Source organism: Halomonas smyrnensis AAD6, assembly GCF_000265245.1.
Lineage (GTDB): Bacteria > Pseudomonadota > Gammaproteobacteria > Pseudomonadales > Halomonadaceae > Halomonas > Halomonas smyrnensis.
Map to the genome: position 1 here is coordinate 56,583 of NZ_AJKS02000001.1, position 57,671 is coordinate 114,253.

Annotated in this window: 45 protein-coding genes, 3 tRNA genes and 1 pseudogene (2 of these 49 cut by a window edge); 37 read left to right on the plus strand and 12 right to left on the minus strand. The window is 69.4% G+C overall.

Annotation, left to right across the window (positions count from 1 at the left end; genetic code table 11):
- The 5 genes and pseudogenes from hslU to UYS_RS16650 form a co-directional block, all read right to left on the minus strand.
- Positions 1-1,099 carry the 5' portion of an ATP-dependent protease ATPase subunit HslU gene (gene hslU / locus UYS_RS0200260; protein ID WP_016853484.1) on the minus strand. It extends 224 nt beyond the left edge of the window, so the window shows 1,099 of its 1,323 coding nt (coding positions 1-1,099); it begins with the start codon at positions 1,097-1,099; its stop codon lies beyond the left edge, outside the window.
- Positions 1,100-1,101: 2 nt separating this feature from the next.
- Complete coding sequence (gene hslV, locus UYS_RS0200265; RefSeq protein WP_016853485.1) at positions 1,102-1,620, minus strand: ATP-dependent protease subunit HslV; 519 nt, start codon at positions 1,618-1,620, stop codon at positions 1,102-1,104.
- Between the two features lie 193 nt (positions 1,621-1,813).
- Positions 1,814-2,536 (minus strand): SPOR domain-containing protein, encoded by a 723-nt coding sequence (locus tag UYS_RS0200270; protein WP_016853486.1) that lies wholly within the window; start codon positions 2,534-2,536, stop codon positions 1,814-1,816.
- A 3-nt stretch (positions 2,537-2,539) separates the two neighbouring features.
- On the minus strand, positions 2,540-4,225 hold the full coding sequence (argS, locus tag UYS_RS0200275; RefSeq protein ID WP_016853487.1) for an arginine--tRNA ligase: 1,686 nt from the start codon (positions 4,223-4,225) through the stop codon (positions 2,540-2,542).
- Positions 4,226-4,363: 138 nt separating this feature from the next.
- Positions 4,364-6,591 (minus strand): annotated as a pseudogene (locus tag UYS_RS16650) (primosomal protein N').
- A gap of 144 nt (positions 6,592-6,735) precedes the next feature.
- On the opposite strand from UYS_RS16650, the gene rpmE reads away from it, so the two are divergent.
- Positions 6,736-6,948, plus strand: a complete 213-nt coding sequence (gene rpmE, locus UYS_RS0200285; RefSeq protein WP_016853488.1) for a 50S ribosomal protein L31 — start codon at positions 6,736-6,738, stop codon at positions 6,946-6,948.
- Positions 6,949-7,210: 262 nt separating this feature from the next.
- Positions 7,211-8,482: a malic enzyme-like NAD(P)-binding protein gene (locus UYS_RS0200290; protein ID WP_016853489.1), complete on the plus strand. Its 1,272-nt coding sequence runs from the start codon at positions 7,211-7,213 to the stop codon at positions 8,480-8,482.
- Positions 8,483-8,569: 87 nt separating this feature from the next.
- Here UYS_RS0200290 and UYS_RS0200295 read toward each other — a convergent pair whose 3' ends face one another.
- Both UYS_RS0200295 and UYS_RS0200300 read right to left on the minus strand, forming a co-directional pair.
- On the minus strand, positions 8,570-9,316 hold the full coding sequence (locus UYS_RS0200295; RefSeq protein ID WP_016853490.1) for a DUF481 domain-containing protein: 747 nt from the start codon (positions 9,314-9,316) through the stop codon (positions 8,570-8,572).
- Positions 9,317-9,396: 80 nt separating this feature from the next.
- A complete protein-coding gene (locus UYS_RS0200300) occupies positions 9,397-11,922 on the minus strand; it encodes a penicillin-binding protein 1A (RefSeq protein ID WP_016853491.1) in 2,526 nt (841 codons plus the stop codon).
- Positions 11,923-12,182: 260 nt separating this feature from the next.
- Between UYS_RS0200300 and pilM the strand changes: the two genes are divergently transcribed.
- From pilM to eno, 12 genes are all read left to right on the plus strand, one after another.
- Entirely contained in the window at positions 12,183-13,244 is a 1,062-nt protein-coding gene (pilM, locus tag UYS_RS0200305; protein ID WP_016853492.1) for a type IV pilus assembly protein PilM, read from the plus strand.
- Complete coding sequence (locus tag UYS_RS0200310; RefSeq protein WP_016853493.1) at positions 13,241-13,825, plus strand: PilN domain-containing protein; 585 nt, start codon at positions 13,241-13,243, stop codon at positions 13,823-13,825. The genes pilM and UYS_RS0200310 overlap by 4 nt, the downstream gene beginning before the upstream one ends.
- On the plus strand, positions 13,822-14,454 hold the full coding sequence (locus UYS_RS0200315) for a type IV pilus inner membrane component PilO (RefSeq protein ID WP_016853494.1): 633 nt from the start codon (positions 13,822-13,824) through the stop codon (positions 14,452-14,454). The genes UYS_RS0200310 and UYS_RS0200315 overlap by 4 nt, the downstream gene beginning before the upstream one ends.
- Positions 14,451-14,975 (plus strand): pilus assembly protein PilP, encoded by a 525-nt coding sequence (locus UYS_RS0200320; RefSeq protein ID WP_016853495.1) that lies wholly within the window; start codon positions 14,451-14,453, stop codon positions 14,973-14,975. Before UYS_RS0200315 ends, UYS_RS0200320 begins: the two co-directional genes overlap by 4 nt.
- Positions 14,976-15,041: 66 nt before the next feature.
- Positions 15,042-17,078 (plus strand): type IV pilus secretin PilQ, encoded by a 2,037-nt coding sequence (locus UYS_RS0200325; RefSeq protein WP_016853496.1) that lies wholly within the window; start codon positions 15,042-15,044, stop codon positions 17,076-17,078.
- The gene (gene aroK / locus UYS_RS0200330) at positions 17,078-17,620 is read left to right on the plus strand and encodes a shikimate kinase AroK (protein ID WP_026068246.1); all 543 of its coding nucleotides are present in this window, start codon (positions 17,078-17,080) and stop codon (positions 17,618-17,620) included. The genes UYS_RS0200325 and aroK overlap by 1 nt, the downstream gene beginning before the upstream one ends.
- Entirely contained in the window at positions 17,617-18,729 is a 1,113-nt protein-coding gene (gene aroB / locus UYS_RS0200335) for a 3-dehydroquinate synthase (protein WP_016853498.1), read from the plus strand. Before aroK ends, aroB begins: the two co-directional genes overlap by 4 nt.
- Before the next feature lie 445 nt (positions 18,730-19,174).
- Positions 19,175-23,623 (plus strand): glutamate synthase large subunit, encoded by a 4,449-nt coding sequence (gene gltB / locus UYS_RS0200340; RefSeq protein WP_016853499.1) that lies wholly within the window; start codon positions 19,175-19,177, stop codon positions 23,621-23,623.
- Positions 23,624-23,646: 23 nt separating this feature from the next.
- Positions 23,647-25,065, plus strand: coding sequence for an FAD-dependent oxidoreductase (locus UYS_RS0200345; RefSeq protein WP_016853500.1), 1,419 nt, complete (start codon positions 23,647-23,649; stop codon positions 25,063-25,065).
- A 202-nt stretch (positions 25,066-25,267) separates the two neighbouring features.
- Positions 25,268-26,923 carry a CTP synthase gene (locus UYS_RS0200350; protein ID WP_026068248.1) on the plus strand — a complete coding sequence of 552 codons (1,656 nt, stop codon included), beginning with the start codon at positions 25,268-25,270 and terminating at the stop codon, positions 26,921-26,923.
- A 5-nt stretch (positions 26,924-26,928) separates the two neighbouring features.
- The gene (gene kdsA, locus UYS_RS0200355) at positions 26,929-27,780 is read left to right on the plus strand and encodes a 3-deoxy-8-phosphooctulonate synthase (protein WP_016853502.1); all 852 of its coding nucleotides are present in this window, start codon (positions 26,929-26,931) and stop codon (positions 27,778-27,780) included.
- A 32-nt stretch (positions 27,781-27,812) separates the two neighbouring features.
- Entirely contained in the window at positions 27,813-29,105 is a 1,293-nt protein-coding gene (gene eno / locus UYS_RS0200360; RefSeq protein ID WP_016853503.1) for a phosphopyruvate hydratase, read from the plus strand.
- Between the two features lie 489 nt (positions 29,106-29,594).
- On the opposite strand, the gene fdxA is transcribed toward eno, so the two are convergent.
- Positions 29,595-29,918: a ferredoxin FdxA gene (gene fdxA, locus UYS_RS0200365; RefSeq protein ID WP_016853504.1), complete on the minus strand. Its 324-nt coding sequence runs from the start codon at positions 29,916-29,918 to the stop codon at positions 29,595-29,597.
- A 193-nt stretch (positions 29,919-30,111) separates the two neighbouring features.
- Entirely contained in the window at positions 30,112-32,694 is a 2,583-nt protein-coding gene (mutS, locus tag UYS_RS0200370) for a DNA mismatch repair protein MutS (protein WP_016853505.1), read from the minus strand.
- A gap of 321 nt (positions 32,695-33,015) precedes the next feature.
- Here mutS and UYS_RS0200375 point away from each other — a divergent pair, with 321 nt between their 5' ends.
- The 9 genes from UYS_RS0200375 (at position 33,016) to UYS_RS0200415 (ending at position 40,253) form a co-directional block, all read left to right on the plus strand.
- Positions 33,016-33,510 (plus strand): CinA family protein, encoded by a 495-nt coding sequence (locus UYS_RS0200375; protein ID WP_016853506.1) that lies wholly within the window; start codon positions 33,016-33,018, stop codon positions 33,508-33,510.
- A 158-nt stretch (positions 33,511-33,668) separates the two neighbouring features.
- The gene (recA, locus tag UYS_RS0200380) at positions 33,669-34,727 is read left to right on the plus strand and encodes a recombinase RecA (RefSeq protein WP_016853507.1); all 1,059 of its coding nucleotides are present in this window, start codon (positions 33,669-33,671) and stop codon (positions 34,725-34,727) included.
- 3 nt (positions 34,728-34,730) lie between these two features.
- Complete coding sequence (locus UYS_RS0200385) at positions 34,731-35,204, plus strand: regulatory protein RecX (protein ID WP_040477773.1); 474 nt, start codon at positions 34,731-34,733, stop codon at positions 35,202-35,204.
- 276 nt (positions 35,205-35,480) lie between these two features.
- Positions 35,481-38,087 (plus strand): alanine--tRNA ligase, encoded by a 2,607-nt coding sequence (gene alaS / locus UYS_RS0200390; protein WP_016853509.1) that lies wholly within the window; start codon positions 35,481-35,483, stop codon positions 38,085-38,087.
- Between the two features lie 103 nt (positions 38,088-38,190).
- On the plus strand, positions 38,191-39,441 hold the full coding sequence (locus UYS_RS0200395) for an aspartate kinase (RefSeq protein ID WP_016853510.1): 1,251 nt from the start codon (positions 38,191-38,193) through the stop codon (positions 39,439-39,441).
- Between the two features lie 188 nt (positions 39,442-39,629).
- A complete protein-coding gene (gene csrA / locus UYS_RS0200400; protein ID WP_016853511.1) occupies positions 39,630-39,830 on the plus strand; it encodes a carbon storage regulator CsrA in 201 nt (66 codons plus the stop codon).
- Positions 39,831-39,930: 100 nt separating this feature from the next.
- Positions 39,931-40,023 (plus strand) — tRNA-Ser (locus UYS_RS0200405).
- 21 nt (positions 40,024-40,044) lie between these two features.
- Positions 40,045-40,121 (plus strand) — tRNA-Arg (locus UYS_RS0200410).
- Between the two features lie 55 nt (positions 40,122-40,176).
- Positions 40,177-40,253, plus strand: a tRNA-Arg gene (locus UYS_RS0200415).
- A 199-nt stretch (positions 40,254-40,452) separates the two neighbouring features.
- Here UYS_RS0200415 and UYS_RS0200420 read toward each other — a convergent pair.
- Positions 40,453-41,421: a tRNA dihydrouridine synthase gene (locus UYS_RS0200420; protein WP_040477775.1), complete on the minus strand. Its 969-nt coding sequence runs from the start codon at positions 41,419-41,421 to the stop codon at positions 40,453-40,455.
- Between the two features lie 165 nt (positions 41,422-41,586).
- Here UYS_RS0200420 and UYS_RS0200425 point away from each other — a divergent pair, with 165 nt between their 5' ends.
- The 4 genes from UYS_RS0200425 (at position 41,587) to olsF (ending at position 46,974) form a co-directional block, all read left to right on the plus strand.
- Positions 41,587-41,838 (plus strand): OadG family protein, encoded by a 252-nt coding sequence (locus UYS_RS0200425; protein WP_016853513.1) that lies wholly within the window; start codon positions 41,587-41,589, stop codon positions 41,836-41,838.
- A 46-nt stretch (positions 41,839-41,884) separates the two neighbouring features.
- Complete coding sequence (gene oadA, locus UYS_RS0200430; protein ID WP_016853514.1) at positions 41,885-43,696, plus strand: sodium-extruding oxaloacetate decarboxylase subunit alpha; 1,812 nt, start codon at positions 41,885-41,887, stop codon at positions 43,694-43,696.
- A gap of 14 nt (positions 43,697-43,710) precedes the next feature.
- Positions 43,711-45,033 (plus strand): sodium ion-translocating decarboxylase subunit beta, encoded by a 1,323-nt coding sequence (locus tag UYS_RS0200435; protein WP_026068249.1) that lies wholly within the window; start codon positions 43,711-43,713, stop codon positions 45,031-45,033.
- Between the two features lie 138 nt (positions 45,034-45,171).
- A complete protein-coding gene (olsF, locus tag UYS_RS0200440) occupies positions 45,172-46,974 on the plus strand; it encodes a bifunctional ornithine lipid synthase OlsF (protein ID WP_016853516.1) in 1,803 nt (600 codons plus the stop codon).
- Here the strand turns inward: olsF and UYS_RS0200445 are convergent.
- A complete protein-coding gene (locus UYS_RS0200445; RefSeq protein ID WP_016853517.1) occupies positions 46,915-47,541 on the minus strand; it encodes an IMPACT family protein in 627 nt (208 codons plus the stop codon). The genes olsF and UYS_RS0200445 overlap by 60 nt on opposite strands.
- Complete coding sequence (gene lexA / locus UYS_RS0200450) at positions 47,541-48,008, minus strand: transcriptional repressor LexA (protein ID WP_016853518.1); 468 nt, start codon at positions 48,006-48,008, stop codon at positions 47,541-47,543. Before lexA ends, UYS_RS0200445 begins: the two co-directional genes overlap by 1 nt.
- Positions 48,009-48,210: 202 nt before the next feature.
- Between lexA and ccmA the strand changes: the two genes are divergently transcribed.
- The 10 genes in view from ccmA to smc are tightly spaced (at most 13 nt apart) and all read left to right on the plus strand, a layout consistent with a single transcriptional unit that may run on beyond the window.
- Positions 48,211-48,855: a cytochrome c biogenesis heme-transporting ATPase CcmA gene (ccmA, locus tag UYS_RS0200455; protein ID WP_016853519.1), complete on the plus strand. Its 645-nt coding sequence runs from the start codon at positions 48,211-48,213 to the stop codon at positions 48,853-48,855.
- On the plus strand, positions 48,842-49,573 hold the full coding sequence (gene ccmB, locus UYS_RS0200460) for a heme exporter protein CcmB (RefSeq protein WP_016853520.1): 732 nt from the start codon (positions 48,842-48,844) through the stop codon (positions 49,571-49,573). The genes ccmA and ccmB overlap by 14 nt, the downstream gene beginning before the upstream one ends.
- A gap of 13 nt (positions 49,574-49,586) precedes the next feature.
- Positions 49,587-50,327: a heme ABC transporter permease gene (locus UYS_RS0200465; RefSeq protein ID WP_016853521.1), complete on the plus strand. Its 741-nt coding sequence runs from the start codon at positions 49,587-49,589 to the stop codon at positions 50,325-50,327.
- Entirely contained in the window at positions 50,327-50,545 is a 219-nt protein-coding gene (gene ccmD / locus UYS_RS0200470; protein ID WP_016853522.1) for a heme exporter protein CcmD, read from the plus strand. The genes UYS_RS0200465 and ccmD overlap by 1 nt, the downstream gene beginning before the upstream one ends.
- Complete coding sequence (gene ccmE / locus UYS_RS0200475; RefSeq protein ID WP_016853523.1) at positions 50,542-51,030, plus strand: cytochrome c maturation protein CcmE; 489 nt, start codon at positions 50,542-50,544, stop codon at positions 51,028-51,030. Before ccmD ends, ccmE begins: the two co-directional genes overlap by 4 nt.
- Positions 51,031-51,042: 12 nt before the next feature.
- Complete coding sequence (locus UYS_RS0200480) at positions 51,043-53,034, plus strand: heme lyase CcmF/NrfE family subunit (protein WP_016853524.1); 1,992 nt, start codon at positions 51,043-51,045, stop codon at positions 53,032-53,034.
- On the plus strand, positions 53,031-53,561 hold the full coding sequence (locus tag UYS_RS0200485) for a DsbE family thiol:disulfide interchange protein (protein WP_016853525.1): 531 nt from the start codon (positions 53,031-53,033) through the stop codon (positions 53,559-53,561). Before UYS_RS0200480 ends, UYS_RS0200485 begins: the two co-directional genes overlap by 4 nt.
- Entirely contained in the window at positions 53,549-54,016 is a 468-nt protein-coding gene (locus UYS_RS0200490; RefSeq protein WP_016853526.1) for a cytochrome c-type biogenesis protein, read from the plus strand. The genes UYS_RS0200485 and UYS_RS0200490 overlap by 13 nt, the downstream gene beginning before the upstream one ends.
- A complete protein-coding gene (gene ccmI, locus UYS_RS0200495; RefSeq protein ID WP_016853527.1) occupies positions 54,013-55,242 on the plus strand; it encodes a c-type cytochrome biogenesis protein CcmI in 1,230 nt (409 codons plus the stop codon). The genes UYS_RS0200490 and ccmI overlap by 4 nt, the downstream gene beginning before the upstream one ends.
- 3 nt (positions 55,243-55,245) lie before the next feature.
- Positions 55,246-57,671 carry the 5' portion of a chromosome segregation protein SMC gene (gene smc, locus UYS_RS0200500; protein WP_016853528.1) on the plus strand. Its footprint extends 1,069 nt past the window's final position, so only the first 2,426 of its 3,495 coding nucleotides appear in the window; it begins with the start codon at positions 55,246-55,248; its stop codon lies off the right edge, out of view.

Genomic DNA, 57,671 nt, shown 5'->3' on the forward strand with positions numbered 1-57,671 from the left:
TGAAGGTCACGTCCAGGCCCTCGGTGGCCATCAGCGCCCGGTACTGGCGCGTCAGCGCCGCGGACGGCTCGGTGAGGATGCGCTTGAAGTCGTCCGGCGTCAGGGCGTCGAGCTCGACGCGGATCGGCAGGCGGCCCTGCAGCTCGGGGATCAGGTCCGACGGGCGCGACAGGTGGAAGGCACCGGAGGCGATGAACAGGATGTGGTCGGTCTTCACCATGCCGTACTTGGTGGACACGGTGGAGCCCTCGATCAGCGGCAGCAGGTCGCGCTGCACGCCCTCGCGGGAGACCTCGCCGCCGCTGGAGTTGGCGCTGCCCTTGGCGACCTTGTCGAGCTCATCGAGGAACACGATGCCGTGCTGCTCGACGGCCTCGATGGCGCGGCTCTTGATGTCGTCCTCGTTGACCAGCTTGCCGGCCTCCTCGTCGCGCAGCAGCGCGAAGGCGTCCTTCACGGCCACCCGGCGGGTCTCGGTCTGCTGCTTGCCCATGCTGGAGAACAGGTTCTGCAGCTGGCTGGTCATCTCCTCCATGCCCGGCGGGGTGTTGATGTCCATGCCCTGGCCCTGGGGCGTGACCTGGATGTCGATTTCCTTGTCGTCGAGCTGACCCTCGCGCAGCTTCTTGCGGAACGACTGGCGCGTGGCGTTCTCGGTGCGCGGCTCGTTCTCCTGGCCGCGGGGCGGGGGCAGCAGGGCGTCGAGGATGCGGTCCTCGGCGGCGTCCTCGGCGCGATGGCCGACCTCTTCCTTGGCCTGCTCGCGGACCAGCTTGATGGCGGCCTCGGTGAGGTCGCGGATGATCGACTCGACGTCGCGGCCGACGTAGCCCACCTCGGTGAACTTGGTGGCCTCGACCTTGATGAAGGGCGCGCGGGCCAGCTTGGCCAGGCGGCGGGCGATCTCGGTCTTGCCCACGCCGGTGGGGCCGATCATCAGGATGTTCTTGGGCGTGACCTCCTGGCGCAGCTCGTCGTCGAGCTGCATGCGGCGCCATCGGTTGCGTAGCGCCACGGCCACGGCGCGCTTGGCGTCCTGCTGGCCGATGATGTACTGGTCCAGGGCGTGGACGATCTCGCGCGGGGTCATCTGGGTCATGATCAGAGCTCTTCCAGCGTGACGTTGTGGTTGGTGAACACGCAGATGTCGCCGGCGATCTCCAGCGATTTCTCGGTGATCTCGCGGGGCGACAGCTCGGTGTTCTCGAGCAGGGCGCGGGCCGCGGACAGGGCGAAGTTGCCGCCGGAGCCGATGGCGATGATGCCGCGTTCGGGCTCCACCACGTCGCCGTTGCCGGTGATGATCAGCGAGGCGTTCTTGTCGGCCACGGCCAGCAGCGCCTCGAGGCGGCGCAGGGCGCGGTCGGTGCGCCATTCCTTGGCCAGCTCCACGGCGGCCTTGGTCAGATGGCCCTGGTATTTCTCGAGCTGGGCCTCGAAGCGCTCGAACAGGGTGAAGGCGTCGGCGGTGCCGCCGGCGAAACCGGCCAGCACCTGGCCGCGGTAGAGGCGACGCACCTTGCTGGCGTTGCCCTTCATCACGGTGTTGCCCAGCGACACCTGGCCGTCGCCGGCCAGCGCCACCTGGTCGCCGCGACGCACGGAAACGATCGTGGTCATGGAGGGGACTCTCCTTGTGGGAGCGTTCGGCTCCCGATGACTTTGGAATGGCGGAACAAGGGGCGCGGGCGAGGCATGTCGCGCCGCTCGCCGGCTCGTGCCGGCGATTCCCCTGCGGCGCCGCGAGAGGCGGCGCCGTGCATGAGCTACTGGGGAGGTGTGGGCGCCGGGCCCGGAATTCAAGCGCGGCGCGTCACTGCAGCTGGATGAGCAGCGGCTCGATGCCCTGGGTGGACATCAGATCGCGGGCCCGGGACAGCTCGCGACGGTCCTGGTAGGGGCCGACCTGGACGCGGTGCCAGGTCGCGCCGTTGCCGGTCTGGACCTCGCTGATGTTGGCCAGCAGGCCGAAGTCCTTGAGCCGGCCGGCCAGCTGCCGGGCGTCGCCGGCCTGGCGGAAGGAGGCCGCCTGCAGCACGTAGCGCTTGCCGTCCTCGGCGTTGCGCGTCGTGTCCTCGGCCGGTGCGCTGTTGGCGGCGATCACCTGGGCGATGGGGTCGTCGGCCGAGACGGACTCGGCGCTGGAATCGTCCTCCTCGTCATCGTCCTCGGCGGGCCGCGGGGGCGGCGTGGCCGTGGAGGAGGCCGCCTGCTCGCCCGGGGCGATGACCTCGGATTCCGGCAGCAGGGTGTAGAACTCGAAGGTCGGCATCGGCGGCTCGTCGTCCGCCGGCGCCTGGCCGCCGGACCGGCCCTGGGGCTCGCCGGCGGTCAGCGGCGCCGGCGAGGCCGGGCCGTCCTGCCAGGGGGCGGTGCCGTGCTGGTGCTGCGAGATCAAAAAGCCGGCCACCAGGCCGGTCAGGCCCCATAGCCAGCCGGGCACGCCACGCCGCGGCGCCGGTGCCTTGGCGGGGCGCTTCCGGGAGCTGGTGGCGCCTCGCTTGCGGCTGTTGTCGGCGGGCTTGCGGCTGGCCATGGCTTACATCTCCTCGGGGGCGCCGACGCCCATCAGGTCCAGGCCGTTGCGCAGCACCTGGCGGGCGGCCAGGAACAGCGCCATGCGGGCGTTGCGCAGGGCATCGTCCTCGACCATCACCTTGACGGCGTTGTAGCAGGTGTGGAACTCGGCGGCGAGGTCGAGCAGGTACTGGGCGATCTGCTGCGGCTCGCGGCTGGCGGCGGCGTGGGCCACCACCTCCGGGTAGCGGGCCAGGCGGTTCATCAGCGCCTTCTCCTGCTCGGCCTCCAGGCGCGCCAGGTGGTCCATGGCCTGGCCGTGGTCGAACGGCTGCTCGAGCGACTCGGCCTTGCGCAGCATGCTGCACACGCGGGCGTGGGCGTACTGCACGTAGTAGACCGGGTTGTCGTTGGACTGCGAGCGGGCCAGGTCGATGTCGAAGGTCAGCTGGGAGTCGGCGCGGCGCGCGGCGAGGAAGAAGCGCGTGGCGTCGCGGCCGACCTCGTCGATCAGGTCGCGCACGGTGACATAGCTGCCGGCGCGCTTGGAGAGCTTCACCTCCACGCCGGAGCGGGTGACCATCACCATCTGGTGCAGCACGTAGTCGGGCCAGCCCTGGGGGATGTCGGCCTCCAGCGCCTGCAGCCCGGCGCGCACGCGGGTCACGGTGGAGTGGTGGTCGGCGCCCTGCTCGTTGATCACGGTGGTGAAGCCGCGCTGCCACTTGTCGAGGTGATAGGCGACGTCGGGCAGGAAGTAGGTGTAGTGGCCGTCCTGCTTGCGCATCACCCGGTCCTTGTCATCACCGAAGTCGGTGGTGCGCAGCCAGGTGGCGCCGTCCTGCTCGTAGGTGTGGCCCTTCTCGGCGAGGCGCTCGGCGGTGGCCGCCACCTTGCCGTCGCGGTACAGCGAGGACTCGAGGAAGTAGACATCGAACTCGACGCCGAAGGCGCGCAGGTCGAGGTCCTGTTCGCGGCGCAGGTAGGCCACGGCGAACTCGCGGATGGCGTCCAGGTCGTCCGGGTCGGCGGCGCCGGTGACGTGGCGATCGTCGGCGTGGATGGTGTCGCCGGCCAGGTAGCCGTTGGCCACGTCGATGATGTAGCCGCCGCGATAGCCGTCGGCCGGCCAGCCGTCGTCCTCGGGGGCGATGCCCTTGACGCGGGCCTGCACCGAGAGCGCCAGGTTGGAGATCTGGGCGCCGGCGTCGTTGTAGTAGAACTCGCGGGTGACGTCATAGCCCACCGCCTCGAGCAGGCGGCAGATGCTGTCGCCGATGGCCGCGCCGCGGCCGTGGCCGACGTGCAGCGGGCCGGTGGGGTTGGCGGAGACGAACTCCACCTGGACCTTCTGGCCCTGGCCGCTGAGGCTGCGGCCGAAGGTGTCCCCTTCGTCCAGCACCCGACGGATGACCTGGGCCGCGGCGTCGGTGGCGGCGAAGAAGTTGACGAAGCCGGGGCCGGCGATCTCGACCTTCGACACGGCGTCGCTTGCCGGCAGCGCCTCGACCAGCGCCTCGGCCAGTTCGCGGGGCTTCCTGCCGGCGGGCTTGGCCAGCATCAGCGCCAGGTTGGTGGCGTAGTCGCCGTGGGCCTTGTCCTTGGTCGGGTCGACCTTGATGGTCGGGGCGAGCTCGGAGGGCAGGACGTCCTGGCGCTTGAGTTCGTCCAGGGCGCCCTCCAGCAGGGAGATGATGGTGTCTTTCATGGGGAATCTGATGTCCTGTGGCGCGGGCGGGTCGAACGCCCGTCGGCGGGCATTTGGCCGCACATTATCGACAATTGCGCGCGGGCTTTAAACCCCGGGCCGGCCGCGGCGCCGGCGCGCCACGGGCCTTCGATGCCCTCAGCTCAGCGTCTGGGGGTCGATGTCCAGCGACCAGCGCACCCGCCGCGCCGCCGGTTCGGCTTCCAGCCAGGCGGCCAGCCAGGCGCCGGCCTCGTGGAGCCGGCTGCGCTTCTCGGCGGATAGCATCAGCTGCAGGTGATAGCGGTTCTGGCGGCGCTCCATCGGCGCCGGCACCGGGCCCAGGCAGTCCACGTCCAGCTCGCGCGCCTCGAGGTGCTCGCGCAGCGCCGCGGCGGCGCGGCCGCCTAGCTCGGTGACCGCCGCCTCCTGGGCACCCTCCAGGCGCAGCAGCGCCAGGAAGCGGAACGGCGGCAGGGCGGCGACGCGGCGTTCCTCCAGCAGCTGCTCGGCCAGGGCGTCGTAGCCGCGGGCCGAGAGCAGGCGCAGGTGCGGGTCGTCGGCGTGCATGGTCTGCACCAGCACGCGGCCCGGATGGGCGGCGCGCCCGGCGCGGCCGGCCACCTGCTCGAGCAGCTGGGCGCTGTGTTCCAGGGCGCGGAAGTCGCTGGCATAGAGGCCGGCGTCGGCGTTGACCACCACCACCAGGGTGACGTGGGGCAGGTGATGGCCCTTGGCCAGCATCTGGGTGCCGACCAGCAGGCAGGGCTCGCCGCGGCGCACCTCGGTCAGGGTCTGCTCCAGGGCGTCGCGGCGCCTCGTGCTGTCGCGATCGATGCGGTGCACCGGCACGTCGGGGAAGCGCTCGGCCAGCGTCTCCTCGGTGCGCTCGGTGCCGCTGCCCAGCGGGCGCAGGTCGGCGCTGCCGCAGTCGGGGCAGGCATCGGGCAGGGCGCGGCGCTGGTCGCAGTGGTGGCAGGCCAGCAGCGGCGGCTGGCGATGCAGGGTCAGGCGGGCGTCGCAGTGGTCGCACTCGGCGAGCCAGCCGCAGGCGTGGCAGCTGAGCGTCGGGGCGAAGCCGCGGCGGTTGATGAACACCAGCACCTGATGGCCGGCGGCCAGGGTCTCCTCGACGGCCTCGAGCACCGGCGGAATCAGCCCGCCGCGGCGGGGCGGCCGCGCAGGTCGACCAGCTCCAGGCGCGCCGGGGCGTGGCGGCTGGCGCGCTGGGTCAGGCGCAGGTGGCGGTAGTCGCCGTTCTGGGCCCGGTGCAGGGTCTCCAGCGACGGCGTGGCGCTGCCCAGCACCAGCGGGATGCCGTGATGGTGGGCGCGGGCCACGGCCAGGTCGCGGGCGTGGTAGCGCAGCCCCTCCTGCTGCTTGAAGGAGCCGTCGTGTTCCTCGTCGACGATGATCGCGCCGGGGGCGGCCAGGGGCGTGAAGATCGCCGAGCGGGTGCCGATGACGATCGGCGCCCGGCCGCTGGCCGCGGCTTCCCAGGCGTCGAGCCGCTCGTGATCGGTGAGCCCCGAGTGCAGCGCCACCACCGGCACCCGGAAGCGGCGCTTGAAGCGCGCCAGGGTCTGCGGCGTCAGGCCGATCTCGGGCACCAGCACCAGGGCCTGGCGGCCGCGGCCGGCCACCGCCTCGATCAGCTGCAGGTAGACCTCGGTCTTGCCGCTGCCGGTGACGCCGTGCAGCAGGCAGGGATGATAGGCGTCGAGGCCCTCGTGAAGCGCGGCCAGGGCGGCGGCCTGCTCGCGGTTGAGCGGCAGCACCGGCTCGGCCAGCAGCGGGCCGCCGGCCTCGGCGGGGCCGGTGCGCGGCTCCTCGCGCCGCGTGACCAGCCCCTTCTTCTCCAGGGCCTGCAGCTGGGGGCGGGTGAACGACTGGGCGAGGATGGCCTGGGCGAGCAGTCCTTGAGGATGCTGGCGCAGCATGGTCAGCAGCTCGGCCTGGCGCGGCGCCCGGCCGAGGCTCTCCGGCGTCTCGCCGGCGCCGGCCTCGGTGACCTGCCAGCGCTCCCGGGTGCGGGCCTCCAGGGCGCGGCCCTGGCGCAGCAGCGCGGGCAGCGCCTGATGCAGGGTGTCGCCGGGCGCGTGCTGGTAGTAGCGGGCGGTGAAGCGGCACAGCCACAGCCAGTCCGCCGGCAGGGGGGCGTCGTCGAGGCGGTCCTCGATCGGCTTGAGACTGGCCAGCGGCAGGTCGCTGTCGTCGCGGCACTCCACCACCACGCCGACCACCCGGCGCGGGCCGAAGGGCACTCGCACGCGCAGCCCCGGCTGCCAGCCGCCTTCCGGCGGGGCGCCGGCGGGGCGGTAGTCGAACAGTCGGCGAAGCGGGGAGGGAACGGCGATGCCCAGCACGGCGGGGGAGGAAACGGACAATTGGCCTCCGGAGGCGGCTCTGCTAGAATGCTCGGCCGCCGCGTCACCCTAAGTGGGGCGGCGCCCGGTTTGAACGTTCAGACAACCCGTATGCGGTGCCTGGCATGAGATCAGGTGGCGGCATACAGCGTAGCGAGGCTCAAGATGAAACAAGGTATCCACCCGAATTACAAGACGGTCAACGCCACCTGCTCCTGCGGCGCCACCTTCCAGGTCGGCACCACCAGCGATCAGGACCTGTCCCTGGACGTCTGCTCTCAGTGCCACCCGTTCTACACTGGCAAGCAGAAGCAGGCGACCACCGGTGGTCGCGTCGAGCGCTTCAACAAGCGCTTCGGTGCCGCCGTCAAGCGTTGATGCGTCGCCGGCGCCCGGCGCCGGCTTCGGCAGCATCCGAAAGAACCCGCCCTCGTGGCGGGTTTTTTGCGTGCCCGACGCGCGGCGCCGCCGCCTCGATAAGGGATTCTTTATGGCAGGGCGGCCAAGTATAAGTTGCGATAAATGGTGGTGAACGTCTGCGAAAGCGGTTGCTAGATTGTGTAACTTTACTAAGTTGAGAAGTGGAAGTTTTTTTTATAATCTCGCTGACCCTCAACATCACTCTGACCGGATCCTGAGCATGACAGACGCGAAGAAACAGGCGGCACTGGACTATCACGCGAAGCCCATTCCCGGGAAGCTGTCGGTGGAGCTGACCAAGCCCACCGCGACCTCCCGGGATCTCGCCCTGGCCTACAGCCCGGGCGTGGCCGAGCCGGTGCGCGAGATCGCTCAGGATCCGGAGAACGCCTATCTCTACACCGGCAAGGGCAACCTGGTGGCGGTGATCTCCGACGGCAGCGCCATCCTGGGGCTCGGCAACCTGGGCGCGCTGGCCAGCAAGCCGGTCATGGAGGGCAAGGGCGTGCTGTTCAAGCGCTTCGCCGGCATCAACTCCACCGACCTGGAGGTCAACGCCGAGAGCCCGCAGGCCTTCATCGACACCGTGGCGCGCATCGTCGATACCTGGGGCGGCATCAACCTCGAGGACATCAAGGCGCCGGAGTGCTTCGAGATCGAGCGCGCGCTGGTCGAGCAGTGCAGCATCCCGGTGTTCCATGACGACCAGCACGGCACCGCCATCGTCACCGCGGCGGGCATGCTCAATGCCCTGGACATCGCCGGCAAGTCCCTCGAGGAGGCGAAGATCGTCTGCCTCGGCGCCGGGGCTGCGGCGATCGCCTGCATGAAGCTGCTGGTGTCCTGCGGCGCCCGCGCCGAGAACCTGGTGATGCTGGACCGCAAGGGCGTGATCCACAGCGGCCGCGAGGATCTCAACCAGTACAAGGCGATGTTCGCGGTCGACACCGACAAGCGCACCCTGGACGACGCCATCGACGCTGCCGACGTCTTCATCGGCCTGTCCGGCCCCGGCCTGATGAGCGCCGACCACATCCGCAAGATGGCCGACAATCCGGTGGTGTTCGCCTGCACCAACCCGGATCCGGAGATTCACCCGGACCTGGCCCGCGAGACGCGTCCCGACGTGATCATGGCCACCGGGCGCTCGGACTACCCGAACCAGGTCAACAACGTGCTGGGCTTCCCGTTCATCTTCCGCGGCGCGCTGGACGTGCGGGCGACGCGCATCAACGAGGAGATGAAGGTCGCCGCGGTGCACGCGCTCAAGGACCTGGCCCGCGAGCCGGTGCCCCGGGCGGTGCTGGAGGCCTACGAGGCGGAGAGCATGAGCTTCGGGCGCGACTACATCCTGCCCACGCCGGTGGACGTGAGGCTGCTCGAGCGGGTCTCCTCGGCGGTGGCCCAGGCGGCGGTGGACTCCGGCGTGGCGCGCAAGCCCTATCCCTCGCACTATCCGCTCAAGACCGTGGACGACGTCTACGGCGGCTGATCGCCAAGGCGGTGCGTGAACGACGACGCCGGCCCTCGGGCCGGCGTCGTTGCGTCTGAGGGGCGCAGGAAGCAGCGCCTCGATGGCCTACCAGTCGTAGAGCAGCGAGACGTTGGTGATGCGGTCGGTGCGCGCCTCGGCGGTGTCGGGCGGGCGGGTGTTGTGCTTGATCTCGTAGGAGAGCTTGAGCGCCAGGTGCTCGTTGAGGCGCGAGGTCAGGCTCGAGAGCGAGCGGGCGGTGAGGTTGCGATCGGTGCCTTCCAGCGACAGCTCCTGGGCGAAGGAGGCGGTGTCGGAGAGGTGCCAGCGGTAGTCCATGGCGCCGTAGACCACGCCGAGCCGCTCGGTACGCTGGTCGGTCACGCTGTCGACCCGGTAGCCGGGCCCGGCTTCCAGCGACAGCACATGGCGGTCGTTATCCAGCACCTGGCGGCCGTAGCCGCCGATCACGGTGGCCTGATAGTCGTAGCCGCTGAAGCGGTCGTCCTCCCAGCGGGCGAAGCCGAAAAGATAGTGCGGGCCTTCGATGTCGTAGCGCTCGCGGGCCGCCAGCAGATACTGCTCGGCGCTGGTCTCCTCGTCCTGGGTGACGTGGCGGGCCTCGCCGCGCAGGCTGTGGGTGAAGGCGCCATCCAGCCATACCAGGCGGCCCTTGGCGATCAGGGTCTGGCTGTTGGTGTTGCCCTGCAGATGGGTGAAGCCGAGCTCGGCCTCGCCGGTCAGCGGCGGGGCATCGCCCGTCGGCTCGGGCGGGGCATAGAAGGGGGAGGCCGTGGCATCGCCGGCCAGCATCAGCAGGCCGAGCCCGCAGGCGAACATCACCTTGGAGCGCATGGTGCTTTCTCGCGGTCGGTTCGGGGGTGAGTGTTAAGGAGGGCCGGTGCGGCGGCGGGCCGCACCGGCGAAGGGGCGATCTAGAAGATGGCTTCGTAGGCGCCGGTGCCCTCGGAGCCGCTTTCCTGCTCGACGGCCTGATCGACGCGCCGGGGCTGGTAGCTGGGCAGATGGTCGGCGCGGAATATCTCCTCGATGCCGCCGGACTGGTCGTCGTGCAGCAGGCGGCCGGTATCCGGGTCGACCCGGCGGCTGACCACGCCCTCCGGGCGCTCGGGCCAGTGCTCCGGGGTCCCGTCCAGGGCCTTGCCCATGAAGTCGACCCAGATCGGCAGGGCGGCCTGGGAGCCGTATTCCGCGGTCGAGCTGTTGTCGTCCTTGCCGACCCACACGGTGGCGGCGAGCTCGGTGTTGAAGCCGGCGAACCAGGCGTCACGCTGCTCGTTGGTGGTGCCGGTCTTGCCGACGATGTCGCTGCGGTTGAGGGCCAGGGCGCGGCGAGCGGTGCCGCGCTCGACCACGTCGCGCAGCATGTCGCGGATCAGGTAGGCGGCCTCCGCCTCGACCACGCGCGGCGCGACCCGATAGGTCTTGCCGTCACGCTCGACGGTCTCCTGGTCGGCGGCACACTCGCGGCAGGCCACGATGGGATCGGCTTCCTGCACCACGGTCTGCGCCTCGCCGCTGGTGATCTTCTCGATCAGCCAGGGTTCGATGGCGAAGCCGCCGTTGGACAGCACCGCGTAGCCGCGGGTCATCTCCAGCGGCGTCAGGCTGGTGGTGCCGAGCGCCAGCGACAGGCCATGGGGCAGTCGCTCGGGGTGGAAGCCGAAGTTCTCGAGGAAGTCGATGGTGCGGTCGAGCCCCAGGGTCTGCAGCAGGCGGATGGTGACCAGGTTGCGCGAGCGGGCGAGGCCGACACGCAGGCGGGTCGGGCCGAGGAAGTCGCCGCTGGAGTTGTTGGGCCGCCACAGTTCGCTGCTGCCGTCCTCCATCACCACCGGGGCGTCGTTGATGATGGTGGCCGGATTCACCTCGCCGCTGTTCAGGCCGGCCAGGTAGATGAAGGGCTTGAAGATCGAGCCCGCCTGGCGGCGCGCCTGGAGTGCGCGATTGAACTTGCTGGCGTCGTAGTCGAAGCCGCCCTGCAGGGCTAGGATGGCGCCGGTGTCGGGGTCGAGCACCACCAGCGAGCCCTGGGCATCGGGCTGCTGGGAGAGGCGCCAGCTGCCGTCCTCGCGCTGCAGCACGCGGACCAGATCGCCGGGGCTGGCGATGTCGGCGGCGGAGTCCGGCGCCGCGCCGCGATAGCGGGCGTTGCGATAGGGCTGAGCCCAGTCGAGGCCGTCCCAGGCGATGGTGCGGACCTCGCCGCCGCGGGTCAGCACGCGCATCTCGCGGCCCTCGGTGGAGGCGACGATGGCCGGCTCCAGCGGGCCCAGCACCGGCGTGCGCTCCAGCACCTGCAGCCAGTTGCTGACGTCGCCGTCGATGCCCTCGACCTCGGTCTGGCTGCGCTCGGCGGCCTGGCGGGCGGTGCTCATCACCTCGGGAGACTCGGCTAGCTCTTCCTCGAGGCCCTCGGGGTCGGTGTTCTCCTGGGCTTCCGCCAGGCTGCGCGGAATGTCGCTCTGCTCGGCGCCGCGCCAGCCGTGGCGGGTGTCGTAGGCGATCAGGCCGTTGGCCAGCGCCTGGCGCGCCTGGGGCTGCAGCTCGCTGTCCAGGGTGGTGGTGATGCGATAGCCGCCGGTGTAGGCGTCGTCGAAGCGGTCGACGGCGTACTGGCGGGCCATCTCGGCCACGTAGTCGGCGGTGACCTCGGCCTTGGTCTGATGGCGGCTGGCGGTGATCGGCGCCTGGACGGCCTCGTCGTAGGCGGCCTGGTCGATGTAGCCGAGGTCGCGCATGCGGAACAGGATCCAGTTGCGGCGGATCAGCGCGCGTTCGGCGTTGGCCAGCGGGTTGAAGGCGGAGGGGGCCTTGGGCAGGCCGGCGATCATCGCCTGCTGGGCCAGGCTCAGCTCGTCGAGCGGCTTGTCGTAGTAGACCTCGGCGGCGGCGGCGATGCCGTAGGCGCGATGGCCGAGGAAGATCTTGTTGACGTAGAGCTCGAGGATCTCCTGCTTGCTGAGGATCTGCTCCATCTGCAGCGCCAGCAGGATCTCGCGGATCTTGCGGGTGAAGGTCTGGTCCAGGGTGAGCAGATAGTTGCGCGCCACCTGCATGGTGATGGTGGAGCCCCCGGACTGGATGTTGCCGCCGCTGCCGACCAGTTCCACCGCGGCGCGGGCCAGGCCCTTGGGATCGACGCCGTGGTGGTCGAAGTAGGAGGCGTCCTCGGCGGCCATCAGCGCATCGATCATGCCCTGCGGAATCTCGTCGAAGTCCACCGGCTGACGACGCTCCTCGCCGTACTCGCCGATCAGCTTGCCGTCACGGGTGAAGATGCGCAGCGGCGTCTGCAGTTCGAAATCCTGCAGCTGCCGGACGTCGGGCAGCCCGGGGGCGAAGTAGAGGGCGGCCCCCGCCACGGCCAGCACCGAGGCGGTGGACAGCGAGACCAGCAGCCAGAATGCCGAAAAGGTCAGGGTTCTGATGAACTTCATGAAAACGCGGTATCCATGCTGTGAACGAGTGCGAAGCGGCGGGGGCGAACGAGGGTACAGATGCGCCGGCCATTATAGGAAGCCGTCAGCGCGACCACCAGCGTTGACGTCTGGCGACACCCGTTCGTGTGAGATCAGGAAAATTCATGTAGCCTCGAATTACAGGATAAGCATGATGACAGCTGGTATCAGTTGCTGATGCCGGCGCCATACTACTATGAGCGGTTTAACGCAGGTATTCAGTCGGGAGCATGACCTAGATGCGAATCGGGGCAACCGGCAAGGGGCTCATCGGGGTCGATATCACGTCGGCCACCGTCAAGCTGATCGAACTCAAGTGGGTCGGCGGGACCTATCGTATCGAGAGCTACGCCGTGCGTCCGCTGCGCGAAGGCGCCGTGGTGGAGCGGCGTATCCGCGACATGGATGCGGTGGTCGATGCGCTCAAGCGCGTAGTGGACCACGCCAAGCCGACCAGTCGGCGCGTCTCGGTGGCCGTGCCGGCCAGCGCGGCGATCACCAAGACGCTGATGCTGCCGGCGACGCTCTCCGACGACGAGATCGAGACTCGCATCCAGCTCGACTCCGACAAGCACATTCCCTTTCCGTTCAGTGAGGTGGCCTTCGACTTCCAGCGGCTTGGCCTCAACGATCGCTATGGCGATCAGCAGGACGTGCTGCTCGTCGCCTGTCGTCAGCAGGATGTCAGCCAGCTGACCGAGGCGGTCAGCCAGGTGGGGCTGACGCCGTCCATGGTGGACGTCGAGACCTTCGCCATGGAGCGCGCCTACACCGAGCTGGCGACCCAGCTGCCGGCCGGCGGCGCCGAGGATGGCGGCGTGGCCCTGGTGGATATCGGGGCCAACATGAATGCCTTCCACGTGCTGCGCGACGGGCGGATCACCTACAGCCGCGACACCGTCTTCGGCGGTCGGGCGCTGACCGAGGAGATCCGCAACCGCTACGGGCTGAGCCTCGAGGAGGCCGGCCTGGCCAAGAAGCGCGGCGGGCTGCCGGACGACTATCGCCGCAGCGTGCTCGATCCCTTCCTCGATACCCTGGTGCAACAGGTCGGGCGCTCGCTGCAGCTCTACTACACGGCCGGCCGCAAGCAGGAGGTGCATCGCATGATCCTGGCCGGCGGCACCGGCGTGCTGCCGGGGCTCGCCGACCGCCTGGCGGCGGAAACCGGGATGGAGGTGGTGATCGCCAATCCCTTCCGGCGCATGAAGATGAGCTCGCGGGTCGACGTGCAGACCCTGTCCGGCGATGCGCCGGCCATGCTGACGGCCTGTGGGCTGGCGATGAGGGCGCGCGGATGACCATCGAGATCAATCTTCTGCCCTGGCGTGAGGCGCGGCGCCAGCGGCGCAGCAAGCGCTTCTACCTGGCCCTGGGGCTGGTCGCCCTGATCGGCCTGGGCGGTGGCTATGCCGTGACCGGGTACTACGCGCAGCAGCTGACGACCCAGCAGCAGCGACACACGCTGATCCGCCAGCGCACCGCGGAGCTGGATCGCGATATTCGCACCGTCAGCGAATACGAGGCGCGGCTCGAGACCCTGGAACGACGCATCGCGGTGCTGCAGGAACTGCAGGCCGAGCGTCCCCAGACCGTGCATGTCTTCAATGCCCTGACGGCCAGCCTCGAGGAGGGCGTGTACTACGCCGACCTCCAGCGTCAGGGCGACCGTCTGCGCCTGACCGGCCTGGCCGAGGACAATCGCCGCGTCTCGGCCCAGCTGCGGGCCCTCGAGGCCTCGCCGGTGCTCGACGTGCCGGTGCTCTCCGAGGTGGAGGCCGAGGAGGGCGCGCGCCGCTTCGATCTCAGCGTCGGCCAGCACATGCCGGGCACCGCGAACGATACCGGGAGCGACACCGGGAACAAGGAGGTGGCGCCATGAACCTCGCGACCGAATGGCGGCGCCTGAAGGACGTGGAGCCGGGCGAGCTGGACATCAAGGAGGCCGGCGGCTGGCCCTTCCTGCTGCAGCTGATCTGCTGCCTGCTGATGGTCGGGCTGACCTTCGCCGGTCTCTACTGGTATCTGGCGGCGCCCAAGGCCCAGGAGCTGGAGAGCGCGCGGCAGGAAGAGACGCGCCTGCTGCGGGACTATCGCAGCAAGGCGGCTCAGGCGGCCCACCTGCCGATGCTGCGCGAGCAGGTGGAGACGCTGGACGGGCGCCTGGACGTGCTGGTGGGCATGCTGCCGAGCGGCCCCGAGATTCCGTCGCTGATCGACGACATCAGCGAGTCGGCCATCGACAGTCAGCTGGTCATCGACGCCATTCGCCTGCGCACCCCCGTCGAGCGGGAGTTCTACGTCGAGCACCCGTTCGATATCCAGGTCCGCGGCGATTACCACCGTATCGGTTCCTTCCTCGCCGCCGTCGCCGATCTGCCACGCATCGTGACCCAGCACGACTTCACGCTCGAGCCGACCGAGGGCGGGCGGCTCGAGCTGTCGATGCTGGCGCGGACCTACAGCTATCGGCCGCCGGAAGCGGCCTCCGACGAGGAGGAGGCGCCATGAAGAGCTGGGGGCATGGCCTGGCGCTGCTGGGGGTGGTGCTGTCGCTCGGCGCCTGCCGGGACGCCGATACCGGCGATCTCGAGCAGCAACTGGCCTCGCTGCGGGCCGATCCCGGCGAGCTGGCGCTCGAGCCGCTGCCGCCGATGCCGGTCTATCACGCCGTGGACTACCGTTTCGCCGACCAGCGCAGTCCCTTTCAGGTGCGGCTGCCGGAGAGTCGCACCCTGCCGGAGGGCGACGTCGACCTGGCGCCGGACACGTCGCGGCCGCGGGAGCCGCTGGAGGTCTATGATCTCGGCCAGCTGGACCTGGTGGGCACGCTCACCGTGGGCGGCGCCCCCTCGGCGCTGGTGCGGGCGCCGGACGGCAACGTGCATCGGCTTCGCGTCGGCGACCACATGGGCTCGGATTTCGGACGCATCGTCGACATCACCGCCGCCTCGGTGCAGCTGGTGGAGATCGTGCCCACCGGACGCGGCGGCTGGATCGAACGCAGCACCCAGCTAGCGCTGGACGGCTAGACAACACGCGCAAGCCCGCCCGGAGACGGCGGGGCCTGGAGGGGAAAGGGAACCATGAAAACGACGATGCGAGCTCTCGCGGCCCTGGCCATGCTGGTGGTGTCCACCTCGGTCATGGCGGCCTCGACGCTGACCGGCCTGGACTACCGTCAGGGGGCCGGCGGTGCCCTGGAGGTCGACCTGTCCTTCGACGGCGGCGTGCCCGAGGTGCGCGGCTATCGCCTCGATGAGCCGGCGCGGCTGACCATCGATCTGATCGAGACCCGCAGCGCCCTGGAGCGCCGTCGCCAGGAGCTGGGCGTCGGGGGTGTCGAGCGGGTCACGGCCCTGGAGGCGGGCAGCCGCACGCGCCTGGTGTTCGACCTGGAAGGGCCGCTGCCCTACGACACCGTCCAGCAGGGCGATCGCCTGCGGCTGTCGATCGGCGGCAGCGTCGCGTCGTCCGCGCCCGAGGCCACCGGCGGCTCGGCCGCGGGCTCGTCCGTCTCCGCGTCGGCGGCGGCCGTGGCCGGCCCGAGCATCACCGACATCGACTTCCGGCGCGGCGAGGACGGCGCCGGACGCGTGGTGGTGTCCTTCGATCGCGGCGGCGTGGATGCGCGCGTCAGCGAGAGCGGGCGCTCCGACATCGTCGCCCGGCTGAGCGGCGTGCGCCTGCCGGCCTCCCTCGACCAGGTCTATGACGTCACCGATTTCGGCACGCCGCTGCGCCGCATCACGCCGCGGGCCGGCCGTGACGGCGTCACGCTCGACATCCAGGGCAGCGGCGACTTCGCCATGCTGTCGACCCAGAGTGGCCGTCGGCTGACGATCTCGGCCCAGCCGGTCACGCCCCAGCAGCGCGAGCAACAGGCGCGCGAGCAGTTTTCCTACACCGGCGATCGCATCACCCTCAACTTCCAGGACATCGAGGTGCGTTCGGTGCTGGCGATCATCGCCGACTTCACCGGGTTGAACCTGGTGGCCAGCGACAGCGTCACCGGCCGCGTCACCCTCAACCTGCAGGACGTGCCCTGGGATCAGGCGCTGGATCTGGTGCTCAAGAGTCACGGCCTGGCCAGTCGGCAGGAGGGCAACGTCATCGTGGTGGCGCCGGCCGAGGAGCTGGCGGCCCGGGAGCAGCTGGAGCTGCAGACCCGCGAGCAGCTGGAAACGCTGGCGCCGCTGGAGACCGAGTACATCCAGGTCAAGTACGCCAAGGCCGACGATCTGGCGCAGCTGCTGCGCGGCGAGAGCGGCTTCGGGCTCTTGACCGAGCGCGGCCGCGTCGCCGTGGATCCGCGCACCAACACCCTGCTGCTGCAGGATACCGCCGACCAGATCAGCAACATCATGGATACCCTGGAGCGCCTCGACGTGGCGGTGCGTCAGGTGCAGATCGAGGCGCGGATCGTGATCGCCCGAGACAGCGCCACCCGCGAGCTGGGGGTCAGCTGGGGGCTGTCCAACAACGAGGGAGGCTCGCCCAACGGTCTCAACGCCGGCGGCGCCTCGTCCGGGGTCGCCGACAGCGGCGGGCTGTCCGTGGATCTGGGGGACGAGCTGAATCCGTCCACGGCCTTCAGCTTCGGCTATCTCTCCGGCGACGTGCTGCTCGACCTGGAGCTGCGCGCGCTGGAGAGCGAGGGCAAGAGCCAGACCATCTCCCAGCCGCGGGTGATCACCGCCAACCAGAGCACCGCGATCATCAAGCAGGGCACCGAGATTCCCTATCAGGAGTCGACCTCGAGCGGGGCGACCGATACCGAGTTCAAGGAGGCGGTGCTGTCGCTGGAGGTGACGCCGCAGATCACGCCGGACAATCGCATCATCATGGATCTGGCGATCAACAATGACACCGTCGCCGATCAGTCCTTCAACGGCGCCCCGGCCATCGACACCAACGAGATCATGACCCAGGTGCTGGTGGACAACGGCGAAACCGTGGTGCTTGGCGGCATCCTGACCACCGAGCAGGTGCGCAGCCTGTTCAAGACGCCCTTCCTGGGCGACATCCCGGTGCTCGGAAATCTCTTCCGCTATACCGAGGACTCCAACGATAAGGTAGAGTTGCTGGTATTCATCACGCCCCGAATACTGGATGACAACCTGGCCATTCGCTGATGCCGGCATTACCCAATCTGATTTTGATCGGCCCCATGGGGGCCGGAAAGAGCACCATCGGCCGCCTTCTGGCGGCCGAGCTGTCCCGAGACTTCCACGACAGCGATCATGAGATTCAGGATCGCTGCGGCGCCGATATCCCGTGGATCTTCGACGTCGAGGGCGAGGCGGGCTTCCGCGAGCGCGAGACCCAGATGATCGATGAGCTGTCGGCGCTGGAGGGCGTGGTCATCGCCACCGGCGGCGGCGCGGTGCTGCGCGAGGAGAACCGGCGCATGCTGCGCGACAGCGGCACGGTGATCTATCTCTACACCACCGTCGAGCAGCAGCTGCGGCGCACCGCCAAGGATCGCAATCGTCCGCTGCTGCAGCGCGATGACAAGGCCGAGCTGCTGGAGCAGATGTTCGCGCAGCGCGATCCGCTGTACCGGGCCACCGCCGATGTGGTGGTGCGCACCGATCGTCGCGGCCCGCGCGCCGTGGTCAACGAGATCGTGCGCCGCGTGGAGCGCCTGATCGACCCCCTGCACTGCAAGGCATGAACATGACGCGATCCAACGATGCCCGGCGCACCCTGACGGTGTCCCTGGGCGAGCGAAGCTATCCCATTCATATCGGCCCCGGGCTGCTGGGCGATCCGCACTGGCTACGGCCGCATCTCGCCGGCCGCCAGGTGATGATCGTCACCAATGAGACGGTGGCCCCGCTTTATCTGGAACGGCTCAAGGCCGGCCTCGACGACGACCTGACGGTGCGCGAGGTGGTGCTGCCGGACGGCGAGGCGACCAAGACCCTGGCCAGCGTCGAGCGCATCTGGGATGCCCTGCTCGAGGCCGGCTTCAACCGGCGCTGCACCCTGGTGGCGCTGGGCGGTGGCGTGATCGGCGACATGGCGGGTTATGCCGCGGCCTGCTACCAGCGCGGCGTGGCCTTCGTGCAGGTGCCGACCACGCTGCTGTCCCAGGTGGATTCCTCGGTGGGCGGCAAGACCGGCGTCAACCATCCCCGCGGCAAGAACATGATCGGCGCCTTCTGGCAGCCCCGGGCGGTGCTGATCGATACCGACACCCTCTCGACCCTGCCGCCCCGCGAGCTGTCCGCCGGCCTCGCCGAGGTCATCAAGTACGGGCTGATCCGCGACGCCGACTTCCTGGCCTGGCTGGAGGCGAGCATGGCGGCGCTGCGCGCGCTCGATGCCGAGGCCCTGGCCTGGGCCATCGAGCGCAGCTGCGGCCTCAAGTCCGAGATCGTCGCCGAGGACGAGACCGAGCAGGGCGTGAGGGCGCTGCTCAACCTGGGGCATACCTTCGGGCACGCCATCGAGACGCATCAGGGCTATGGCCGCTGGCTGCACGGCGAGGCCGTCGGTACCGGCATGCTGCTGGCCGCCGAGCTGTCGCAGCGGCTGGGCTGGCTGTCCGGCGAGGAGGTGGCGCGGACCCGGCACGTGCTGGCGGCGGCCGAGCTGCCGCTGGCGGCGCCGGCGGACATGGGCGTCGACGACTTCCTGTCGATCATGCGTCTCGACAAGAAGAATCTCGACGACCGGCTGCGGCTGATCCTGCTGCGGCGACTCGGCGACGCCTGCATCCATGACGAAACGCCGCCCGAGACCCTGGCGGCCCTGATGGAGGCCTTTCCCCGGCAGTGATCGCTCGCTCTCGTGATGTCGCACGATCAACGCCCGCTGCTTCCGGCAGCGGGCGTTGTCGTTTCCGAGGGTGTGGGTGACGCCTTCGCGAGTGAAATGCGTGAATCTGTATGCGGTATGCAGTATCGGTATGGGGTGAAAACGTCATTTAAGACTAAAGTCTAATGCATGGGTCGCGGTGAAAATGCCTCGGGTCGGTCGTTTGCAACTCGTTGAGTTAGCGTGGTTTTTTCGTTGAGGGTTGCGGCAAGTCGCGGATTTGCCGAAGGTTTTTGGCGCCCTGGGGATGGCGTGGCATTGCGCGGTCGAGGGGGGATGGCTATTCTGTGAAGCCTTTTGCCGCGCAGTTTCGATGCCGCGAATCGGGCATCAAATAAGAAGAAAAACCTCTAAGCATACCATAAAAAACTGCGAATAAAACTCTTTCGATACCTGAGGCACGCCCATGAACAGAGGTCTTCATCAACCCGGCGAGTTTCGTGACAACTGCGGGTTCGGTCTGATCGCCCACATGGAGGGGCAGGCCAGTCACGATCTGCTGCAGACGGCCATCGAGTCGCTGACCTGCATGACCCACCGCGGCGGCATCGCCGCCGACGGCAAGACCGGCGACGGCTGCGGCCTGCTGCTGAAGATGCCCGAGGCCTTCATGCGCGCCGTGGCCAAGGAATCGCTCGGCGTGGAGCTGGGCAGCCGCTTCGCGGTGGGCTCGATCTTCCTGCCCGACGACGACGCCCGCGAGGCCGCCGCCCGCGCGACCCTCGAGCGCGAGCTCGAGTCCCGTGGCCTGACCGTTCAGGGCTGGCGCGACGTGCCGGTCGATCCGAGCGTCTGCGGCCCCATGGCGCTGGACTGCCTGCCGCGCATCCGCCAGCTGTTCGTCGAGCCCGGCGACACCGCCGCGGACACCTTCGACGTCGAGCTCTTCATGGCCCGTCGCCGCGCCGAGCAGGCGCTGCGCGACGACGAGGACTTCTACGTCAGTTCGCTGTCCTCCGAGGTCGTCTCCTACAAGGGTCTGGTGATGCCGGTCGACCTGCCGGCCTTCTACCGCGACTTGGGCGACGAGCGGCTGGAGACCGCCATCTGCGTCTTCCACCAGCGCTTCTCCACCAACACCGCGCCGCGCTGGCCGCTGGCCCAGCCGTTCCGCCTGCTGGCCCACAACGGCGAGATCAACACCATCGAGGCCAACCGCGGCTGGGCGAATTCCCGCAAGGAGAACTTCGTCAGCGAGCGCCTGCCCGACATCGCCGAGCTCGACGAGATCGTCAACACCTCCGGCTCCGACTCCTCGAGCATGGACAACATGCTGGAAGTGCTGCTGACCGGCGGCATGGAGCTGCATCGCGCGGTGCGCATGATGGTGCCGCCGGCCTGGCAGAACGTCGAGATCATGGACGGCGACCTGCGCGCCTTCTACGAATACAACTCCATGCACATGGAGCCGTGGGATGGCCCGGCCGGGGTGGTCATGACCGACGGCCGTCAGGCGGTCTGCATGCTCGACCGCAACGGCCTGCGTCCGGCGCGCTGGGTGATCACCAAGAACGGCTACATCACCCTGGCCTCCGAGATCGGCACCTACGACTACAAGCCGGAGGACGTGGTGGCCAAGGGGCGCGTGGGCCCGGGCCAGATCCTGGCCGTGGACACCCAGACCGGCGAGGTCCTGCACACCCAGGACATCGACTCGCGTCTCAAGTCGGCCTATCCCTACAAGCGCTGGCTGAAGCAGGAGGCCAACTATCTGGAGTCCGCGCTGACCGAGCTGGCCCGCTTCCAGAACATGGATGCCGAGACCCTGGCGGTGCGACAGAAGATGTTTCAGGTCAGCTTCGAGGAGCGTGACCAGGTGCTGCGTCCGCTGGCCGAGAGCGGCCAGGAGGCGGTCGGCTCCATGGGCGACGACACCCCCATGGCGGTGCTGTCCGGCAAGCAGCGCCTGCTGACCGACTACTTCCGCCAGAAGTTCGCCCAGGTCACCAACCCGGCCATCGACCCGCTGCGCGAGTCGATCGTGATGTCGCTGGAGAGCTGCATCGGTGCCGAACTCAATGTCTTCGAGGCGACCCCGGATCACGCCCACCGCCTGGTGCTGACCACGCCGGTGCTGTCGCCGCGCAAGTTCACCGCCCTGGTGAACCATGAAGACCCGGCCTTCAACAGCCACAGCCTGTCGCTGGCCTACGATCCCGAGACCATCGGGCTCAAGGGGGCGCTGCAGGCGCTGTGCGACGAGGCCGCCCAGGCCGCCCGCGACGGCAAGGTGCTGCTGGTGCTGTCCGACGCCGAGGTGGCGAAGGGGCAGCTGCCGATCCACGCCGCCCTGGCGGTCGGTGCCGTGCACCATCATCTCGGCCGGCTGGCGCTGCGCCCGCGGGTCAACCTGATCGTCGAGACCGGCTATGCCCGCGACGCCCACCAGATGGCGGTGCTGTTCGGCGTCGGCGCCACCGCGGTCTATCCGTGGCTGGCCTATCAGGTCATGGCCGACATGCATCGTACCGGCGAGCTGGTCGGCAACCCGGCCGACGCCCGCGAGAACTATCGCAAGGGGCTGCAGAAGGGGCTGTTCAAGATCCTGTCCAAGATGGGCATCTCGACCCTGGCCTCCTATCGCGGCTCCCAGCTGTTCGAGGCGGTGGGCCTGGCCTCCGAGGTCATGGACCTGTGCTTCACCGGCATGGCCTCGCGCATCGAGGGCACCGGCTTCGCCGAGCTGCAGTTGCAGCAGGAGCTGCGGGCCAAGGACGCCTGGTCGCCGCGCAAGAGCATCTCCCACGGCGGCCTGATGAAGTACGTCCACGGCCACGAGTACCACGCCTACAACCCGGACGTGGTCAAGGCCCTGCAGGAAGCGGTGCAGGAGGGCGATTACGCCAAGTGGAAGAGGTTCGCGGGCCTGGTCAACGACCGCGAGCCGGCCACCATCCGCGACCTGCTGCGCCTCAAGCCCGCCGAGACGGCGCTGCCGCTGGACGAGGTCGAGCCGATCGAGGACCTGCTGCCGCGCTTCGACAGCGCCGGCATGTCGCTGGGCGCGCTGTCGCCGGAGGCCCACGAGGCCCTGGCGCAGGCGATGAACGAGGCCGGCGGTCGCTCCAACTCCGGCGAGGGCGGCGAGGATCCGGCGCGCTACGGCACCGTCCGCAGCTCCAAGATCAAGCAGATCGCCTCCGGTCGCTTCGGCGTCACGCCGGCCTATCTGGCCAACGCCGAGGTGCTGCAGATCAAGGTGGCCCAGGGCGCCAAGCCCGGCGAGGGCGGCCAGCTGCCCGGCGGCAAGGTCAACGGCCTGATCGCCCGGCTGCGCTACGCGGTACCCGGCGTGACCCTGATCTCGCCGCCGCCGCACCACGACATCTACTCCATCGAGGACCTGGCGCAGCTGATCTTCGACCTCAAGCAGGTCAATCCGAGCGCCCAGGTGTCGGTGAAGCTGGTCTCCGAGCCCGGTATCGGCACCATCGCCACCGGCGTGGCCAAGGCCTATGCCGACCTGATCACGGTGTCCGGCTATGACGGCGGCACCGCGGCCAGCCCGCTGACCTCGATCAAGCACGCCGGTAGCCCCTGGGAGCTCGGCCTGCCCGAGGTCCATCAGGCGCTGCGCATCAACGGCCTGCGCGACAAGATCCGCCTGCAGACCGACGGCGGCCTGAAGACGGGCCTCGACGTGATCAAGGCGGCGATCCTCGGCGCCGAGAGCTTCGGCTTCGGTACCGCCCCGATGGTCGCCCTGGGCTGCAAGTACCTGCGAATCTGCCACCTCAACAACTGCGCGACCGGCGTGGCCACCCAGCATCAGGCCCTGCGCGACGAGCACTTCCGCGGCACCGTCGACATGGTCAAGCACTACTTCCGCTTCATCGCCGAGGAGGTGCGCGAGCTGATGGCCCTGCTGGGCGTGCGTCAGCTCACCGAGCTGATCGGCCGCACCGATCTGCTCGAGGCGATCGAGGGCGTGACGGACTCCCAGCGTCGTCTGGACCTGTCGCCGCTGATGACCAACGACTTCGTGCCCGCCGAGGCGCCGCAGTTCTGTCAGGTCAGCCGCAACGTGCCCCACGATCCGGGCGCCAAGAACCAGGAGGTGCTCGAGGCGCTCGAGTCGGCCATCGAGCACAAGTCCGGCGGTGAGTTCGATTTCACGATCACCAACTGCGACCGCTCCGTCGGCGCGCTGATCTCCGGCACCATCGCCAAGCAGCACGGCGAGGCGGGCCTCGAGGATGCGCCGCTGACCGTGCGCTTCAACGGCGTGGCCGGCCAGAGCTTCGGCGTGTGGAACGCCCGCGGCCTCAACCTCTACCTCGAGGGCGACGCCAACGACTACGTCGGCAAGGGCATGAACGGCGGCAAGGTGGTCATCGTGCCGCCCCGCGACAGCGGCTTCGAGAGCCACAAGACGGCGATCATCGGCAACACCTGCCTGTACGGGGCCACCGGCGGCACGCTGTACGCCGCGGGGACCGCCGGCGAGCGCTTCGGGGTGCGCAACTCCGGCGCCCGGGCGGTGATCGAGGGGGCCGGCGACCACTGCTGCGAGTACATGACCGGCGGCCTGGTCACCGTGCTCGGCGAGGTCGGCGTCAACTTCGGTGCCGGCATGACCGGCGGCTTCGCCTACGTGCTGGACGAGGACCGCAGCTTCGTCGACAAGTACAACCATGAACTGGTGGAAATCCACCGCGTCAACACCGAGGCCATGGAGGCCCATCGGCGACACCTGAGGGAAATCATCGAGGAATACGTCGCGGAGACCGGCTCCCGGCGCGGTCACGACATCCTCGAGGACTTCAGCGACTTCATCCGTCACTTCTGGCTGGTGAAGCCCAAGGCGGCGAGTCTCGCCAGCCTGCTGGATGAATCCCGTCGGCGTCCCGAGTAAGCCTGGAGAGAGGAGCGAGTAACATGGCCAACCGTTTGAACAACGACTTCCAGTTCATCGACGTGGGTCGCCAGGACCCCGAGAAGAAGGCGGCGTCGACGCGGGCGAAGCAGTTCGCCGAGATCTACGAGCCGTTCCAGCCGCAGGACGCCGCGACCCAGGCGCATCGGTGCCTGCACTGCGGCAACCCCTACTGCGAGTGGAAGTGCCCGGTTCACAACTACATTCCCAACTGGCTGCAGCTGGTCAGCGAGGGCAACATCCTGGAGGCCGCCGAGCTCTCCCACCGCACCAACTCGCTGCCCGAGGTGTGCGGCCGGGTGTGCCCGCAGGATCGCCTGTGCGAGGGCGACTGCACTCTCAATGACGGCTTCGGCGCGGTGACCATCGGTTCGGTGGAGAAGTACATCACCGACACCGCCTTCGCCATGGGCTGGCGCCCGGACATGTCCCGGGTCACCTGGACCGACAAGAAGGTGGCGATCATCGGCGCCGGCCCGGCCGGCCTCGGCTGCGCGGACATCCTGGTGCGCAACGGCGTCAAGCCGGTGGTGTTCGACAAGAACCCCGAGATCGGCGGCCTGCTGACCTTCGGCATCCCCGAGTTCAAGCTCGAGAAGACCGTCATGGAGCGTCGTCGCGCCGTCTTCGAGGAGATGGGCGTCGAGTTCTGCCTGGGCGTGGAGATCGGCCAGGACATGCCGTTCGACAGGCTGCTCGCCGAGTACGACGCGGTGTTCCTCGGCATGGGTACCTACAAGTACATGGAAGGCGGCTTCCCGGGCGAGGATCTGCCGGGCGTGCACAAGGCGCTCGACTACCTGATCGCCAACGTGAACCACTGCCTGGGCTTCGAGAAGGATCCGGCGGACTACGTCTCGCTGGAAGGCCAGAAGGTCGTGGTCCTCGGCGGCGGCGATACCGCCATGGACTGCAACCGCACCGCCATCCGCCAGGGCGCCGAGGCGGTGACCTGTGCCTATCGTCGCGACGAGGACAACATGCCCGGGTCGCGCAAGGAAGTGGCCAACGCCCGCGAGGAGGGCGTCGAGTTCCTGTTCAATCGCCAGCCGGTGGCGGTGGTCGGCGAGGACAGGGTCGAGGGCGTGAAGGTCGTGCGCACTCGCCTCGGCGAGCCCGACGAGAACGGTCGCCAGCGTCCCGAGGTGGTGCCGGGCTCCGAGGAAGTGGTGTCGGCCGACGCCGTGGTCATCGCCTTCGGCTTCCAGCCGAGCCCGGCGCCCTGGTTCGAGACCGTGGGCATCCAGGTCGACGAGAAGGGTCGGGTCAAGGCGCCGGAGCAGGGGGCCTACGCCTTCCAGACCACCAACGAGAAGATCTTCGCCGGGGGTGACATGGTGCGCGGCTCCGACCTGGTGGTCACCGCCGTGTACGAGGGGCGTCAGGCCGGCGAGGGCATCCTCGACTACCTGGACGTCTAAGCGCCGAGCGACGCTTAAGCGCCGAGCGACGCTCGACACGCCAACCCCGAGGCGCCGGCCTCGGGGTTTTTCGTTGCCGGTGGGGCGGGAGGCGGCCGGCGCGCAGCCCAAATTGAGCCGGGGAACGCTCTCTGCTATCCTGTCGTCCCATCCTGGCGCGGCTTCCTGCCGGGCCTACCGATCACGTTTCGACAGGTTCTCCATGACACGATATATCTTCGTGACCGGCGGCGTTGTGTCCTCTCTCGGCAAGGGCATCGCGTCGGCCTCGCTGGCGGCGATTCTCGAGGCACGGGGCCTCAAGGTCACCATGCTCAAGCTCGATCCCTACATCAATGTGGATCCGGGCACCATGAGTCCCTTCCAGCATGGCGAGGTGTTCGTCACCGAGGATGGGGCGGAAACCGACCTGGACCTCGGCCACTACGAGCGTTTCATCCGCACGAAGATGAGCCAGGCCAACAACTTCACCACCGGGCGCGTCTACGAGCACGTGCTGCGCAAGGAGCGCCGCGGCGACTACCTGGGTGGCACCGTGCAGGTGATTCCGCACATCACCGATGAGATCAAGCACCGCGTCTATGAAGGCGGCAAGGATGCCGACGTGGCGCTGGTCGAGATCGGTGGCACCGTGGGTGACATCGAGTCGCTGCCGTTCCTCGAATCGATCCGTCAGATTCGCAGCGAGCTGGGCGCGAGCCGGGCGATCTTCATGCACCTGACCCTGGTGCCCTACATCCAGACCGCCGGCGAGACCAAGACCAAGCCGACCCAGCACAGCGTCAAGGAACTGCGCTCGATCGGCATCCAGCCGGATATCCTGATCTGCCGCAGCGAGGTCGAGCTCGAGGAGACCGAGCGCCGCAAGATCGCGCTGTTCACCAACGTCGAGGAGCGGGCGGTCATTCCGCTGCAGGACGCCGATACCATCTATCGCATTCCGCTGATGCTCCACGAGCATGGCCTCGACGAGTTCGTCTGCGACAAGCTGCGCCTGGAGGCCGGCGAGGCCGACCTGACCGAGTGGATCCGCGTGCTCGACGCCAAGCTCAATCCGCTCAAGTCGATCAACATCGCCATGGTCGGCAAGTACATGGAGCTGCTCGACGCCTACAAGTCGCTCAACGAGGCGCTGGTGCACGCCGGCATCCAGAGCCGCGTGAAGGTCAACATCGACTACATCGACTCCGAGGACATCGAGCGTCATGGCCCGGAACGCCTGGCCGGCAAGGACGCCATCCTGGTGCCCGGCGGCTTCGGCGAGCGCGGCGTGGAAGGCAAGATCGAAACGGCCCGCTTCGCCCGCGAGAACGACATCCCGTATCTCGGCATCTGCCTCGGCATGCAGGTCGCGGTGATCGAGTTCGCCCGCCACGTGGCCGGCTGGACCGACGCCAACTCCACCGAGTTCACCCACGACACCCAGCACCCGGTGGTGGGCCTGATCACCGAGTGGCTGAGCCCGGAAGGCAAGATCGAGCTGCGCGACGAGGCCTCCGATCTGGGCGGCACCATGCGCCTGGGCGGCCAGGTCTGCCATCTGGCGGCCGGCTCCAGGGCCCGCGAGGCCTATGGCAACGAGGAAATCGTCGAGCGTCACCGTCACCGCTACGAGGTCAACGACCAGTTCGTCGCCGACCTCGAGCAGGCCGGCCTGGTGGTCTCCGGTCGCAGCGTCGACAGCTCGCTGGTGGAGATGGTCGAGCTGCCCGATCACCCCTGGTTCGTGGCCTGCCAGTTCCATCCGGAGTTCACCTCCACGCCGCGTGACGGCCATCCGCTGTTCACCGGCTTCGTGAACGCGGCGCTGGAACACAAGGCGGCGCGCACCCGCGCCCAGAGCACCCCACAGGAGTGAGCGTCATGTCCGTCCCGGAACGCCTGATCGACATTGCCGGCCTCCGGGTCGGCAATGACCAGCCGCTGACGCTGTTCGGCGGCATGAACGTGCTGGAATCCCGCGAGCTGGCCCTCGAGGTGGCCGAGGCCTACGTCGAGGTCACCGGCCGGCTCGGCATGCCGTACGTGTTCAAGGCCAGCTTCGACAAGGCCAACCGCAGCTCCATCCATTCCTTCCGCGGCCCCGGTCTCGACCGGGGGCTCGAGATCCTCGCCGAGGTGAAGGAACGCTTCGGCGTGCCGATCATCACCGACGTGCACGAGCCCTGGCAGGCGGCCCCCGCCGCCGAAGTGGCCGACGTCATCCAGCTGCCGGCCTTCCTCGCCCGCCAGACCGATCTGGTGGTGGCGATGGCCGAGACCGACGCGGCGATCAACATCAAGAAGCCCCAGTTCCTGGCGCCTCACGAGATGCGCCACATCCTGCGCAAGTGCGAGGAGGCCGGCAACGACCGGCTGATCCTGTGCGAGCGCGGCACCAGCTTCGGCTACAACAACCTGGTGGTCGACATGCTCGGCTTCGGCGAGATGAAGGAGACCGGCTACCCGCTGCTGTTCGACGTCACCCACGCCCTGCAGCGCCCGGGCGGTCGTTCCGACAGCGCCGACGGGCGTCGCGCCCAGGTCGCCGAGCTGGCCCGCGCCGGCGTGGCCGTGGGGCTCGCCGGGGTGTTCCTGGAGTCCCACCCGGACCCAGACAACGCCAAGTGCGACGGCCCCTGCGCCCTGCCGCTCGATCGTCTCGAGCCCTTCCTGTCCCAGCTCAAGGCGCTCGACGAGCTGGTCAAGGGCTTCGCGCCGCTCGAGATTTCCTGACCCCAACGCTGACTCATTAAGGACGAGACAACATGACCAAGATCGTCGATGTTCGCGCCCTCGAGGTGCTCGATTCCCGCGGCAATCCCACCGTTCAGGCCGAGGTGCGGCTGGAGAGCGGTGCCGTGGGCACGGCCTGTGCCCCCAGCGGAGCCTCCACCGGTTCCCGCGAGGCCCTCGAGCTGCGTGATGGCGACAAGTCCCGCTATCTGGGCAAGGGCGTGTTGAAGGCCGTGGAGGCCGCCAACGGCGTCATCCGCGAGCGTCTGGTCGGCATGGACGCGCGTGACCAGCGTGCCCTGGACGAGGCCATGCTCGAGCTCGACGGCACCGACAACAAGGCCACCCTGGGCGCCAACGCCATCCTCGCGGTGTCGCTGGCCGCCGCCAAGGCCGCGGCCAACGCCAAGGGCACGCCGCTCTACGCCCACATCGCCGAGCTCTACGGTCAGCCGAGCCGGTTTCGCATGCCGGTGCCGATGATGAACATCCTCAACGGCGGCGAGCATGCCGACAACAACGTCGACATCCAGGAGTTCATGATCCAGCCGGTAGGCGCGCCGAGCTTCCGCGAGGGCCTGCGCATGGGCGCCGAGATCTTCCACGCCCTGAAGAAGGTCCTCGCCGGCCGCGGCCTGTCCACCTCCGTGGGCGACGAGGGCGGCTTCGCGCCGAACCTGGCGTCTAACGCCGAGGCCCTGGCGGTGATCAAGGAGGCGGTGTCCGACGCCGGCTACGAGCTGGGTCGCGACATCACCCTGGCGCTGGACTGCGCCTCCTCCGAGTTCTACAAGGACGGCGTCTACGACCTCTCCGGCGAGGGCAAGCAGTACGACGCCGCCGGCTTCGCCGACTACCTGGCCGACCTCAGCGAGCAGTACCCGATCGTCTCCATCGAGGACGGCATGGACGAGTCCGACTGGGCGGGCTGGAAGGCGCTGACCGACAAGATCGGCGACAAGGTCCAGCTGGTCGGCGACGATCTCTTCGTCACCAACACCCGCATCCTCAAGCGCGGCATCGACGAGCAGATCGGCAACTCGATCCTGATCAAGTTCAACCAGATTGGCTCGCTGTCCGAGACCCTGGACGCGATCCGGATGGCCCAGGACGCCGGCTTCACCGCGGTGATCTCCCACCGCAGCGGCGAGACCGAGGACACCACCATCGCCGACCTGGCCGTGGGCACCGCCGCCGGTCAGATCAAGACCGGCTCGCTGTGCCGCTCCGATCGCGTCGCCAAGTACAACCGTCTGCTGGTGATCGAGCAGGAGCTCGGTGAGCGCGTCGACTACCCGGGCCTGAGCGCCATCAAGGGGCAGTGAGCGGCGCTCGTCGGTGGCCTTCGTGTAGGAGATCGCCTACACGGCGCTGACGAGATTCGTGACATTTTGCTCGGGAAAACCGGCGCTCATCGGGCGCCGGTTTTTTTATGTTATTGTTATTTAAGGGAATTTTTCCTGTTTGTGCGCGAGAGGATGGTGCCCTGAGCGAGAGGGGGGTGGTTGAGAACTCCTTCAGGGCTGACAGAATGGGCAGCGGGACAAGGGAGAGCGGAGCCTCTCCCGGCAGGACGCCACGGGATGCAGTCTCAAGCCGAGCCCGGTGTCGCAGGATGCGGTTTCCGGGCAGGGAAGGCTAGGAGTTCGAGCGGAGGGAGCCGCTCAAGGATGGCTAGGAGCGGGCGGTCTTCGGGCCGCCTTCTTTTGTCTGGATGTTCTCCTTCATCGCAGCACGAAACGACGACGCCGAATGTCGAGAGACATTCGGCGTCGTCGTGTTCGGGCGCGCTACCCGGGCGCGGCGTCCGAGGCTCAGCGCTCCAGCAGCTCGGCCTTGCCGGTCTTGCCGTCCCATTCCTCGGCGTCGGGCAGCGGGTCCTTCTTCTCGGCGATGTTCGGCCACGTCTCCGCCAGTTCGGCGTTGATCTCGATGAACTGCTCCTGTCCTTCCGGCAGCTCATCCTCGGAGAAGATCGCCTCGGCCGGGCACTCGGGCTCGCACAGCGCGCAGTCGATGCACTCGTCCGGGTGAATCACCAGGAAGTTGGGCCCCTCGTAGAAGCAGTCCACCGGGCAGACCTCGACACAGTCGGTGTACTTGCACTTGATGCAGTTCTCGGTGACGACGAATGTCATGCCAGTCTCCCTTCCTCGGGCCGGGGCGAGCCGCGGCCAGTCGGTCTTGAATGTCGAATTAGGTTATAAAAACTTTTGCTTTTATAATAAGTGGAACTTGATCGAACCATTCTAGTCGGCCGGCCATGCTGCCCGCAAGCCATGGCGTGTCAAGTCGATGACGATCGCCCTTGCTCGCCGTTGGCGCCCCGCCCTACAGGTTCTGCTGCCACTGATACAGCCATTCCAGCGCCTGGCGCGGGCTCAGCTCGTCCAGTGCCAGCCCCGAGAGGCTCTCCACCACCGGATGCGGCGCGCTGGCGAACAGGTCGTTCTGCTGGGGCGCGGTGTCGGCGTCGTTCGATGTGCTCGGCGTGCGCTGGCCCTGGTCGACCTCCTGCTGCTCCAGGGTGGCGAGCTTCTCCCGGGCCCGGGCGATCACGCCCTGGGGCACGCCGGCCAGCTGGGCGACCTGCAGGCCGTAGCTCTGGCTGGCCGGGCCGTCTTCCACCCGGTGCATGAAGACGATGCCGTCGCGATGCTCCGCCGCCGTCAGGTGCACGTTGGCCACCCCGGCGGCCTGCTCGGGCAGCGCGGTCATCTCGAAATAGTGGGTGGCGAACAGCGTGAAGGCGCGGGTGCGGGTCAGGTGCTCGGCGCTGGCCCAGGCCAGCGACAGACCGTCGAAGGTGCTGGTGCCGCGGCCGATCTCGTCCATCAGCACCAGGCTGTGGTCGGTGGCGTTGTGCAGGATGTTGGCGGTCTCGGTCATCTCCACCATGAAGGTCGAGCGGCCGCCGGCCAGGTCGTCGGAGGAGCCGATGCGGGTGAAGATGCGGTCCACCGGGCCGATGCTCGCGCTGTCGGCCGGCACGAAGCTGCCGGTGTGGGCGAGCAGGGTGATCAGCGCCGCCTGGCGCATGTAGGTGGACTTGCCGCCCATGTTGGGGCCGGTGATCACCAGCATGCGCCGCTCGTCGTCCATCACCATGTCGTTGGGCACGAAGGGCGCCTCGCTGACCCGCTCGACCACCGGGTGGCGGCCGCCGCGGATGTCGAGGCCCGGCGCCTCCGGCAGCGCCGGGCGGACCAGGTCCAGCGAGCGGGCGCGTTCGGCCAGCGCGGCCAGCACGTCCAGCGCGGCCAGCGAGCGGCCGGTGGCCTGCAGCGGCGCCAGTTCGGCGTTGAGGTCGTCGAGCAGGCCGTCGTAGAGCAGCTTCTCCCGGGCCAGGGCGCGGGACTTGGCCGACAGCGCCTTGTCCTCGAACTCCTTGAGCTCGGGGATGATGAAGCGCTCGGCGTTCTTCAGCGTCTGGCGGCGGATGTAGTCCACCGGCGCCTCGCGGGCCTGGGCGCGGGGGATCTCGATGTAGTAGCCGTGGACCCGGTTGTAGCCGACCTTGAGGCCGGAGAGCCCGGTGCGCTCGCGCTCGCGGGTCTCGAGCTGCACCAGGTAGTCGCCGGCGTGCTCGGCCAGGCCGCGATGCTCGTCGAGCTCGGCGTCGAAGCCCTCGGCGATCACGCCGCCGTCGCGGATCACCACCGGCGGGTTCTCGACCAGCGCGCGGCTCAGGGTATCGGCGAGCGCGGGATAGGGGCGGATATGGCGCTTGAGCTCGTCCAGCGCGGTGCCGTCGTCGTACTCGGCGAGTTCCGCCTCGAGCTCGGGCAGCGCCGCCAGGGCGTCGCGCAGCCGGGCGAGGTCGCGGGGGCGGGCGCTGTACAGCGCCACCCGGGCCAGGATGCGCTCCACGTCGCCGATCGCCTTGAGCGTCTCGCCCAGCGGCAGGTAGCCGTCGCGGTCGAGCAGGGCGGCCACGGCGGCCTGGCGGGCGCCGACCTGGTCGCGGTCGCGCAGCGGGCGGTTGAGCCAGCGCTTGAGCAGCCGCGAGCCCATGGCGGTGGCGGTGGTGTCGAGCACGCTGGCCAGGGTGTTGTCGCTGCCGCCGCCCAGGTTGATGTCGATCTCCAGGTTACGGCGGCTGGCGGCGTCGATCACCACGGCGTCGTCGCGGTTCTCCACGCCGATGGCGGTGACGTGGGGCAGCTGCGAGCGCTGGGTGTCGCGGGCGTAGTCGATCAGCACCCCGGCGGCGGTGAGCGCGGCCTCCAGGTGGGCGCAGCCGAAGCCGCGCAGGTCCTGCACGGCGAACTGGTCGCACAGGGTGCGGGTGGCCGATTCCAGATCGAACAGCCAGTCGCTCTGGCGGCGCAGGCCGCGACGCTCCTCGAGCGACGGCGGCAGGCTCAGGCCGTCGGCCACCAGCAGCTCGGCCGGATCGAGGCGGGTCAGCTCGGCCAGCATCTCGGACTCGCCTTCCACCTCGAGCACGCTGAAGCGCCCGCTGGAGAGCTCCAGCCAGGCCAGACCCCAGCGCTCGCCGGTCGGGTGGATCGCCACCACCAGGTTGTCGCGGCGGGCGTCGAGCAGCGCCTCGTCGTAGAGGGTGCCGGGCGTGACGATGCGCACCACCTTGCGCTCCACCGGGCCCTTGGCGGCGGCCGGGTCGCCCATCTGCTCGCAGATGGCCACCGACTCGCCGGCGGCGACCAGGCGCGCCAGATAGCCCTCGGCGCTGTGATAGGGCACGCCGGCCATGGGAATCGGCTGGCCGGCCGACTGGCCGCGCTGGGTCAGGGTGATGTCCAGCAGCGCCGCGGCGCGCTTGGCGTCGTCGAAGAAGAGTTCGTAGAAGTCGCCCATGCGGTAGAACAGCAGCACCTGGGGGTGCTCGCGCTTGATCTTCAGATACTGGGCCATCATCGGCGTGTGCGGCTTGGTGCTGGCCTGTGACATGGGCTTCCCTGGCTGGCGGTGGAGACGGTGAGAAACGCGGATATCGGGATGGCGTGAGGTGCCATGCATCTCGCGGACAAAGCCAGTATTCTACGCCCAAGGATGGCCTTCGTCAGGGTCATCAAGACAACCTCGGGGCCAGCGTTGCCGTCGTTGCGGCGGGCTGATCCGGCGACAGATCTGCGAGGGGGCGCTGTGAACCCTTCCGTGGGCGCTACCGATGCCATCCCTGGCATAGGACCCCCTCTGCGATCTGTCCCCGGCGCCCGCTCATCGTGATCCGTGGCGACCGGCCGCATGCGAGAATCTGGAGAAAAGCCGATGTCCGTATCGCCCGAGACGCGCCGTCTCGCCGAGCGCCTCGGCGCGCTGTGCCGCGAGCGCGGCGCGAGCGTCGCCACCGCCGAGTCCTGCACCGGCGGCGGGGTGGCGAATGCCATCACCGAGATCGCCGGCAGCTCGGGCTACTTCGAGACCGGCTATGTGACCTATTCCAACGCCGCCAAGACGCGCCTGCTGGGCGTGCCCGAGGCGCTGCTCGAGCGCTGCGGGGCGGTCAGCCACGAGGTGGTCGAGGCCATGGTGGCCGGCGCCTGCACCGAGAGCGGTGCCGATCTGGCCGTGGCCATCAGCGGCGTGGCCGGCCCCGGCGGCGGCAGCGCCGAGAAGCCGGTGGGCATGGTGTGGCTGGCCTGGGGCGCCCCGGGGCGGGTGCGCACCGAGCGTCGCCACTTCGCCGGCGAGCGCGATGCGGTGCGCGACCAGGCCGTGAACGTGGCCCTCCAGGGGCTGATCGCCGAGCTGGAAGACGGCTAGTCCGGCCTCGGTCGACGGGGTCGGTTCGGGGTGGCCGAGCGGCCGCTTTTTCGTCATACTACTGTGCAGTCATACAGTGCTTTCGGCGGCCGCTGCGCCGTCATTCCGCCAATGTTTCGTCATCGCCGTGCGTCACGGCGATCGCTTAGGAGACCCTCATGGCTCAGGACGACAATCGTTCCAAGGCGCTCAACGCCGCGCTTTCCCAGATCGAGCGCCAGTTCGGCAAGGGCACCGTGATGCGCCTGGGCGATACCCCGCGCGTGGTGATGCCGTCGGTGTCCACCGGTTCTTTGGGGCTGGACATCGCCCTGGGCATCGGTGGCCTGCCCTACGGCCGCGTGGTCGAGATCTTCGGCCCGGAATCCTCGGGCAAGACCACCCTGACCCTGTCGGTGATCGCCCAGGCCCAGAAGCAGGGCAAGACCTGCGCCTTCATCGACGCCGAGCACGCCCTGGACCCGAGCTACGCCGAGAAGCTCGGCGTCAACCTCGACGACCTGCTGGTCTCCCAGCCGGACACCGGTGAGCAGGCCCTCGAGATCTGCGACATGCTGGTGCGCTCCGGCGGCGTCGACGTGATCATCATCGACTCGGTGGCGGCGCTGACCCCGCGCGCCGAGATCGAGGGCGAGATGGGCGACTCCCACGTCGGCCTGCAGGCCCGCCTGATGTCCCAGGCGCTGCGCAAGATCACCGGCAACATCAAGAACGCCAACTGCATGGTGGTGTTCATCAACCAGATCCGCATGAAGATCGGCGTGATGTTCGGCAGCCCCGAGACCACCACCGGCGGCAACGCGCTCAAGTTCTACTCCAGCGTGCGCCTCGACATCCGCCGCACCGGCTCGGTCAAGCAGGGCGACGAGGTCACCGGCAACGAGACCCGCGTCAAGGTGGTCAAGAACAAGGTCTCGCCGCCGTTCCGCCAGGCCGAGTTCCAGATCCTCTACGGCAAGGGCATCTACCACGCCGGCGAGGTGGTCGACCTGGGCGTGCAGTGCGGCCTGGTCGACAAGGCCGGCGCCTGGTACAGCTACCAGGGCAGCAAGATCGGCCAGGGCAAGGCCAACGCCGCCCAGTTCCTCGAGGATAACCCGGCGATCATGGAAGAGATCGAGAGCCAGATCCGCGCCCAGCTGCTGTCCACGCCGGAGCCCAAGGAAGAGGACGCCGAGGCCGAGGCGAGCACCGACGCGGGCGGCGAGTCGTCCTGATCCATGGTGGGCCCTGTGCGATCGGAGGACGCCACGCCCCGTGACGACGCCATCCGCCTGCTGGCCCGGCGCGAGTATGCCCGGGCCGAGCTGCGCGATCGCCTGGCCACCAAGGGCCACGCGCCCGAGGCGGTCGAGGCCTGCCTCGACGAGCTGATCGAGCAGGGGCTGCAGTCCGATGCGCGCTTCGCCGAGAGCTTCCTGCGCTCCCGGGTCGCTCGCGGTCAGGGCCCGGTGCGCATCCGCGCCGAGCTCTCCCGGCGCGGCGTCGATGACGCCACCACCCACGGGGCCTTCGACGAGGCCGGCGGCGAGGTCGACTGGTTCGAGCTCGCCGCCGCGACCCTCGCCCGGCGCTTCTCCGGCCCCGGGAAGGAGCCCCGCGAGCGGGCCCGGCGCGAACGCTTCCTGGCCGGCCGCGGCTTCGATTTCGACCAGCTGCGGCATGCCATGACCCATGCCTGGGACGACCCCTGACCTCCCGCCCTCTTTAGTCGTCCGACCACTGCGCTATAATGGCTCCCTTTGCGGAGAAGACACTGCCTGAATGCCGGCGCGGTTCGATCACCGCGCGTCGCGGCGCTCGCACGCCAGGACGGTCGCCGCCAGGGCATTCTTTTGCCGCCTCGCTGCGCCGCTCGCTTGAGCCAGCTCATTGATTTGTGCAGTGTTTTCCAGTGCCCCGGGTGGCAGTCCGATGATGGCTGCCGTGCCCGTCCTGCGGGCCACCATGCCTATCGCCACGGATACCCCATGAAAAGTGCAGACATCAGACAGGCCTTTCTGAGTTACTTCGAGGAGCAGGGGCATACCATCGTGCCGTCCAGCTCCCTGGTGCCGGGCAACGACCCGACGCTGCTGTTCACCAACGCCGGGATGGTGCCGTTCAAGGACGTCTTCCTCGGCCGCGATCCGCGTCCCTACGTCCGCGCCACCTCGGCCCAGCGCTGCGTGCGCGCCGGCGGCAAGCACAACGACCTCGACAACGTCGGCTACACCGCCCGCCACCACACCTTCTTCGAGATGCTGGGCAACTTCAGCTTCGGCGACTACTTCAAGCGCGACGTCATCGGCTTCGCCTGGACCTTCCTCACCGAGGTGCTGGGCCTGCCGAAGGAGAAGCTGTGGGTCACCGTCCACGTCAGCGACGACGAGGCCGAGCGCATCTGGAAGGACGAGATCGGCGTCGACCCGGAGCGCTTCTCCAAGCTCGACGAGGACAACTTCTGGCAGATGGGCGACACCGGCCCCTGCGGCCCCAGCTCCGAGATCTTCTTCGATCACGGCGCCGAGGTCTGGGGTGGCCCTCCCGGCAGCCCCGAGGAGGACGGCGACCGTTACATCGAGATCTGGAACCTGGTGTTCATGCAGTTCGATCGCGACGCGGCCGGCGAGATGCATCCGCTGCCCAAGCCGTCCATCGACACCGGCATGGGCCTGGAGCGCATCGCCGCGGTGATGCAGGGCGTGCACTCCAACTACGAGATCGACCTGTTCCAGAACCTGCTCGAGGCGGCGGCCCGGGCCACCGGTCATGACGACACCGCCACGCCCTCGCTGCGCGTGATCGCCGACCACATCCGCTCCTGCGCCTTCTTGATCACCGATGGCGTGCTGCCCTCCAACGAGGGGCGCGGCTACGTGCTGCGCCGGATCATCCGCCGCGCGGTGCGCCACGGCCACAAGCTGGGCGCCAAGGGCAACTTCTTCCACCAGCTGGTGGGCGCGCTGGACGCCGAGATGGGCGGGGCCTATCCGGAGCTGCGCGAGGCACGCCCTCAGATCGAGCGCGTGCTGCTGAAGGAAGAGGAGCAGTTCGCCCGCACCCTCGATCACGGCATGGGCCTGCTCGAGGAGGCGCTGGCCGGCCTCGAGGGCGACACCCTGCCGGGCGAGACGGTGTTCAAGCTCTACGATACCTACGGCTTCCCCTACGACCTGACCGCCGACGTCTGCCGCGAGCGCGGCGTGACCCTCGACGAGGCCGGCTTCGAGCGCGAGCTGGAGGCCCAGCGCGAGCGCGCCCGGGCGGCCAGCCAGTTCGGCGCCGCCTACGAGGCGTCGCTCGACCTGGAAGGCGAGACCGACTTCACCGGCTACGAGCGCCTCGAGGATCGGGCCGCCGTCACCGCCCTCGTCGACCGCGAGGGCAACCCGCTGGACGGCCTCGAGGTCGAGCAGCGCGGCATGGTGGTGCTGGATCGCACGCCCTTCTACGCCGAGTCCGGCGGCCAGGTGGGCGACACCGGCTATCTGGAATTCGAGGGTGGCCGCTTCCTGGTCACCGATACCCAGAAGCAGGGCGGCCACCATCTGCACCACGGCGTGCTGCTCGAGGGGGCGCTGGCGGTCGGCGACGCGGTGACGCCGCGGGTCGACGCCGGCCTGCGCGCGGCCAGCGTGCGCAACCACTCGGCCACTCACCTGATGCACCAGGCGCTGCGCATGGTGCTCGGCGAGCACGTCGAGCAGAAGGGCTCGCTGGTGACGCCGGAGCGCCTGCGCTTCGACTTCAGCCACTTCGAGCCGATGACCGCCGAGCAGCTGGCCGAGGTCGAGCGCCTGGTCAACGAGCAGGTGCTGGCCAACGCCGATACCGTGATCGAGCACATGACCCTGGACCAGGCCAAGGAGAAGGGCGCCGCGGCGCTGTTCGAGGCCAAGTACGCCGACAGCGTGCGGGTCTTGACCATCGGCGCCGACGACTTCTCGATCGAGCTGTGTGGCGGCACCCACGTGCGCCGCAGCGGCGACATCGGCTGCTTCCATATCGTCAGCGAGGCCGGCGTGGCCTCCGGCGTGCGCCGCATCGAGGCGATCACCGGCGAGGCGGCGCTGAGCTACTTCCGCGAGCAGGAAGCCCGCGTCGAGCGCATCGGCGAGCGCCTCAAGGCCAAGCCCGAGCAGGTCGAGGAGCGCGTCGAGTCGCTGGTCGAGCGCAACCGCGGCCTGGAGAAGGAGCTCGAGCGGCTCAAGGCCAAGCTGGCCAGCGCCGCCGGCAACGACCTGCTCGACGAGGCCCGCGAGATCAAGGGCGTCAAGGTCCTGGCCAAGCGCCTGGAAGGCGTCTCCGGCAAGGAGCTGCGCGGCATGCTCGACCAGCTCAAGAACAAGCTGGGCTCCGGCATCGTGGTGCTCGGCGTGGCCGATGAGGCGGCCGGCAAGGTCAGCCTGATCGCCGGCGTCACCGATGATCTCACCGCCAGGGTCAAGGCCGGGGCGCTGGTCAACCACGTGGCCGGTCAGGTCGGCGGCAAGGGTGGCGGCCGACCCGACATGGCGCAGGCCGGCGGCAGCGACGCCGCGGCCCTGCCGGCGGCGCTGGAGAGCGTTCCGGCCTGGGTCGAGAGCGCGCTCTAGGCGTCATGGGGCCGAAGACGGCAGCGTCTTCGGCCCCTCGTGTATCCGGCCTCGCTTACCTTTCATTCATTCCAATGCTAAATCGACAGAGGGACAACGACGCATGGCACTATACGTACAGAAGTTCGGCGGTACCTCGGTGGGCTCCGTGGAGCGCATCAAGGCCGTGGCCGAGAAGGTCAAGGGCTTCCGTGACGCCGGCCATCAGGTCGTGGTCGTGGTTTCCGCCATGAGCGGCGAGACCAACCGCCTGATCGGCCTGGCCAACGACATCAACGACGAGCCGACCCCGCGTGAAATGGACATGCTGGTCTCCACCGGTGAGCAGGTGACCATCTCGCTGCTGACCATGGCCCTGCACAAGCTCGGCGTGCCGGCCACCTCCTACACCGGTTCCCAGGTCGGCATCATGACCGACAGCGCCCACACCAAGGCGCGCATCCAGCGCATCGAGACCGACGACATGCGCCAGGACCTGGACGACGGCCAGGTGGCCGTGGTCGCCGGTTTCCAGGGCGTCGACGAGGAGGGCAACATCACCACCCTCGGTCGCGGCGGCTCCGACACCACCGGCGTGGCCCTGGCCGCGGCCCTGAACGCCGACGAGTGCCAGATCTACACCGACGTCGACGGCGTCTACACCACCGACCCGCGCGTCTGCTCCCGCGCCCAGCGCCTGGACTCCATCACCGTGGAGGAGATGCTGGAGCTGGCCAGCCTCGGCTCCAAGGTGCTGCAGATTCGCGCCGTCGAATTCGCCGGCAAGTACAACGTCCCGCTGCGCGTGCTGTCCAGTTTCCAGGACGGCCCCGGCACCCTGATCGTTGCAGACTCCGACAAAGACGAGGACTCCATGGAAGAACCGCTGATCTCCGGTATCGCCTTCACCGCCAACGAGGCCAAGCTGACCCTGCTCAACACCCCGGACGTGCCGGGTGTGGCCTCCAAGATTCTCGGCCCGATCGCCGATGCCAACATCGAGATCGACATGATCGTGCAGAACGTGGCCCCGGCCGGCGACTACACCGACTTCACCTTCACCGTCGCCAAGGGCGACTACAAGCAGACCCTGAAGATTCTCGAGGAGCAGGTGCTGCCCGCCCTGGGCGAGGGCGAGGTGAAGGGCGACGACAAGATCGCCAAGGTCTCGCTGGTCGGGGTCGGCATGCGCTCCCACGCCGGTGTGGCATCGAAGATGTTCCGCGTGCTGTCCGAGGAGAACATCAACATCCGCATGGTCTCCACGTCCGAGATCAAGATCTCGGTGGTGGTCGACGAGAAACACATGGAGCTGGCGGTTCGTGCCCTGCACCAGGCCTTCGGTCTGGACAAGGACGACATCGAAAGCGAATAAGGCCTCGCAGCCTGCCGTCAGCTTCTACGCTTGTAGGAGAGCCCGTGGCAGCGCCTGAATCGCGCTTCCATTCAACGAAGCTTCTGGGGTGTCATGGGCCATGCTTGCGGGCAGGGGGCGGGTGAGCGCCGGCCCCCTGCATCGCACAAGCGCATCCCGCAGTCAGAAGTCTGAGAAGGAGATCAGTCATGCTCATTCTGACCCGCCGTGTCGGCGAAACCCTGATGATCGGTGATGACATCACCGTGACCGTGCTGGGCGTCAAGGGAAACCAGGTCCGTATCGGCGTCAACGCCCCCAAGGACGTTGCCGTGCATCGCGAGGAGATCTATCAGCGCATCCAGCGCGAGAGAACCGACGAGGATGACGACGGCGAGGCGAGGGAGTGACGCGCCCGCGATCCGTCGGTGAGTCCGGAAGGGGAGAAAAATTGCCTGCCCCTATGGACAAACCCCAATCGGATCGGTAGGATACGCACCTGTCGATGAGGGAGAGGTGGCCGAGTGGCTGAAGGCGCTCCCCTGCTAAGGGAGTAAGGGGTTTATAGCCTCTTCGAGGGTTCGAATCCCTCCCTCTCCGCCAGCATCGACAGATGGAAGACAAGCGCCCGTAGCTCAGCTGGATAGAGTACCTGACTACGAATCAGGTGGTCGGAGGTTCGAATCCTCCCGGGCGCGCCATCTTCCTTTGGATGATGACTTCATCATCCCGCGATGAGTCCGCTCATTGCCGAAAGCGCCCGTAGCTCAGCTGGATAGAGTACCTGACTACGAATCAGGTGGTCGGAGGTTCGAATCCTCCCGGGCGCGCCAGATTCCGGACCCGCTCTCCTCGTGAGGGCGGGTCTTCTGTCTTTTGTACCCCGCTTTTTGCTAGCCGGACACCCTGCCCATAGAGGGGTCGGTGTCCGTGATCGTTAAGGCGCCGTCGCAATGCGACGTGCGCCTTTTTTTTGCTTTGCGACTTGTCCCTTCTCTATCTCTCTTCCTGGTTTCTCGCCGCGTGGCGCCTTCAGGCGCTGGCGACGTCGAGCCTGTCGCTCGGCACGGCGTCCTCGGCCGACAGTCCCGCGAGGAAGTCGTCCAGGTCGGTGACCCGGCGCAGTGCCTGAAAGCGTCGCGCGGCTTCGGCGTCGCGACTCCGCATGTGGTTCAACCATTGTTTGAGTAGCGAGACCACGATCTTGCTGGGTAACATGGTTCGCTGCGACGCAGCATAGTCGCACAGGACGCGGGCGCGCTCGCTCCAGCGCGTCGCCGGCAGGCGCTCGCCGGTGGCCTGCCAGTGGCGGAGGCGCGGCGCCAGGCCGGGATCGGCGAGGGCGCCGCGGCCGAGCATCACGTCCTGGCAGCCGGAGAGGGTGCGCGCCTTCCAGTAGTCCTCTAGAGTCCAGATGTCGCCGTTGGCGATCACCGGAATCGACAGCCGGGCGCGGATGCGGCCGATCCACTCCCAGTGGGCCGGCGGGCGGTAGCCTTCGCGGCGGGTGCGCGCGTGCACCACCAGCTGGCGGGCGCCGGCGTCCTCGGCGGCGTGGCTGCAGGCCAGCGCCAGGCGGCGGTCGTCGAAGCCCAGGCGGATCTTGGCGGTCACCGGAATGGCGTCGCCCACCGCCTCATGCACGGCGGCCACGGCGGCATGTACCCGGCGCGGGTCGCGCAGCAGCGAGGCGCCGCCGTCGTGACGGTTCACCAGCTTGGCCGGGCAGCCGAAGTTCAGGTCCAGGCTGCCGACGCCGAGCTTCAGCGCCTGGCGGGCATTGGCGGCCAGCGCCGCCGGGTCGGAGCCCAGCAGCTGCAGGTGCACCGGCACGCCGGTCGGCGTCGCCGGATGGCGGTCGGCCAGCTCCGGACAGTGGCGATGGAAGACCCGCGGCGGCAGCCGCGCGTCGACCACACGCACGAACTCGGTGACCGTCCAGTCGAATCCCGGCGCCCGCGTCAGCATCTCGCGAGTGACGGCATCGATCACCCCCTCCATGGGGGCTAGGCCGATGCGGCCGGGATGTAGTAATTTAACAACGTCAGCTTCCACCATGGTGCCATCGCGATCCTTTGGGAGTGTGGCAGCTTATACGCTCAGCGTTCATGCGCAACTCGCGCGCCCCATCGGCGGGGCGTGCCGGGGCGCGCGAGGAGGTCAACCATGCAGGATTCGCAGCTATTGAACGAGGGCCTGGCCCTGATGGGCCTCGGCATGGGGTTCGTGTTCGTCTTTCTGACCGTGCTGGTGTTCGTCACCACCCTGATGTCGCGCGTGATCGGGCGCTTCTTCCCCGAGCCCGCGGCCGATGCCACGCCGGCCGCCGCCACGCGCGCGCCGGCCACGCCGGATGAGGACCTGACGGCCGTGATCAGCGCCGCGGTCCACCGCTATCGCCGCGAGCATCGCCGCTAGCCCCGACACCCTCTCACTCCATCAACGACAACGACAAGGAACTCCCATGACGGAGAACGCTCGCCCGCTGGGCATCACCGATGTGGTGCTACGAGACGCCCACCAGTCCCTGTTCGCCACCAGGATGCGTCTCGACGACATGCTGCCGATCGCCGAGAAGCTCGACCGGATCGGTTTCTGGTCGCTGGAATCCTGGGGTGGGGCGACCTTCGACGCCTGCATCCGCTACCTGGGCGAGGATCCCTGGGAGCGGATTCGCGCGCTGAAAGCGGCCATGCCCAACACCCGCCAGCAGATGCTGCTGCGCGCCCAGAACCTGCTCGGCTATCGCCACTATGCCGACGACGTGGTCGACCGCTTCGTCGAGCGCGCCCGCACCAACGGCGTCGACGTGTTCCGCGTCTTCGACGCCATGAACGACCCGCGCAACCTGGAGCGCGCCATCCAGGCGGTGCGCGCCAACGAGGGCCACGCCCAGGGCACGCTGTCCTATACCCTGAGCCCGGTGCACACCCTCGACGGCTGGGTCGAGCTCGGCGAGCGCATCGCCGCCATGGGCGCCGATTCCCTGGCGATCAAGGACATGGCCGGCCTGCTCAAGCCCTACGACGCCTACGAGCTGGTCTCGCGCCTGAAGCAGGCCGTGGACATCCCGATCCACATGCAGTGCCACGCCACCACCGGGCTCTCCACCGCCACCGCGCTGAAGGCCATCGAGGCCGGCATCGACAACGTCGACGCCGCCATCTCCTCGATGTCGATGACCTACGGCCACAGCCCCACCGAATCGCTGGTGGCGATGCTGCAGGGCACCGAGCGCGACACCGGTCTCGACCTCGAGGCGCTGGAGGACATCGCCGGCTACTTCCGCGAGGTGCGCAAGAAGTACGCCGCCTTCGAGGGCTCGCTCAAGGGCATCGACTCGCGCATCCTGGTGGCCCAGGTGCCGGGCGGCATGCTCACCAACATGGAGAACCAGCTCAAGGAGCAGGGCGCCGGCGACCGTCTCGACGACGTGCTGCAGGAGATCCCGCGGGTGCGGGAGGATCTCGGCTATATCCCGCTGGTCACGCCGACCTCGCAGATCGTCGGCACCCAGGCGGTGATGAACGTGATGATGGGTGAGCGCTACAAGTCGATCTCCAAGGAGGTCCAGGCCCTGCTCAAGGGCGAGTACGGCGCCGCGCCGGCGCCCTACAACGCCGAGCTCCAGGCCCGCGTGCTGGAAGGCGGCGAGCCGATCACCTGCCGCCCGGCCGATCGCCTCTCCCCGGAGATGGACCGGCTGTCCGCCGAGCTCAAGGAGAAGGCCGGCGCCGAGGGCATCCGCCTCGCCGAAGGCGAGCGCGAGATCGACGACGTGCTGACCTATGCGCTGTTCCCGCAAATCGGCCTCAAGTTCCTCAAGCATCGCGACGACCCCGACGCCTTCGAGCCGGCGCCGAGCGCCCCGGCGGCCCGGTCCGCCGCGTCCTCGGCCCAGGCGCCCGCCGGTGGCCCCGAGACCTACACCGTCACCGTCAACGGCAAGTCCTACGTGGTCGAGGTCGCCGAGGGCGGCGAGATCGAGCACATCCAGGAGCAGGGCGGCGGCGCCGTTTCGACCGCCTCCGCGGCGCCGGCGGCCTCCTCGGGCGCCGCGTCGTCCGGCGAGACCATCAGCGCGCCGCTCGCCGGCAACATCTTCAAGGTCAACGTCAAACCGGGTGACTGGGTCGCCGAGGGCGACGTGGTGATCATCCTCGAGGCCATGAAGATGGAAACCGAAGTGCGCGCGGCCAGCGCCGGCACCGTGTCGGCGGTGAACGTCGGCGAAGGCGACAGCGTGGCCGTGGGCGACGCCCTCGTCGTGCTCTAGAGGACGGACCCATGATCGACAAGATTCTGACCCTGTGGACCGGCTCGGGGCTCTACAACCTGAGCCTCGGCCAGGCGGCGATGATCGCCGTCTGCCTGCTGCTGCTGTGGCTGGCCATGGCCAAGAAGTTCGAACCGCTGCTGCTGGTGCCGATCGGCTTCGGCGGCATCCTGGCCAACATCCCCGAGGCGGGGCTGGCGCTGTCCGCCGCCGAGCAGGCGGCCCATCTGGGGCGCCCGGAGCTGCTTCGCGAGCTGGCGGCGTCGCTGCAGATGACCCTGGCCCCGGGCGGCGACGTCGAGGCCTGGCGCCACGGCCTTGAGGAGGTGCTGCACGGCGATACCGCGCCGGAGCTGATCCGCGCCGCCAACGACGTGGCCCTGGGCGCCGGCTTCGCCCACGGCATGCTGTACCAGTTCTACAGCGTGGCCATCGCCTCCGGCATCGCGCCGCTGGTGATCTTCATGGGCGTCGGCGCCATGACCGACTTCGGGCCGCTGCTGGCCAATCCGCGCACCCTGTTCCTCGGCGCCGCGGCGCAGTTCGGCATCTTCGCGACCCTGATCGGCGCGGTGGGGCTGACCGCCATGGGCGTGATGGACTTCACGCTCAACCAGGCCGCCGCCATCGGCATCATCGGCGGCGCCGACGGCCCCACCTCGATCTACGTCTCGAGCATCCTGGCGCCGGAGCTGCTGGGGGCCATCGCGGTGGCATCCTACTCCTACATGGCGCTGGTGCCGCTGATCCAGCCGCCGATCATGCGCGCCCTGACGTCCAAGGGCGAGCGCGAGATCGCCATGACCCAGCTGCGGCCGGTGTCCAAGCGCGAGAAGATCGTCTTCCCGCTCAGCCTGCTGATCCTGGTGGTGCTGTTCCTGCCGGATGCGGCGCCGCTGCTGGGGATGTTCTGCTTCGGCAACCTGATGCGCGAGTGCGGCGTGGTGGAGCGGCTCTCCGATACCGCCCAGCACGCGCTGATCAACACCGTGACCATCTTCCTCGGTCTCTCGGTGGGCTCCAAGCTGATGGCCGACCGCTTCCTGGCCGTGGAGACCCTGGGGATCCTCGGGCTCGGCATGGTGGCCTTCGCCATCGGCACCGCCTGCGGCGTGCTGATGGCCAAGCTGCTCAACGCGGTCAGCAAGACGCCGATCAACCCGCTGATCGGGTCCGCCGGGGTCTCGGCGGTGCCCATGGCGGCGCGGGTGTCGAACAAGGTGGGGCTGGAGTCCAACCCCCATAACTTCCTGCTGATGCACGCCATGGGGCCCAACGTGGCCGGCGTCATCGGCTCGGCGGTGGCCGCGGGCGTGATGATCAAGTATCTCGGCTGAGCCCGTTTCGCCATGAGCCCGCCACACGGCGCCCCTCGGGGCGCCGTGTCTCGTTTCGGGGCGCCATCTTCCTGTCACCTGCCGGCCCTAGCCTGAGCACAACGGCGCCGCGACGGCGTTCGGCGAGGAGGGGACGGCATGATCGATATCGAGCGGGCCCTGCGCGACAAGGCTCCGGGGCTGGCGGCCCGGCCGCCCTGGCTGTTCGGGCCGCTGGTGGCGGGGCTGCGGCGCCTGGTACACGAACGCGAGATCAACGACTTCCTGGCCCGGCACGGCGAGCTCGGCTGGTGCGAGTTCATCGACCGGGTGTTCGAGCATCTCGACGTCGGCTACACGCTGTCGTCGAAGGACCGGGAGCAGATCCCCGAGACCGGGCGGGTGGTGGTGGTCGCCAATCACCCGCTCGGCGCCCTGGACGGCCTGGCGCTGCTGCGCATGGTGGCCGAGGTGCGTCCCGACGTCAGCATCCTGGCCAACGATCTGCTGCTGCAGCTGGCGCCGCTGTCGGACGTGATCGTGCCGGTGGACAACCTCTCGCGGCGCGGGCTGCGCCGCAGCCTCGCGCGCATGACCGAGGCGCTGGAGGCGGAGCGGGCGGTGATCGTCTTTCCCGCCGGCGAGGTCTCCCGGGCCGGGCCGCGCGGGGTGCGCGACGGCAGGTGGCACTCGGGTTTCCTGCACGCCGCGCGGCGCACCAACGCGCCGCTGCTGCCGGTCCACGTTCGCGGCCGCAACTCCTCGCGCTTCTATGCCCTGACCTCGCTGCGCAGCGACGTCGGCACGCTGCTGCTGCCCGGGGAGATGTTCCGCCAGCGCGGCCGGCACATCGCCCTGCGGGCCGGCGGGCCGATTCCGCTGGCGCAGTTCGATCGCGACGACCTGGCCACGCCGGTCAAGCTCAGGCTGCTGCGCAAGCACGTCTATCGGCTGGGGCGCGGCAAGCGCGGCGTGTTCGTCGGCGAGACCGGCATCGCCCGCCCCGAGCCCCGACAGGCGCTGCGCGAGGAGCTGCGCGACGCCGAGTCGCTGGGCGAGACGGCCGACGGCAAGCGCATCCTGCTGGTCGACAGCCATCCCGACTCGGCGGTGATGCGCGAGATCGGCCGGCTGCGTGAGGTCGCCTTCCGCCGCGTGGGGGAGGGCAGCGGCCGCAAGCGCGACCTGGACGAGTTCGATGCCTATTACCGCCACCTGGTGCTGTGGGACGACCGCGACCTGGAGATCGCCGGCGCCTACCGGCTCGGCGAGGTGGGGCGGATCCTCGAGCGCCACGGCATCGAGGGGCTCTACAGCGCGACCATCTTCCATCTGGAGCAGGCGCCCTGGGCGCAGTGGCGCCACGGCCTGGAGCTCGGCCGCAGCTTCGTCCAGCCGCGCTACTGGGGGCGGCGCAGCCTGGACTATCTGTGGGTCGGCCTCGGGGCCTACCTGCGTCGCCATCCCGAGGTGCGCTGGCTGTTCGGGCCGGTGACCCTGCCCAACCATCTGCCGCTCCTGGCCAAGGAGCTGCTGGTGAGCTACTACCGCCACTACCACGGGGACGGCGACAGCCGGATACGGCCGCGGGCGCCCTGGCGGCTCTCGCCGGCCGGGGAGCAGGAGGCGGCGCGGCTGTTTCGCGGTGACGATGCCAAGGAGGACTTCCAGCGCCTGCGCCACGGGCTGCAGGCGCTGGGGGCCGGCGTGCCGGCCCTCTACAAGCAGTACACGGAGGTCACCGAGCCCGGCGGCACGCGTTTTCTGGCCTTCGGCGTGGACACCGCCTTCGGCTACTGCACCGACGGCCTGGTGGCGGTGGACCTGGCGCGCCTGAAGCCGGAGAAGCGGGCGCGCTATATCGGCGCGGAGGGCGAGGTGGGCAGCGCCGGGCGGGCGGCCTCAGGCGGCGTCGGGGTCGAGGGTCTCGAGGCGCCCCTTGAGGCGGGAGGTGAGCGCTGAGAGATCACGCTCGGTATCCCGGGGCCAGCCCAGCGTCAGCACCACGCCGTCGGCGGCGTAGTCGGCGGCGTCCACCGGGATGTCGCGCTCGGCGCACCAGGCCCGGGCCTGGGCCTCGCCGGCGAAGTCGACCTTCAGCCGCAGCGGGTCGCGCTCGGTGACCTCGCGGGTCGGCAGGGTCTCCAGCGCCTCGTTCACCGCCTGGCCGTAGGCTCGCGCCAGGCCGCCGGTGCCGAGCTTGGTGCCGCCGAAGTAGCGGGTTACCACGCAGCCCGCCTGGCCGATGCCGGCGCCTTCCAGCACCTGATACATCGGCCGGCCGGCGGTGCCGCCGGGCTCGCCGTCGTCGGAGAAGCCGATGGCGTTCTGTTCGCCGGGCGGGCCGGCGATGAAGGCGCTGCAGTGGTGGCTGGCGTTGGGATGCGCGCGCCGGGCCTCGGCCAGCAGCGCCTCGAAGGCGGCGGTATCCGGGGCATGGCAGACCCAGGCGATGAAGCGGCTCCTCTCCACCTCGAGCTCGGTCTCGCGCCACTCGCCGGCGGGCAGGTCGGGAACGGGGTAGCGCATCAGGCGGCCAGGTCCGTCTGGCGCACCACGCCCATCACCAGCCCCAGCACCTGGATATCGCTGTTCTTCAGGTGAATGGGTGGCATGGCCTCGTTGGCCGGCTGCAGGCGCACGCCGGACTTCTCGATGTAGAGCTTCTTCAGGGTGACCTCCTGGTCATTGATCATCACCACCGCGGTCTCGCCGTTCTCGGCGCTCTCGCGACGTTCGATGATGATCACATCCCCGTCGAAGATGTTGCAATCGATCATCGAGTTGCCGCGCACGCGCAGCGCATAGGTGTTGCGCTTGACCATGCGCCTCGGCACCTCGACGCTGCCGGCATCGATGCAGGCGTCGATGGGCACGCCGGCGGCGACGCTGCCCAGCAGCGGCACCTCCACCAGGTCGCGGTCATCGAGCGGGGCCCAGGATTCGGCGATGGGCAGATTGGGCTGGCGGAGCAGGTACTGGGGGGCGAGTGACATGCGCGGCATCTCCCGTCGGCGGTGACTGTTGATACATACAGTACTTGGCCAGCATAGCAGGCGGTCGATATCTGGCAAGGGCGACCTTTCCACGCGGCCGTGATGCAGGTCAGGCGCACCGGCCGTGGCCCGGGCGTCGGCTGGCGATGAAAACCCTTTCCGTGTAGAGTGCCGGCCATGTGATCCGCGCCTGGAGAGTGCCTTGAGCCTGCGCCTGAACGCCCGCCGGCTGGCCTGTGAACGTGACGACCGCTGGCTGTTTCGCGATCTCGATCTGGAGATCCGCGCCGGCGAGATCCTGCGCGTCGAGGGCCCCAACGGCAGCGGCAAGACCACTCTGCTCAAGATCCTCTCCGGCCAGCTGATGGATCACGAGGGCGAGGTGCTGTGGAACGGCATCCCGCTGCGCCGGGCGCGGCGCGACTTCCTCGCCAGCCTGCTGTATCTGGGCCATGCCCCGGGGGTGAAGGCGGCGCTGACGCCGCTGGAGAACCTCGCCTGGTATCAGGCGCTGGCCGGCGAGCACGGCGATGAGGCAGCGCGCCTGGCGGCGCTCGCGCGGGTCGGCCTGGCCGGCTTCGAGGACCTGCCCGCCGCCCAGCTGTCCGCGGGGCAGCAGCGTCGCGTGGCCCTGGCGCGGCTGGAGCTGACGCCGCGCCCGCTGTGGGTGCTCGACGAGCCCTTCACGGCCATCGACCGCGACGGCGTGGCCGCCCTCGAGGCGCGCCTCGAGGCGCACACCGCCCGCGGCGGCAGCGTGCTGGTCACCACGCACCACGCGCTGCGGGCCTCGACGCGCCTGCGCCGCCTGACGCTGGGCGAGGGAGGCGGCGATGTCGCGCGCTGACTCGCGGTCGACGCCGTTGCCCGAGGCCGGGGAGCCGGCCGACGGGCTCGCGGTCGCCTGGCGGGCGACGCTGCATCGCGATCTGGTGCTGCGGCTGCGTCGCCCCGGCGAGGTGCTGAACCCGCTGGCGTTCTTCGCCCTGGTGATCACCCTGTTTCCGATCGGCATCTCGCCGGAGGCCCCGCTGCTGGCGACCATCGCCCCGGGCCTGCTGTGGGTGGCGGCGCTGCTGGCGGCGCTGCTGTCGCTGGACGGCGTGTTCCGCGACGATGCCGAGGACGGCAGCCTGGAACAGCTGCTGCTGTCGCCCCAGCCGCTGCCGGTGCTGGCGCTGGCCAAGGTGGCGGCGCACTGGCTGCTGACCGGCCTGCCGCTGGCGCTGATGGCGCCGCTGCTGGGCGTGATGCTGTCGCTGCCGGCGGGCAGCTACGGCGTGCTGGCGCTGTCGCTGGCGCTGGGCAGCGCCAGCCTGAGCCTGATCGGGGCCATCGGCGCCGCGCTCACCGTGGGCGTGGCCCGCGGCGGGGTGCTGCTCTCGCTGCTGGTGCTGCCGCTCTACATCCCGGTGCTGATCTTCGGCGCCGGCGCCGTGCAGTCGGCGATCCTCGGCGGCGGCGTGACGGCCCATCTGGCCATCCTCGGCGCCCTGCTGGCGGCGTCGCTGATCTTCGCGCCCTTCGCGATCGCGGCGGCGCTGCGCATCAGTCTCAACGGTTGAGGAATCGACTGCCATGTGGGCCTTCCTTCACAAGCTCGGCTCCCCCAAGGAGTTCTACGCCATCACCGCGCGCTGGCTCACGCCGCTGTGGCTGGCGGCGGTGGCGCTGATCCTGGCCGGTGGCGTCTGGGGGCTGGCCTTCGCGCCCGCCGACTACCAGCAGGGCAACAGCTTCCGCATCATCTACGTCCACGTGCCGGCGGCCTTCCTCGCCCAGTCGATCTTCGTCGCCATGGCCGCGGCCGGGCTGGTGTTCATGGTGTGGAAGATCAAGCTGGCCGACATGGCGGCGGCGATGATGGCGCCGCTCGGCGCCGGCATGACCTTCGTGGCGCTGTTCTCCGGGGCCGTGTGGGGCGTGCCCACCTGGGGCACCTGGTGGCAGTGGGACGCCCGGCTGACCTCGATGCTGATCCTGTTCTTCCTCTATATCGGCGTGATCGCCCTGCGCGGCGCCTTCGTCAGCCGCGAAGGCGGCGCCCGGGCGGCCTCGGTGCTGGCCATGGTGGGGGTGATCAACATCCCGATCATCAAGTTCTCGGTGGACTGGTGGTACACCCTCCACCAGCCGGCCAGCTTCTCGATCACCGAGAAGCCGGCCATGCCGGCCGAGATGTGGCTGCCGCTGCTGCTGATGGTGCTGGGCTTCTACGCGTTCTTCATCGCCGTGACCCTGACCCGCACCCGCAGCGAGATCCTGCGCCGCGAGTCGTCCAAGCGCTGGGTGCGCGCGCTGGTCGAGGAGGGGCGCTGATGGCCTTCGAGTCGCTGTCCGCATTTCTCGCCATGGGCGGCCACGCGCCCTATGTCTGGAGCGCCTACGGCGCCACCGCCGCGCTGCTGCTGGTCGTGGGCTGGCACGCCCGGGCCGAGCGCCGCCGGGTGCGGCGCGACCTCGAGCGCCGGGCCCGCCGCGAGCGGCGCCAGGCCGAGGCGGCCGACGCTTCCCACGATGAGAGGGTGTCCCGATGAGAGCCAAGCGCAAGCAGAGACTCTACGCCATCCTGGGGCTGGTCGCGCTGGCCGCCATCGCCGTGGGCCTGACGCTCTACGCCCTGCGCAGCAACATCAACCTGTTCTTCAGCCCGGTGCAGATCGCCGAGGGCCAGGCCCCGCTGGAGCGCTCGATCCGCGCCGGCGGCATGGTCAAGGCAGGCAGCGTGGCCCGGGACCCGGACAGCCTCGACGTCGCCTTCACCGTCACCGACTATGTCGAGGACCTCGAGGTGCGCTACAGCGGCATCCTGCCCGACCTGTTCCGCGAGGGGCAGGGCGTGGTGGTGGTGGGCGAGCTGCAGCCGGCAGGCTGGCTGCGGGCCGACAAGGTGCTGGCCAAGCACGACGAGAACTACATGCCCCCCGAGGTCGCCCAGGCCCTGGAAGACGCCGGCTATGCGCCGGAGGACTATCAGGACAAGGCCGCCGAGATGAGGCAACGGCTCGAGGCCGAGGACTGACCCGGAGACGCCATGCTGACCCCGCTGATCCCCGAAATCGGCCACTTCGCGCTGATCATCGCGCTGCTGATGGCCGCCCTGCAGGCCAGCGTGCCGCTGGCCGGGGCGGCGACGCGTCGGCCGCTGTGGATGGCCTATGCCCGGCCCATGGCCGCCGGCCAGTTCCTGTTCCTGGTCGTCGCCTACGCCTGCCTGACCGCGAGCTTCCTGCTCGACGACTTCAGCGTGTCCACCGTGGCCGAGAACTCCAACTCGCTGCTGCCCTGGTACTACAAGGCTAGCGCGGTGTGGGGCAACCACGAGGGCTCGGTGCTGCTGTGGAGCCTGATCCTCGGCGTCTGGACCTTCGCCGTCAGCCGCTTCTCCCGCGAGCTGCCCCGCGACATGCTGGCCCGGGTGCTGGGCGTGATGGGGCTGGTCTCCACCGGCTTTTTGACCTTCGTGCTGGTGACCTCCAACCCCTTCGCGCGGCTGCTGCCCAACCCGCCCGCCGACGGCGCCGATCTGAATCCGCTGCTGCAGGACATCGGCCTGATCATCCACCCGCCGATGCTCTACATGGGCTACGTGGGCTTCTCGGTGGTGTTCGCCTTCGCCATCGCGGCGCTGCTCGGCGGCCGCCTGGACGCCGCCTGGACCCGCTGGGCGCGGCCCTGGACCAACGTCGCCTGGGCCTTCCTCTCGGTGGGCATCGCGCTGGGTAGCTGGTGGGCCTACTACGAGCTGGGCTGGGGCGGCTGGTGGTTCTGGGACCCGGTGGAGAACGCCTCGCTGCTGCCGTGGCTGGCCGGCACCGCGCTGATCCACTCGCTGGCGGTGACCGAGAAGCGCGGCGCCTTCAAGAGCTGGACGGTGCTGCTGGCGATCTCCACCTTCTCGCTGTCGCTGCTGGGCACCTTCCTGGTGCGCTCCGGGGTGCTGACCTCGGTGCACGCCTTCGCCAACGACCCCTCCCGGGGGCTGTTCATCCTGGCGCTGCTGGGCCTCACCGTGGGCGCCTCGCTGCTGCTGTTCGCGGTTCGCGCCCCCCGGGTCAGCCAGCGGGCCGGCTTCACCTGGCTGTCCCGCGACGCCCTGCTGCTGGTCAACAACATCCTGCTGGTGATCATGACGGTCACCGTGCTGCTCGGCACCGTCTATCCGCTGCTGCTCGATGCCCTGGACCTCGGCAAGATCAGCGTCGGCCCGCCCTACTTCAACGCCCTGTTCGTGCCGCTGACGGTGATCCTGTGCCTGTTCATGGGCATCGGCCCGCTGGCCAACTGGAAGCGCACCCGGCCCCGCGAGCTGGTCCGCCGGGTGTGGCTCGCCGGCGGCGTGGCGCTGATCATCGGCCTGCTGGCGCCGCTGCTCCACGGCGGCGAGTGGAACCTCAAGGTCACGCTGGGGCTGGTGGCGGCGCTGTGGGTGGTGCTGCCGCTGGTGCGCGACCTGTGGACGAAGAGCCACCATAGCGAGGGGCGCCTGGCCGGCCTGCGGCGGCTGTCGCTGGCCCACTGGGGCATGGTGCTGGGCCACCTGGGCCTGGCGGTGACCATCGTCGGCGTCACCGTGGTGTCGAACTACGCCGTGGAGCGCAACGTGCGCATGGCGGTGGGCGACAGCGTCGAGGTGGGCGGCTACACCTTCGCCATGACCGACCTCGGCCATCGCCGCGGGCCCAACTTCGTCGCCGACACGGCGCGCCTCGAGGTGCGTCGCGGCGACCGCGAGCGCGGCTTCGCCATGACCCCGGAGAAGCGCGTCTATATCGCCCGCGGCATGCCGATGACCGATGTGGCGCTGCGCCCCGGGTTATTCCGCGATCTCTACGTGGCCATGGGCGAGGACCTGGGCGACGGCAGCTGGGCGCTGCGCATCCAGGTCAAGCCCTTCGTGCGGTGGTTGTGGCTGGGCGCGCTGCTGATGGCGCTGGGCGGCGTGCTGGCGGTGGTCGATCGCCGCTACCGGCGCGCGGCCACCGCGCCCGACCCCGAACGCCACGCCCGGGAGGTGAACGCATGACGCGTCGTCTGTTGCTGCTGCTGCCGCTGGCCGGCTTCCTGGTGCTGGCGGTGTTCCTCTACCGCGGGCTGTCGATCGATCCCGCCGAGCGCGACTCGGCGCTGATGGCCGAGCCCTTCCCGGCCTTCACGCTCACCACCCTGGCAGACCCCGAGCGAAGCCTCGACGAATCGCTGCTGAAGGGGCGGGTCACCCTGGTCAACGTCTGGGGCGAGTGGTGCCCGACCTGCAAGCAGGAGATGCCCCAGCTGCTCGAGCTGGCCGACCGCGGCGTGCGCCTGGTCGGGGTCGACTACAAGGACACCCGCGAGAAGGGCCGCGAGTTCCTGTCCGAGTTCGGCAACCCCTTCGAGGTCAACCTGTTCGATCCCGAGGGCAGCCTGGGCTTCGATCTCGGTGTCTACGGCGCGCCGGAGACCTTCCTGGTCGACGCCGAGGGGGTGATCCGCTATCACCACACCGGCTACATCACGCCCCAGGACGTCGAGCGGGTGATCCTGCCGGAGGTGGCGACATGGCAGGACTGATCCGTGCGCTGCTGATGCTGGCGCTGCTGGCGCCGGCCCTGGCGCAGGCCGCCATCGAGGTGCGCGACTTCGACGATCCGGTGATGCGCGAGCGCTTCGAGTCGCTGACCGCGACCCTGCGCTGCCCCAAGTGCCAGAACCAGGCGATCGGCGACTCCGACTCGCCGATCGCCGGCGACATGCGCGAGCGCGTCCATGAACAGCTGCAGGCGGGGCGCTCCGACAAGGAGATCCTCGACTTCATGGTGCGCCGCTTCGGCGACTACGTGCTCTACAACCCGCGCCTCGAGGGCCGCACCCTGCTGCTGTGGGGGCTGCCCGCGGCCCTGGTGCTGGGCGGCGGCCTGCTGGTGGCGCTGCTGGTTCGCGCGCGCCGGCGCGCCTCGGCCGGCCGGCTCTCCGACGAGGAACGCGCCCGGCTGGACGCCCTGCTCGAGCGGGAGGATGACCGATGATCGCGCTGTGGATCGCCTTCGCCCTGCTGCTGGTTCCGGCGCTGTGGCTGCTGGTGCTGCCGCTGCGGCGCGCCGGCGCGGTGGCCCGTGCCCTGGCCGATGACGAGGCCAGCGATCGCACCGAGCGGCAGAACGTCGCCGTCTACCGGCGTCGCCTGGCCTCCCTGGAGGCCGCCCGCGACCGCGGCGAGATCGATGCGGCGCGCTTCGACGAGGATCGCCTCGAGCTCGAGCGCAGCCTGCTCGACGACACCGCGACCTCGACCCGCTCGCCGCTGAAGCCGGCCCGCGCCGGGCGCTGGCTGGTGCCGCTGGCGATGGTCGTCCTGGTGGTGGCCAGCGCGAGCTGGTATCGCTGGGAGGGCGCCGAGGGCGACCTGGCGCTGTATCGCCTCCAGCAGCAGGTGATGGCCGACCCCGAGGCCTCGCTGCCCCGACTGCTCCAGCGCCTGGAGGCCGAGGCCGCGCGCCAGCCCGACAACCCCAACGTCTGGCGCTCGCTGTTTCCGCTGTATCGCGACAGCGGCCGCGTCGATCGGGCCGATCACGCCCTGACCCGGCTGCTCGACCTCGAGGGGCGTCGCCCCTGGCTGCTGGCCGAACTCGCTCAGTTGCGGTATTTTGCCGCCGGCCGCGAGCTGACCCCGAACGTGCAGGCGCTGGTCGACGAGGCCCTGGCCGCCGATCCGGCCCAGCCGACGGTGCTCGGCCTGCTCGGCATCGAGGCCTTCGAGAACGCCGACTACGAGACCGCCATCGAGCGCTGGCGCCGGGCCATCGCCGGCATGAACGACGCCGAGTCCGCCGAGGCGCTGCGCCAGGGCATCCGCACCGCCCAGCGCCGCCTGGGGCAGACGCCCGAGGCCGCCGAGGGGCCGGGCATCCGCGTGCGCGTGAGCCTGGCGCCCGAGCTGGCCGATCGTCTGGCCCCGGACACCGCGGTGTTCGTGGTGGCCCGCGACACCGCCGGCGAACTGCCGCCCCTGGCGGTGGCGCGCACCACGCTGGGCGCGCTGCCGACCACCCTGACCCTCGACGACGGCGACGCCATGGCGCCCATGGCCCGGCTGTCCCAGGTCGAGGAGGCGCGTCTGGTGGCACGGGTCTCGGCCAGCGGCCGGGCCGATCCGCGGCCCGGCGATCTCGTCGGCCGCCGCGCCCCGGCGGCGGTCGGCGAGAACGGCGGCGACCCGGTAGAACTGATCATCGACACCATCGTGGAATAACGCATGCGACTGAAGTCGATACGCCTGGTGGGCTTCAAGTCGTTCGTCGACCCCATCACCGTGCCCTTCGACGGCAACATGACCGCCGTCGTCGGGCCCAATGGCTGTGGCAAGTCCAACATCATCGACGCCGTGCGCTGGGTCATGGGGGAGTCCTCCGCCAAGACCCTGCGCGGCGAGTCGATGACCGACGTCATCTTCAACGGCTCCACCGGCCGCAAGCCGGTGGGCCAGGCCTCCATCGAGCTGCTGTTCGACAACCGCGACGGCACCATGGGCGGCCCCTATGCCCAGTACGCGGAGATCTCGGTCAAGCGCCAGGTCACCCGCGAGGCCCAGTCCACCTACTTCTTCAACGGTCAGAAGTGCCGCCGACGGGACATCTCCGACCTGTTCCTCGGCACCGGCCTGGGGCCGCGCTCCTACGCCATCATCGGCCAGGGCATGATCTCGCGGCTGATCGAGTCGCGCCCCGAGGAGCTGCGCGCGACCCTCGAGGAGGCCGCCGGCATCTCCAAGTACAAGGAGCGCCGCCGCGAGACCGAGAACCGCATGCGCCGCACCCAGGAGAACCTGGAGCGCCTGGAGGACATCCGCGAGGAGCTCGACAAGCAGCTCGAGCGCCTCAAGCGCCAGGCCGACGCGGCGCGCCGCTACCAGACCCTCAAGCAGGAGGAGTACCGGCTCAAGGGCGAGCTGGCGCTGCTGCGAGGCCGCGCCCTGCGCGCCAGCCAGGGCGAGGAGGAGAGCCGCGTGCGCGAGCTCGAGACCTCGGTGGAGCGCGAGGTGCTGGGCCTCAGGCAGTGCGAGACGCGCCTCGAGGAGGCCCGCGCCGAGCACGACCGACTGGCCTCCGAGCTCGAGGGCTACCAGAACCGCTTCCACGAGACGACCACCGCCATCGCCCGGCTCGAGCAGGACCTGGAGCACACCCGCTCCCGGGACCAGCAGCTGGCTCAGGACCTGGAGGCCGCCCGCCGCGAGCTGGCCGACCTCGACCGCCTCGGCGAGGACGACGGCGAGCGCCTGATGCGCCTCGACGAGCGCCTCGAGACGCTCGGCCCCGAGCAGGAAGAGGTCGCCGAGCGCCTGGCCGAGCTGGAGGCCGCCCTCGAGGAGGCCGAGCCGCTGGCCGAGCAGGCCGACGCCGACTGGGAGGCCTTCGGCGAGACCTGGCAGGCCGATACCCGCGAGGCCGAGCGCGCCCAGGACCGCCTGCGCGAGCAGGAGGCGACCCTGGAGCGCCTCGAGGGCGACGCCCGCAAGCGCCGCCAGCAGCGCGAGGAGCTGCCCGACATCGCCGGCCTCGAGGCCCAGCGCGGCGAGGTCGCCGAGCGCCTGGCCGAGCTCGAGGAGCGCCTGGCCGGGCGTGAGGAGCAGCGCGAGCAGTGGCAGGCCGAGCGCGACACCGCCCGGGAGGCGGTGCGCGAGGCCGAGGCCGCCCGCGAGACCGACCGTCAGCGGCGCAGCACCCTGCAGGGCGAGCTGGCCTCGCTCGAGGCGCTGATCCAGGCCGCCCTGGCCGATCACGACGAGACCCTCGATGCGCACCTGGCGGCCCGGGGACTGGCCGAGGCGCCGCGCCTCGGCGAGCGCCTCGAGGTCGAGGGCGGCTGGGAAGACGTCGTGTCCTGGGTGCTGGCGCCCTGGCTGCGTGCCCGTCTGGCGCAGCTGTCCGAGGGCGATAGCGTGCTGTCTTCCGAGCTGGCCCCGGAGCTGGGGCTGCTGGAGGACGCCGAGCGCGAGGCCCCGGCCGGCAGCCTGGCCGCCCGGGTCAGCGGCGCCGGCGCCGCGGCCCAGTGGCTCGCCGGCGTGCGCTGCGTGGACAGCCGCGAGCAGGCTTGGGCCGAGCGCGACGGCCTGGCCGCCGGCGAGAGCCTGATCACCGCCTGCGGGCTGTGGGTGGGCGACGGCTGGGCGCGCCACCGCGGCCAGGACGAGGGCCCGGATGCGCTGCTGGTCAGCCGCCGCCGCGAGGCCGAGGTGCGCGAGGAGCTCGCCGCCGTGGAGGAGCGCCTCGAGGCCCAGGAAACGCGCCTGGCCGAGGCCGGCGAGCGCGTGGAAAAGGCCGAGGAGCGCCTCGAGGCGGTGCGACTCGAGGAGCGCGACCTCGATCAGCAGCGCCAGCAGCTGGCGGTGCAGGACAGCGGCCTGGCCAGCCGGCTCGAGCATCTCCAGGGGCGGGCCGGCGAGCTCGCCGAGGAGCTCGAGGGGCTGGCCGAGTCGGCCGAGGAGACGCGGCTGGCCATCGAGGAGACCCGCGAGCACTGGCAGGCGGCCATGGAGCGCCTGGAGCGCGGCGCCGAGACCCGCGAGCGTCTGGAGCGGGCGCGTCACGAGGCCCGCGAGCGGCTGACCCAGCTGCGCAGCCAGCAGCGGCCGCTGGCCGAGCAGTCCCAGCGGCTGGCGCTGGAGCATCAGCGGCTGAC

Coding starts and splice junctions, on each gene's coding strand:
- UYS_RS0200490 (WP_016853526.1), top strand. CDS start 53,549: ATGGCAGGACTGATCCGTGCGCTGCTGATGCTGGCGCTGCTGGCGCCG.
- UYS_RS0200425 (WP_016853513.1), top strand. CDS start 41,587: ATGCAGGATTCGCAGCTATTGAACGAGGGCCTGGCCCTGATGGGCCTC.
- oadA (WP_016853514.1), top strand. CDS start 41,885: ATGACGGAGAACGCTCGCCCGCTGGGCATCACCGATGTGGTGCTACGA.
- UYS_RS0200445 (WP_016853517.1), bottom strand. CDS start 47,541: ATGCGCTACCCCGTTCCCGACCTGCCCGCCGGCGAGTGGCGCGAGACC.
- pilM (WP_016853492.1), top strand. CDS start 12,183: ATGCGAATCGGGGCAACCGGCAAGGGGCTCATCGGGGTCGATATCACG.
- ccmI (WP_016853527.1), top strand. CDS start 54,013: ATGATCGCGCTGTGGATCGCCTTCGCCCTGCTGCTGGTTCCGGCGCTG.
- mutS (WP_016853505.1), bottom strand. CDS start 32,694: ATGTCACAGGCCAGCACCAAGCCGCACACGCCGATGATGGCCCAGTAT.
- UYS_RS0200485 (WP_016853525.1), top strand. CDS start 53,031: ATGACGCGTCGTCTGTTGCTGCTGCTGCCGCTGGCCGGCTTCCTGGTG.
- UYS_RS0200325 (WP_016853496.1), top strand. CDS start 15,042: ATGCGAGCTCTCGCGGCCCTGGCCATGCTGGTGGTGTCCACCTCGGTC.
- UYS_RS0200310 (WP_016853493.1), top strand. CDS start 13,241: ATGACCATCGAGATCAATCTTCTGCCCTGGCGTGAGGCGCGGCGCCAG.
- argS (WP_016853487.1), bottom strand. CDS start 4,225: ATGAAAGACACCATCATCTCCCTGCTGGAGGGCGCCCTGGACGAACTC.
- UYS_RS0200295 (WP_016853490.1), bottom strand. CDS start 9,316: ATGCGCTCCAAGGTGATGTTCGCCTGCGGGCTCGGCCTGCTGATGCTG.
- ccmE (WP_016853523.1), top strand. CDS start 50,542: ATGAGAGCCAAGCGCAAGCAGAGACTCTACGCCATCCTGGGGCTGGTC.
- lexA (WP_016853518.1), bottom strand. CDS start 48,008: ATGTCACTCGCCCCCCAGTACCTGCTCCGCCAGCCCAATCTGCCCATC.
- UYS_RS0200300 (WP_016853491.1), bottom strand. CDS start 11,922: ATGAAGTTCATCAGAACCCTGACCTTTTCGGCATTCTGGCTGCTGGTC.
- UYS_RS0200465 (WP_016853521.1), top strand. CDS start 49,587: ATGTGGGCCTTCCTTCACAAGCTCGGCTCCCCCAAGGAGTTCTACGCC.
- ccmB (WP_016853520.1), top strand. CDS start 48,842: ATGTCGCGCGCTGACTCGCGGTCGACGCCGTTGCCCGAGGCCGGGGAG.
- UYS_RS0200270 (WP_016853486.1), bottom strand. CDS start 2,536: ATGGCCAGCCGCAAGCCCGCCGACAACAGCCGCAAGCGAGGCGCCACC.
- csrA (WP_016853511.1), top strand. CDS start 39,630: ATGCTCATTCTGACCCGCCGTGTCGGCGAAACCCTGATGATCGGTGAT.
- eno (WP_016853503.1), top strand. CDS start 27,813: ATGACCAAGATCGTCGATGTTCGCGCCCTCGAGGTGCTCGATTCCCGC.
- olsF (WP_016853516.1), top strand. CDS start 45,172: ATGATCGATATCGAGCGGGCCCTGCGCGACAAGGCTCCGGGGCTGGCG.
- UYS_RS0200345 (WP_016853500.1), top strand. CDS start 23,647: ATGGCCAACCGTTTGAACAACGACTTCCAGTTCATCGACGTGGGTCGC.
- UYS_RS0200395 (WP_016853510.1), top strand. CDS start 38,191: ATGGCACTATACGTACAGAAGTTCGGCGGTACCTCGGTGGGCTCCGTG.
- aroK (WP_026068246.1), top strand. CDS start 17,078: ATGCCGGCATTACCCAATCTGATTTTGATCGGCCCCATGGGGGCCGGA.
- UYS_RS0200385 (WP_040477773.1), top strand. CDS start 34,731: ATGGTGGGCCCTGTGCGATCGGAGGACGCCACGCCCCGTGACGACGCC.
- hslV (WP_016853485.1), bottom strand. CDS start 1,620: ATGACCACGATCGTTTCCGTGCGTCGCGGCGACCAGGTGGCGCTGGCC.
- UYS_RS0200350 (WP_026068248.1), top strand. CDS start 25,268: ATGACACGATATATCTTCGTGACCGGCGGCGTTGTGTCCTCTCTCGGC.
- kdsA (WP_016853502.1), top strand. CDS start 26,929: ATGTCCGTCCCGGAACGCCTGATCGACATTGCCGGCCTCCGGGTCGGC.
- rpmE (WP_016853488.1), top strand. CDS start 6,736: ATGAAACAAGGTATCCACCCGAATTACAAGACGGTCAACGCCACCTGC.
- fdxA (WP_016853504.1), bottom strand. CDS start 29,918: ATGACATTCGTCGTCACCGAGAACTGCATCAAGTGCAAGTACACCGAC.
- ccmD (WP_016853522.1), top strand. CDS start 50,327: ATGGCCTTCGAGTCGCTGTCCGCATTTCTCGCCATGGGCGGCCACGCG.
- alaS (WP_016853509.1), top strand. CDS start 35,481: ATGAAAAGTGCAGACATCAGACAGGCCTTTCTGAGTTACTTCGAGGAG.
- UYS_RS0200290 (WP_016853489.1), top strand. CDS start 7,211: ATGACAGACGCGAAGAAACAGGCGGCACTGGACTATCACGCGAAGCCC.
- UYS_RS0200420 (WP_040477775.1), bottom strand. CDS start 41,421: ATGGAGGGGGTGATCGATGCCGTCACTCGCGAGATGCTGACGCGGGCG.
- UYS_RS0200320 (WP_016853495.1), top strand. CDS start 14,451: ATGAAGAGCTGGGGGCATGGCCTGGCGCTGCTGGGGGTGGTGCTGTCG.
- UYS_RS0200375 (WP_016853506.1), top strand. CDS start 33,016: ATGTCCGTATCGCCCGAGACGCGCCGTCTCGCCGAGCGCCTCGGCGCG.
- UYS_RS0200480 (WP_016853524.1), top strand. CDS start 51,043: ATGCTGACCCCGCTGATCCCCGAAATCGGCCACTTCGCGCTGATCATC.
- UYS_RS0200315 (WP_016853494.1), top strand. CDS start 13,822: ATGAACCTCGCGACCGAATGGCGGCGCCTGAAGGACGTGGAGCCGGGC.
- gltB (WP_016853499.1), top strand. CDS start 19,175: ATGAACAGAGGTCTTCATCAACCCGGCGAGTTTCGTGACAACTGCGGG.
- aroB (WP_016853498.1), top strand. CDS start 17,617: ATGAACATGACGCGATCCAACGATGCCCGGCGCACCCTGACGGTGTCC.
- recA (WP_016853507.1), top strand. CDS start 33,669: ATGGCTCAGGACGACAATCGTTCCAAGGCGCTCAACGCCGCGCTTTCC.